Source organism: Duganella phyllosphaerae (assembly GCF_001758785.1).
Taxonomy (GTDB): domain Bacteria; phylum Pseudomonadota; class Gammaproteobacteria; order Burkholderiales; family Burkholderiaceae_D; genus Rugamonas; species Rugamonas phyllosphaerae.
Map to the genome: position 1 here is coordinate 1 of NZ_LROM01000134.1, position 56,654 is coordinate 56,654.

The 56,654-nt window shown below is 63.9% G+C and carries 49 protein-coding genes and 1 tRNA gene (1 of these 50 running past the window's edge); 22 read left to right on the forward strand and 28 right to left on the reverse strand.

All coding sequences use genetic code 11. The features are described from left to right. The 5 genes from DUPY_RS22925 to DUPY_RS22945 form a co-directional block, all read right to left on the reverse strand. The coding region (locus DUPY_RS22925; RefSeq protein WP_371851817.1) for a pilus assembly protein N-terminal domain-containing protein at window positions 1-570 on the reverse strand (570 nt) is incomplete at its 3' end. Further along, a complete protein-coding gene (cpaB, locus tag DUPY_RS22930; protein WP_070251445.1) occupies window positions 567-1,442 on the reverse strand; it encodes a Flp pilus assembly protein CpaB in 876 nt (291 codons plus the stop codon). The genes cpaB and DUPY_RS22925, both read right to left, overlap by 4 nt. After that, entirely contained in the window at window positions 1,439-2,875 is a 1,437-nt protein-coding gene (locus tag DUPY_RS22935; protein WP_070251447.1) for a DUF8689 domain-containing protein, read from the reverse strand. The genes cpaB and DUPY_RS22935 overlap by 4 nt, the downstream gene beginning before the upstream one ends. 113 nt (window positions 2,876-2,988) lie before the next feature. After that, window positions 2,989-3,543: an A24 family peptidase gene (locus DUPY_RS22940; RefSeq protein ID WP_070251450.1), complete on the reverse strand. Its 555-nt coding sequence runs from the start codon at window positions 3,541-3,543 to the stop codon at window positions 2,989-2,991. Window positions 3,544-3,600: 57 nt separating this feature from the next. Next, window positions 3,601-3,786, reverse strand: coding sequence for a Flp family type IVb pilin (locus DUPY_RS22945; RefSeq protein ID WP_070251451.1), 186 nt, complete (start codon window positions 3,784-3,786; stop codon window positions 3,601-3,603). 285 nt (window positions 3,787-4,071) lie between these two features. Here DUPY_RS22945 and DUPY_RS22950 point away from each other — a divergent pair, with 285 nt between their 5' ends. After that, a complete protein-coding gene (locus DUPY_RS22950) occupies window positions 4,072-5,115 on the forward strand; it encodes a GGDEF domain-containing protein (RefSeq protein ID WP_070251454.1) in 1,044 nt (347 codons plus the stop codon). On the opposite strand, the gene DUPY_RS22955 is transcribed toward DUPY_RS22950, so the two are convergent. Beyond that, complete coding sequence (locus tag DUPY_RS22955; protein ID WP_070251536.1) at window positions 5,112-6,329, reverse strand: HD-GYP domain-containing protein; 1,218 nt, start codon at window positions 6,327-6,329, stop codon at window positions 5,112-5,114. The genes DUPY_RS22950 and DUPY_RS22955 overlap by 4 nt on opposite strands. 143 nt (window positions 6,330-6,472) lie before the next feature. Here DUPY_RS22955 and DUPY_RS22960 point away from each other — a divergent pair, with 143 nt between their 5' ends. The 5 genes from DUPY_RS22960 (at window position 6,473) to DUPY_RS22980 (ending at window position 16,330) form a co-directional block, all read left to right on the forward strand. Next, window positions 6,473-7,408, forward strand: coding sequence for a LysR substrate-binding domain-containing protein (locus tag DUPY_RS22960; protein WP_070251455.1), 936 nt, complete (start codon window positions 6,473-6,475; stop codon window positions 7,406-7,408). A 326-nt stretch (window positions 7,409-7,734) separates the two neighbouring features. Beyond that, window positions 7,735-11,313, forward strand: coding sequence for an indolepyruvate ferredoxin oxidoreductase family protein (locus DUPY_RS22965; RefSeq protein WP_070251457.1), 3,579 nt, complete (start codon window positions 7,735-7,737; stop codon window positions 11,311-11,313). A gap of 12 nt (window positions 11,314-11,325) precedes the next feature. Further along, entirely contained in the window at window positions 11,326-14,613 is a 3,288-nt protein-coding gene (gene icmF / locus DUPY_RS22970; RefSeq protein ID WP_070251460.1) for a fused isobutyryl-CoA mutase/GTPase IcmF, read from the forward strand. A 76-nt stretch (window positions 14,614-14,689) separates the two neighbouring features. Further along, entirely contained in the window at window positions 14,690-15,091 is a 402-nt protein-coding gene (locus DUPY_RS22975; RefSeq protein ID WP_307188206.1) for a RidA family protein, read from the forward strand. Between the two features lie 159 nt (window positions 15,092-15,250). Continuing rightward, window positions 15,251-16,330 (forward strand): type I restriction endonuclease, encoded by a 1,080-nt coding sequence (locus DUPY_RS22980; protein WP_070251464.1) that lies wholly within the window; start codon window positions 15,251-15,253, stop codon window positions 16,328-16,330. A gap of 174 nt (window positions 16,331-16,504) precedes the next feature. Here DUPY_RS22980 and DUPY_RS22985 read toward each other — a convergent pair whose 3' ends face one another. Then, window positions 16,505-17,518 (reverse strand): substrate-binding domain-containing protein, encoded by a 1,014-nt coding sequence (locus DUPY_RS22985; protein ID WP_070251466.1) that lies wholly within the window; start codon window positions 17,516-17,518, stop codon window positions 16,505-16,507. Between the two features lie 13 nt (window positions 17,519-17,531). Here DUPY_RS22985 and DUPY_RS28490 point away from each other — a divergent pair, with 13 nt between their 5' ends. Next, window positions 17,532-17,699, forward strand: coding sequence for a hypothetical protein (locus DUPY_RS28490; RefSeq protein WP_167359102.1), 168 nt, complete (start codon window positions 17,532-17,534; stop codon window positions 17,697-17,699). A 147-nt stretch (window positions 17,700-17,846) separates the two neighbouring features. After that, entirely contained in the window at window positions 17,847-18,104 is a 258-nt protein-coding gene (locus DUPY_RS22990; protein WP_070251468.1) for a hypothetical protein, read from the forward strand. Between the two features lie 7 nt (window positions 18,105-18,111). Here the strand turns inward: DUPY_RS22990 and DUPY_RS22995 are convergent, their stop codons facing one another. Next, window positions 18,112-19,206, reverse strand: coding sequence for an MBL fold metallo-hydrolase (locus tag DUPY_RS22995; protein ID WP_070251470.1), 1,095 nt, complete (start codon window positions 19,204-19,206; stop codon window positions 18,112-18,114). An 82-nt stretch (window positions 19,207-19,288) separates the two neighbouring features. Between DUPY_RS22995 and DUPY_RS23000 the strand changes: the two genes are divergently transcribed. Next, on the forward strand, window positions 19,289-19,909 hold the full coding sequence (locus tag DUPY_RS23000) for a TetR/AcrR family transcriptional regulator (protein WP_070251472.1): 621 nt from the start codon (window positions 19,289-19,291) through the stop codon (window positions 19,907-19,909). 74 nt (window positions 19,910-19,983) lie between these two features. Beyond that, a complete protein-coding gene (locus DUPY_RS23005) occupies window positions 19,984-20,286 on the forward strand; it encodes a hypothetical protein (RefSeq protein WP_070251474.1) in 303 nt (100 codons plus the stop codon). On the opposite strand, the gene DUPY_RS23010 is transcribed toward DUPY_RS23005, so the two are convergent. From DUPY_RS23010 to DUPY_RS23030, 5 genes are all read right to left on the reverse strand, one after another. After that, window positions 20,283-20,576, reverse strand: a complete 294-nt coding sequence (locus DUPY_RS23010) for a 2Fe-2S iron-sulfur cluster-binding protein (protein WP_070251476.1) — start codon at window positions 20,574-20,576, stop codon at window positions 20,283-20,285. The genes DUPY_RS23005 and DUPY_RS23010 overlap by 4 nt on opposite strands. Before the next feature lie 45 nt (window positions 20,577-20,621). Further along, window positions 20,622-22,295 (reverse strand): methyl-accepting chemotaxis protein, encoded by a 1,674-nt coding sequence (locus DUPY_RS23015; RefSeq protein WP_070251478.1) that lies wholly within the window; start codon window positions 22,293-22,295, stop codon window positions 20,622-20,624. A 190-nt stretch (window positions 22,296-22,485) separates the two neighbouring features. Then, window positions 22,486-23,412 (reverse strand): ABC transporter permease, encoded by a 927-nt coding sequence (locus DUPY_RS23020; protein WP_070251479.1) that lies wholly within the window; start codon window positions 23,410-23,412, stop codon window positions 22,486-22,488. Beyond that, a complete protein-coding gene (locus DUPY_RS23025; protein WP_070251480.1) occupies window positions 23,409-24,494 on the reverse strand; it encodes an ABC transporter permease in 1,086 nt (361 codons plus the stop codon). Before DUPY_RS23025 ends, DUPY_RS23020 begins: the two co-directional genes overlap by 4 nt. Then, the gene (locus tag DUPY_RS23030; RefSeq protein WP_070251481.1) at window positions 24,481-26,031 is read right to left on the reverse strand and encodes an ABC transporter ATP-binding protein; all 1,551 of its coding nucleotides are present in this window, start codon (window positions 26,029-26,031) and stop codon (window positions 24,481-24,483) included. The genes DUPY_RS23025 and DUPY_RS23030 overlap by 14 nt, the downstream gene beginning before the upstream one ends. A 258-nt stretch (window positions 26,032-26,289) precedes the next feature. On the opposite strand from DUPY_RS23030, the gene DUPY_RS23035 reads away from it, so the two are divergent. The 5 genes from DUPY_RS23035 to DUPY_RS23055 all read left to right on the forward strand — a co-directional run bounded on the left by DUPY_RS23035 (window position 26,290) and on the right by DUPY_RS23055 (window position 30,147). After that, complete coding sequence (locus DUPY_RS23035; protein ID WP_070251482.1) at window positions 26,290-27,003, forward strand: GntR family transcriptional regulator; 714 nt, start codon at window positions 26,290-26,292, stop codon at window positions 27,001-27,003. Between the two features lie 71 nt (window positions 27,004-27,074). After that, complete coding sequence (locus tag DUPY_RS23040) at window positions 27,075-27,941, forward strand: outer envelope protein (protein ID WP_070251483.1); 867 nt, start codon at window positions 27,075-27,077, stop codon at window positions 27,939-27,941. Window positions 27,942-27,962: 21 nt separating this feature from the next. Next, on the forward strand, window positions 27,963-29,042 hold the full coding sequence (locus tag DUPY_RS23045) for a BMP family ABC transporter substrate-binding protein (protein WP_070251485.1): 1,080 nt from the start codon (window positions 27,963-27,965) through the stop codon (window positions 29,040-29,042). A 10-nt stretch (window positions 29,043-29,052) separates the two neighbouring features. After that, window positions 29,053-29,553, forward strand: coding sequence for a nucleoside deaminase (locus DUPY_RS23050; RefSeq protein ID WP_070251486.1), 501 nt, complete (start codon window positions 29,053-29,055; stop codon window positions 29,551-29,553). 159 nt (window positions 29,554-29,712) lie between these two features. Continuing rightward, window positions 29,713-30,147 carry an EF-hand domain-containing protein gene (locus DUPY_RS23055; protein WP_229255474.1) on the forward strand — a complete coding sequence of 145 codons (435 nt, stop codon included), beginning with the start codon at window positions 29,713-29,715 and terminating at the stop codon, window positions 30,145-30,147. On the opposite strand, the gene DUPY_RS23060 is transcribed toward DUPY_RS23055, so the two are convergent. The 5 genes from DUPY_RS23060 to DUPY_RS23080 form a co-directional block, all read right to left on the reverse strand. Then, window positions 30,148-31,347 (reverse strand): hybrid sensor histidine kinase/response regulator, encoded by a 1,200-nt coding sequence (locus tag DUPY_RS23060; protein WP_070251487.1) that lies wholly within the window; start codon window positions 31,345-31,347, stop codon window positions 30,148-30,150. Further along, window positions 31,347-31,970 carry a chemotaxis protein CheB gene (locus tag DUPY_RS23065; RefSeq protein ID WP_070251488.1) on the reverse strand — a complete coding sequence of 208 codons (624 nt, stop codon included), beginning with the start codon at window positions 31,968-31,970 and terminating at the stop codon, window positions 31,347-31,349. Before DUPY_RS23065 ends, DUPY_RS23060 begins: the two co-directional genes overlap by 1 nt. Window positions 31,971-31,972: 2 nt before the next feature. After that, entirely contained in the window at window positions 31,973-32,788 is an 816-nt protein-coding gene (locus DUPY_RS23070; protein ID WP_070251490.1) for a CheR family methyltransferase, read from the reverse strand. Continuing rightward, window positions 32,788-36,351, reverse strand: a complete 3,564-nt coding sequence (locus DUPY_RS23075) for a response regulator (RefSeq protein WP_070251538.1) — start codon at window positions 36,349-36,351, stop codon at window positions 32,788-32,790. The genes DUPY_RS23070 and DUPY_RS23075 overlap by 1 nt, the downstream gene beginning before the upstream one ends. Window positions 36,352-36,458: 107 nt before the next feature. Continuing rightward, entirely contained in the window at window positions 36,459-37,217 is a 759-nt protein-coding gene (locus DUPY_RS23080; protein WP_070251493.1) for a TauD/TfdA dioxygenase family protein, read from the reverse strand. Window positions 37,218-37,322: 105 nt separating this feature from the next. On the opposite strand from DUPY_RS23080, the gene DUPY_RS23085 reads away from it, so the two are divergent. The 3 genes from DUPY_RS23085 (at window position 37,323) to DUPY_RS23095 (ending at window position 39,575) form a co-directional block, all read left to right on the forward strand. Beyond that, a complete protein-coding gene (locus tag DUPY_RS23085; RefSeq protein WP_070251495.1) occupies window positions 37,323-38,225 on the forward strand; it encodes a LysR family transcriptional regulator in 903 nt (300 codons plus the stop codon). Window positions 38,226-38,298: 73 nt separating this feature from the next. Then, the gene (locus DUPY_RS23090; RefSeq protein WP_070251498.1) at window positions 38,299-38,916 is read left to right on the forward strand and encodes a TetR/AcrR family transcriptional regulator; all 618 of its coding nucleotides are present in this window, start codon (window positions 38,299-38,301) and stop codon (window positions 38,914-38,916) included. Window positions 38,917-38,942: 26 nt separating this feature from the next. Next, on the forward strand, window positions 38,943-39,575 hold the full coding sequence (locus DUPY_RS23095) for a cytochrome b (protein ID WP_070251499.1): 633 nt from the start codon (window positions 38,943-38,945) through the stop codon (window positions 39,573-39,575). Here the strand turns inward: DUPY_RS23095 and DUPY_RS23100 are convergent. Genes DUPY_RS23100 through DUPY_RS23120 form a run of 5 tightly spaced genes read right to left on the reverse strand, consistent with a single transcriptional unit; the run spans window position 39,544 to window position 45,555 of the window. After that, entirely contained in the window at window positions 39,544-40,899 is a 1,356-nt protein-coding gene (locus tag DUPY_RS23100) for a cytochrome c (RefSeq protein ID WP_071651686.1), read from the reverse strand. The genes DUPY_RS23095 and DUPY_RS23100 overlap by 32 nt on opposite strands. A 9-nt stretch (window positions 40,900-40,908) precedes the next feature. Further along, window positions 40,909-42,684, reverse strand: coding sequence for a GMC family oxidoreductase (locus DUPY_RS23105; RefSeq protein ID WP_070251500.1), 1,776 nt, complete (start codon window positions 42,682-42,684; stop codon window positions 40,909-40,911). Window positions 42,685-42,708: 24 nt separating this feature from the next. Further along, window positions 42,709-43,437 carry a gluconate 2-dehydrogenase subunit 3 family protein gene (locus DUPY_RS23110; protein ID WP_070251503.1) on the reverse strand — a complete coding sequence of 243 codons (729 nt, stop codon included), beginning with the start codon at window positions 43,435-43,437 and terminating at the stop codon, window positions 42,709-42,711. Between the two features lie 10 nt (window positions 43,438-43,447). Beyond that, window positions 43,448-44,137: a response regulator gene (locus tag DUPY_RS23115; protein WP_070251505.1), complete on the reverse strand. Its 690-nt coding sequence runs from the start codon at window positions 44,135-44,137 to the stop codon at window positions 43,448-43,450. Further along, window positions 44,134-45,555 carry an ATP-binding protein gene (locus tag DUPY_RS23120; protein ID WP_070251507.1) on the reverse strand — a complete coding sequence of 474 codons (1,422 nt, stop codon included), beginning with the start codon at window positions 45,553-45,555 and terminating at the stop codon, window positions 44,134-44,136. Before DUPY_RS23120 ends, DUPY_RS23115 begins: the two co-directional genes overlap by 4 nt. Window positions 45,556-45,811: 256 nt before the next feature. Here DUPY_RS23120 and DUPY_RS23125 point away from each other — a divergent pair, with 256 nt between their 5' ends. Next, window positions 45,812-46,606 carry an alpha/beta fold hydrolase gene (locus tag DUPY_RS23125; RefSeq protein WP_070251509.1) on the forward strand — a complete coding sequence of 265 codons (795 nt, stop codon included), beginning with the start codon at window positions 45,812-45,814 and terminating at the stop codon, window positions 46,604-46,606. Window positions 46,607-47,006: 400 nt separating this feature from the next. Here DUPY_RS23125 and DUPY_RS23130 read toward each other — a convergent pair. Further along, window positions 47,007-47,082: transfer RNA gene (locus tag DUPY_RS23130), tRNA-Arg, on the reverse strand. Window positions 47,083-47,276: 194 nt separating this feature from the next. On the opposite strand from DUPY_RS23130, the gene DUPY_RS23135 reads away from it, so the two are divergent. Further along, window positions 47,277-47,822, forward strand: a complete 546-nt coding sequence (locus DUPY_RS23135) for a c-type cytochrome (RefSeq protein ID WP_070251511.1) — start codon at window positions 47,277-47,279, stop codon at window positions 47,820-47,822. A gap of 159 nt (window positions 47,823-47,981) precedes the next feature. Here DUPY_RS23135 and DUPY_RS23140 read toward each other — a convergent pair whose 3' ends face one another. The 4 genes from DUPY_RS23140 to DUPY_RS23155 form a co-directional block, all read right to left on the reverse strand. After that, entirely contained in the window at window positions 47,982-48,533 is a 552-nt protein-coding gene (locus DUPY_RS23140; protein ID WP_229255475.1) for a hypothetical protein, read from the reverse strand. A 159-nt stretch (window positions 48,534-48,692) separates the two neighbouring features. Further along, a complete protein-coding gene (locus DUPY_RS23145) occupies window positions 48,693-50,735 on the reverse strand; it encodes a M13 family metallopeptidase (protein ID WP_229255478.1) in 2,043 nt (680 codons plus the stop codon). Window positions 50,736-50,897: 162 nt separating this feature from the next. After that, on the reverse strand, window positions 50,898-52,928 hold the full coding sequence (locus DUPY_RS23150) for a M13 family metallopeptidase (RefSeq protein WP_070251517.1): 2,031 nt from the start codon (window positions 52,926-52,928) through the stop codon (window positions 50,898-50,900). Window positions 52,929-53,089: 161 nt separating this feature from the next. After that, window positions 53,090-53,680 carry a hypothetical protein gene (locus DUPY_RS23155; protein ID WP_070251519.1) on the reverse strand — a complete coding sequence of 197 codons (591 nt, stop codon included), beginning with the start codon at window positions 53,678-53,680 and terminating at the stop codon, window positions 53,090-53,092. Window positions 53,681-54,017: 337 nt separating this feature from the next. Here DUPY_RS23155 and DUPY_RS23160 point away from each other — a divergent pair, with 337 nt between their 5' ends. Together DUPY_RS23160 and DUPY_RS23165 are read left to right on the forward strand one after the other, a co-directional pair. After that, window positions 54,018-55,442, forward strand: coding sequence for a S41 family peptidase (locus tag DUPY_RS23160; RefSeq protein ID WP_070251520.1), 1,425 nt, complete (start codon window positions 54,018-54,020; stop codon window positions 55,440-55,442). A 126-nt stretch (window positions 55,443-55,568) separates the two neighbouring features. Continuing rightward, on the forward strand, window positions 55,569-56,654 hold the 5' portion of the coding sequence (locus DUPY_RS23165) for a beta-ketoacyl-ACP synthase III (protein ID WP_070251521.1). The gene runs 36 nt beyond the window's last position; only the first 1,086 of its 1,122 coding nucleotides appear in the window; the start codon lies at window positions 55,569-55,571; the stop codon falls past the right edge of the window.

The following is a 56,654-nucleotide window of genomic DNA, read 5'->3' on the forward strand; positions in this document are numbered from 1 at the left end:
ACACCCAGGCGGCCGCCGCACGAACGCCTGCGCCAGTTCCAGCACCCGCGCGGCCGCCTGGGTGTCGCTAACGGTGCCGCTCAAGACCAGCGTGTCGCCGGCGGCGGTGACCACGACCTGCTTTTGCGCCGGCATCAGCGCCGCCAGCGACGCCTGCAAGGCGCCGGGATCGATGCCCACCACCACCTCGACCACGTTGCAGATGCCGCTCCTGCCCTGCACGATCATATTGCTGGTGCCGATGTCGATGCCGGCCACGTACAGCGTATCGGGCGCTACCAGCATGGCTTCCAGCACGGCCGGGTTGCCCACACTGCGCGCGGCCACCGCCTCGGGCATGCGCATCAAGGTCGATTTACCCAGTTGCAGTGACAGATGTCCTGGTGCGGCGGCCTGGCCGGCGCAGCGCAAGGTGGCGTTGGCCGGTTCGGCCTTTTGCGCGTCCGCCGGCGCTGCGGCGCACACGGTGGCGATGGCCAGCGCCAGCATCGGCACCAACCGTCGCAGCAAAACCGGCGGCAGCGGCGACAAGTGCACGCGCAAGCACCGGGGGCGAGAGGACGTGTTCACAAACACTCCTGCTTGCGTTGCACGCCGGCGATCACGCCGACGCAATGGCGCGGCGGTGCGGCTGCCGCCAGGCGCGGACGCGACCCGGCCGCTGCCGCTGTCGCTACTGGTACTGGTGCTGGTGCTGGTGCCGCCGCAGAAACGGCGCCAGGCGACGCCGGTGCAGCCTCCGGCGCCGCCATGCCCAGCAACGACGCCTTGGTGGCGCCGTCGGTAGTGCCGGGGCGCGGATCGACCTGGTTGCGCAGCACCAGCGACAGCGTGCCCACGCTGCGCGCCAGGTCGAGGTTTTCGGCCTGGCCCGGCGTCACCTCGAGCGTGACGGCATTGACCACGCGCGGCTTGGTCTCGTCGCGCCCCACTTCCTGCGCCACCGCCAGCACCAGTATCCGTTCGAGCACGATCTTGGAAATCGCATTGTCGCCGCCGCGCGCCGACTGCGTGTTGACCAGGATGTCGACAAAATTGCCCGGCAACGCAAAGCCGGCAACGCCCACCACGTCGTTGACGCGCACGGTGATGGCGCGGTTGCCCTCGGTGATCAGCGCCGACAGCCCGCCCACGGTGCCGGCCGGCGCCAGCTTCGCTTCGCTGAGCGGCTCGTCGCGCAGTACGCTCGATTTGAGTACCCGGCCCACCAGCTTGACGGGATCGCGCAGGGCGCCGTGCGGCAGGCTGTCGGCCGGCCAGTCGAGCGTCTTCATCATCTCGGGCGCCAGCCGCTGGCCCAGGCTGACATCGGCGGCGGCCACCACGATGCGGTTGCCGGCGCCTGGCGCCTGGCCCAGCAGCCAGTGCGAGGCCAGCGCCACCGCTGCCAGTCCGAACACGACGGCCAGCGCCATCATCGACAGTGCGCGCCGGTTCTTCATACGATCTGCTGCGCCAGTTGGCCGATCAGCGGCAGCGCCAGGTCGTCGTCGACCGGCGCCGATGTTGAGCAGGCGAACATGCTGGTCCAGGCCTGGTCCAGCGCGGCGATGGTGAGCCGGGGCGGGGTGCCATTGAAGCCGGCAAAATCGACGATGCGGCCGACAATCTCGTGCGGATACGCGGCCAGCAGCGGCAGTGCGCTGCCGGCGTGCAGCTCGTCGACCAGGTAGCGCAGGGCGGCGTCGTCGTACAGCACCCCGGCGGTCAGGCACTGCTGGCGGAACAGCGCGCGGTAGCCGGCCGCACCCAGCGCGCTCACAGGAATCTTGTAGCCCACGCGGCGCAGCGCTGGCGCGTCGAGCAGCGTGTCCGGCGCCAGGCTGGTGGCAAACACCAGCCGCATGCGGCACGGCGCCTCGAAGTGGTAGCCGCCGGCCAGCGTCAGCTGGCTGCGGCGCAGTTCCTGGGCCTGGGCAAACCGGTTGAGCAGTTCGGTGGCGGCGATGCGCTGGCGTCCCAGGTCGTCGACGATCAAGAGGCCGTTGTTGGCCTTGAGCTGCGGCGCGGCGCGGTAGCAGCCGTTGGGCGTGTCCGCCTGCAGGTCGAGCATGTCGGCGGTGACGTCGGCGCCCAGCGCCACCACCGGGCGCTGGCACTGCACCCAGCGCGTATCGACGCCGCGGCGCTCGCTGGCCGGACGGCTGTGGCGCGCCTGCGGCCCGAGCGGCCCATGCAGCCCATGTGGCCCATGCGGAGGCAGATGCACCTGCGGATCGTAGACCTGTACCACGTCCTGTCCCACCAGCAGCGCGTACGGTACCGCCACCATGCCTTGTTGCAGCGCGCCGAGCTTGCGCGCCAGGGTGGACTTGCCGCTGCCCGACGGCCCGTACAGCAGCATGGTGCGCCCGGCGTGCATGGCCGCGCCCAGCATTTGCAACACGCCGGGCGCCAGCAACTGGTCGGCCAGTTCTGCGGCCAGTTCTGCGCCCAGCTCGTCGGCTTCCAGCGCCGACGCCGGCAGCGACTGGCGCTCGACCATGGCGCGGTAGGCTTCCAGCGTGACCGGCGCCGGCCCGGTATAGCGGCAGCGCTCCATCCAGCCGCTGGCGCGCTGCTTGCCGCCCGCCGTCAGCTGGTACTGGATGTCGATATCGGATTCGCCGCGCCACGCCACTTCGGCCACGTGCTCGACGACCATGAAGTCGAGCACCTCGCGCAGCACCGTGATCGGCAGGTGCAGCCGGGTGGTCAGCACCGGCAGGTGCGTCTTACCGGCCAGCAACAAAGCCCTGGCCACCAGTTCCACCACGAACTGCTGCGGCAGGCCGGTGTCGCGCAGCGAGCGCGGTGGCGGCGGCAGCACGCAGGCCGGGTCGGCGTCGGCCAGGGGAAGCGGGGCAGAATAAGGTGAGGAATCGAGGCTGAGCATGACTGTTCTCCGCGCTGCTGTCAGAACTGCTGAAATGTTTCACTAAGGAACTGAGTCTATCGAGACTTGCCCGGCGGATATTGACCCGGAGCAAGAAGGCGCCAACCGGGCGATTAACGATGCGGCCACGCCACAACCGCCACCGTCGCCAGCGCAATCGCCACGCCGTAGGGCATGCCACCCACGCTGGCGATGGTCTCGCGCGGCAGCGGCGCCAGCGGCAGGCCTACCAGGCGGCCCAGCCACGGCTGCACCAGGCGCCACAAGTTGCGGCCCAGCTGGCGCGCGATGGCCAGGCCCGTGCCTTGACGCCAGCCGTGCCACACCAGCGTGGCCAGCGCCAGCGGCGCGCCCAGCAGGTAAGTCAGCAGCGCCACGTGCAGTACTGCTTGCGGCCCCACAAAGGCGCCGACCATGGCGATGAGCTTGACGTCACCGGCCGCCATGCCACGCAGCAGGTACAGCGGCAACAACAGGAAAAATCCGGCCAGCAGGCCGGTCAGCCAGTGCATCAGCGCGGCCAATGGCGGCCCGGCCAGTCCGTGCAGGACCAGCGCCAGCGCCAGGCCGCTCACCACCAGGATATTGGGAATCTTGCGCAGCGCCAGGTCGGTCACTGCCGCCTGCGCAACGAGCCAGAGCACCAGCAGTTCGAGCGCGGTCCACATGGATGCTCCGAAAAGAAAAGGCTTTCCAGCCCGGACAGCGACTGGAAAGCCGTGCCGTCAAGCGTTATGCGCGGCGATCTCGGTCGAGATCTTTTCGAAAGCGTCTTTCAACGCCGGCGAAAGGAACGAGAACGCCGCAATGACCGCAGCGACCATGGTGGCGGCAATCAGGCCATACTCGATGGCGGTGATGCCCTCCTCGTCGGACGCAAACACTTTTGCAGCTGCAATAAGCGATGTCATGATGAACTCCCGTAAAGGTGGAAAGAAAGACCCTGGCGCGGTAGCAGCACGGCGGCGGTGGGTTGCCGTCGCTGCGCCATTGGAATTCACTATACGGAGCCTTCTGATGGGAGAGTTGACATGAGACAAGTTTTCCTTGAGGAACTATTTTGCAAGCGCAAGGAATCGTTCGTTTGCCCTGCTATAGTTTTTTTTCGCACACAAGAATTGCCTTGATTGCAAAAAGATATTATCCTGCTCAGCTTGCCTAGCCGCACAGGACAGCGTTTTTCTCCAGAGAAGAAAATGGATTCCCTACTGAAACACATGGTGGACATGACCGGCCACCGCGATCATACGATGCTCGACATCTCGGTGATCTCGGCGGTGCAGGAACTCGCCCAAGCCAGCCGCACCCGGGTGCTGACCCTGGCCATTGTTCGCGGCAAGATCTTCGTGCGTCCGCGTGCGCAGATTACCGCCGGCGAGGCCGCCACCATGGTCGATACGTCGGACCTCCAGCAGCCGGGCGAGCCAATCGGGAGTTATCCGGCGCTGGCGGCCTGCCTGGCCCGCCACGAGGCCAGCGCGGCAGTGGCCAACGACAACGGCAGCCACACGCTGTGGCTGCCGATCTGGCTCGGCGACAAGGCCGACACCTGCCTCGAAATCGTCCATCCCACGCCCTACACCAGCGCCACCATTCAGGTGATCGGCGGCGTGGTCAGCGTGTACCGCAACTTCCAGAACCTGCTCGACTACAGCGAACGCGATTCGCTTACGGGCCTGCTCAACCGCAAGACCTTCGACGACCAGCTGGCCAAGATGCTGGCCGCCAGCGCCGACCAGGACTCGCTGACCCTGCCCGGCGAACTGGAGCGTCGCCAGCACGGCGACGAGGAACGGCAATGGCTGGCGGTGGTCGACGTCGACCATTTCAAGCATGTCAACGACCGCTTCGGCCATTTATATGGCGACGAGGTGCTGATCCTGATCGCCAACCTGCTCAACACGTCGTTCCGCGCGCAGGACCGGGTGTTCCGCTTCGGCGGCGAAGAATTCGTGGTACTGCTGCGCGGCACCACGCTCGACAATGCCAGGAAAATCATCGAACGCTTCCGCCAGAACGTGGCCGCGCACGATTTCCCGCAAGTGGGCAAGGTGACGGTGAGCGTGGGTTTTGTCAGCATCACCGCGTTCGAGCCGCCGGTCATCGTGCTGGGCCGCGCCGACCAGGCGCTGTACTACGCCAAGAGTCACGGCCGCAACCTGGTGTGCCACTACGACGAGCTGCTCAGCGAAGGGTTGTTGCAGAGTACCGAGTCGAACGATACCGCCGAGTTCTTCTAGGCCAGGGTTAAAAAGCGCATCGGATCGACGTTCCACTTGGCGGCCGATTCGTGGCCGACGATCTTGTCGGCGCCGCCAAAGCCGAGCCCGCGCGACAGGTCGACCATCTCCGGCTTGATGTACACATTCTGCTTGGTGTTGAAAAACACGTTGACCTTGGGCGCCAGCAGGTTGGTTTCGTGCGGCTCGATCACCACGCCCAGCCGGCCCGACTCCAGCATCACCATGGTTCCCACCGGATAAATCCCCACGCAGCGCATGAATTCCTGTGCATATTGCGGATTGAAATGGTGCTTGCTCCACTCGTAAATCTTGCGCAGCGCGGCAGCGGCCGGCATGCCCTTGTGATAGCAGCGGTCCGAGGTGATGGCGTCGTACACATCGACGATGGCCGCCATTTGCGCCATGTCGCTGATCTGGCCCTCGGCCTGGTGGCCGGGATAGCCGCTGCCGTCGCGCCGTTCGTGGTGGTGCAAGGTGATGTCGAGCGGAATCGGGCCGATGTCGGGCGACTGGCGCAGCAGGTCGTAGCCGTCCTGCGGGTGGCGGCGGATGATCTCGTATTCCTCGTCGGTGAGCGGCCCCGGCTTGTTGAGGATGGCGTCGGGCACCAGCGCCTTGCCGGTGTCGTGCAGCAGCCCGCCCAGGCCGGCCTGGTGGGTGGTCTCGGCGTCAAGACTGCGCGAGCGGCAAAACGCCACCAGCAAGGTGCACACGCTGACCGAGTGCAGGAACGTGTAATCGTCGGCGGTTTTGATGCGCAGCAGCCCGGTCAGCGCACCGGGGTTGCGCAGGATCGATTCGGTAATGCTTTGCACCACCGGCTCCACCAGGTCGAGTTCGATGGCCTTGCCCAGCCGGGCATCCTGCATCACCGTGCGCACCAGGGCGGATGCCTGGTGGCGGATTTGCGTGGCGCGCCGCATCTCCTCGCCCAGCGCCACCCGCGTGACCACCGGCGCCTTGGCGATCAGTTCGATGATTTCGCGCTCGGTGGCGGCCTGCGCCTCGGCCAGCGTGGGCGCTTCCACGTCCAGCCCTCTGGAACTGTCGATCACCACGTCGTGGATGCCGGCGTTGATGATCTTGCGGATCTCCGCTTCGGTGGTGATCGTGAAACGGTTGCGCACGAACGGGTGGGCCATCCAGTCGCAACTGAGGTCCTGGATGAACATGCCCACCTTGAGCTGCGATGCATCGACTTTCTTGAACATACCGGCACCCATTATAAGGCTGGAAGACGTGCTGAAAACGTGAATCGAGTATAACAAATAGTTTCCCATCAGGATCATCCGGCACCGGTGCTACACTGTACGGCCCTGTCTTTCACCGCGCTTGTCGGGCTGCTGCAACAAACATGGAACTGCGCCAACTTCGCTATTTTGTTGCTATCGTCGATCACGGCTCGCTGTCGCGCGCGGCGCTGGCGCTGCACGTGGCGCAGCCGGCACTGACCCAGCAGCTGCGCCAGCTCGAGGACGAACTGGGCGTGCAACTGCTGCACCGCTCGGCGCAAGGCATGCTCAGCAATGACGCCGGCAAGATTTTCTACGAACACGCGCAGGCCATCCTCAAGCAGGTGGCCGATGCCCGCTCGGCGGTCGTCCAATCGGCCGAGCGCCCCGGCGGCAGCGTCACCCTGGGGCTGCCGCACAGCATTTCCGGCGCACTGGCCTTGCCGCTGCTCACCGCCAGCCGCGCCCGCTACCCGGAAATCACGCTGCAACTGACCGAGGAACTGACCGGCAACCTCAACGAACAACTGCGCTCGGGCCGGGTGAACCTGGCGGTGCTGTTCGACGATGGCCAACTGGGCCAGTTTGCCACCACGCCGCTGGTGGAAGAGGAACTGCGCTTCATCTGCCGCGCCGACGCGCCGTATGCGCTGGGCCAGCCTGCCCTCACCTTGCAGGAAGCCGTCGCCACCCCGCTCATCCTGCCTGGCTTGCAGCACGGCGTGCGCCCGCGCATCGAGAGCGTGCTGCGCAGCGCCGGCCTGGTCCTGTCGTCGGTGATCGAAATCAATTCGATTGCAATTTTAAAATCGGCGCTGCTGGCCGACCTAGGTGCCACGATTTTGCCGTCGGCGCCGGTGCTCGACGAATTACAGCGCGGTACCCTGCGCGCGCAGGCCATCTGCGACCCGGCGATCTCGCGCACGGTGGTGCTGTGCGCGTCGAAAAACATTCCTCTCACCACCGCTGCCCATGCGGTCAGCACGCTGGTGCGGCAAGTGTGCGCCGACTTGTGTGCCGATGGCGCCTGGCCCGGCGCCGCCGTGATCGACGGCTGAGCACAAGTCACGAACCGCCAGCCGCCAGCCGCCAGCCCAAGATCCGTCATCCCCGCGCAGGCGGGGATGACGGATTCACAGTTACGGGCGATCCGGGACCGCGCAGCCGCAGCACAGCGCCAACCCCATCACTTTTCCTTATACCCCCATCCGAAAACGGTATTTCCACGCCGAGCGCGAACGCGCCCATACTGCGCTACAACGCAGATAATTTAAGCCTAAACTATCTGCGAGCGCCGCCACCACGCGGCCCATAGCGCCATCGCGGTGCGCCTACCCGGCGCTGCTGCGACTGCGCAAGAACGGCACATCACGGAGACACCGCCATGCCAGACGACACCACCGGGCGCGCGCTGACTGACGCCCACCCATCCGGGCTTCCCGACGGCAGCGCTGCCGTCAACCTCGACGTCGGCCTCGACGACAAATACACCGCCACCAGCGGCCCCATTTTCCTGTCCGGCATCCAGGCGCTGGTGCGCCTGCCGCTGATGCAGCGCGTGCGCGACCAGGCTGCTGGCTTGAACACTGCCGGCTTCATTTCCGGCTACCGCGGCTCGCCGCTCGGGGGCCTCGACGAAAACCTGTGGAAGGCGCAGCCCCACCTGGCCGCGCACCACGTGCAGTTCGTGCCCGGCGTCAACGAAGACCTGGCGGCAACTGCCGTGTGGGGCTCGCAGCAGGTGGACCTGATCGGTGAAGCAAAATACGACGGCGTGTTTGCCATGTGGTACGGCAAAGGCCCGGGCGTGGACCGCTGCGGCGACGTCTTCAAGCACATGAACCATGCCGGCACCTCGCAGCATGGCGGCGTGCTGCTGGTGGCCGGCGACGACCATGGCGCGTATTCGTCCACCCTGCCGCACCAGTCCGACCATTTGTTCTCGGCCTCGATGATCCCGGTGCTCTACCCGTGCAATGTGCAGGAATACCTGGACCTCGGCGTGCATGGCTGGGCCATGTCGCGCTTTTCCGGCTGCGTGGTGGCGTTCAAGGCGCTGGCCGACACGGTGGAATCATCGGCCTCGGTCGATGCCGATCCGTTCCGCGTGCAGGTGAAGATTCCGCAGGACTTCGTCATGCCCGAAGGCGGCCTCAATGCGCGGCTGTCGAGCATTCCGCTGGGGCGCCAGGCGCGCAACCAGGAAGCGCTGATGCAGGACTATAAAATCTACGCGGCGCTGGCCTATGCGCGCGAAAACCGCCTCAACCACACCACCATCACCAGCCCGGACGCCAAGCTCGGCATCATCGCCTCGGGCAAATCGTACCTGGACGTGCTCGAAGCGCTCGAAGAACTGGGCATCGACGAAGCCATGGCCGCCAGGGTGGGCCTGCGCCTGTTCAAGGTGGCCATGCCGTGGCCGCTGGAACCGGACAGCGTGCGCGAGTTCGCGCAGGGCCTCGACGAAATCCTGGTGGTCGAAGAAAAACGCCAGATCGTCGAGTACCAGCTCAAGGAACAGCTGTACAACTGGCGCGACGACGTGCGCCCGCGCGTGATCGGCAAGTTCGACGAAAAGGGCGAATGGGTGGCGCCGCGCGGCGAATGGCTGCTCACGTCCAAGGCCGATTTCTCGGTGTCGCAGGTAGCGCGCGTGATCGCCAGCCGCATCAAGCGCTTCGACCTCGACGCCGCCACGTGCGAGCAGATCGCCGCCCGGCTCGACTTCCTCGACGCCAAGGACGCGGTCTTGACGCGTGCCGTCAACACGCCGTTCCGTCCGGCGTTCTACTGCTCCGGGTGCCCGCACAACACGTCCACCAAGGTGCCCGAAGGCAGCCTGGCGCTGGCCGGCATCGGCTGCCACGTGATGGCCACGTCGATCTACCCGGAATTCAACAAGCTCACCACCCACATGGGCGGCGAAGGCGCGCCGTGGATCGGCCAGGCCGCGTTTTCCACCATTCCGCATGTATTCCAGAATCTCGGCGATGGTACCTATTTCCACTCCGGTTACCTGGCCATTCGCGCCGCGCTGGCGGCCAAGGTCAACATCACCTATAAAATTTTGTACAACGACGCGGTAGCCATGACCGGCGGCCAGCCGGTGGACGGCATCACGTCGGTGCCGCTGATCGCTCGGCAAATGGCCGCCGAAGGCGTGCAGCGCATCGCGCTCGTGACCGAAGACCTGGCCAGCTACCAGGACCGCAGCGCCCTGCCTGCCCACATTACCTTGCACGACCGCAAGGACATGGACGCGGTGCAGCGCGAACTGCGCGAAGTGCCGGGCGTGTCGGTGCTGATCTACGACCAGACCTGCGCGGCTGAAAAACGCCGCCGCCGCAAGAAGGGCGAGTACCCGGACGTGGCCAAGCGCATGGTCATCAACGACGCCGTGTGCGAAGGCTGCGGCGACTGCGGCGTGCAGTCGAACTGCGTCTCGATCCTGCCCAAGGAAACCGAGTTTGGCCGCAAGCGCACCATCGACCAGTCGTCGTGCAACAAGGACTATTCGTGCGCCAAGGGCTTCTGCCCGAGTTTCGTCACGGTGGAAGGCGGCATGCTCAGGAAGAGCCGCGCCGGGGCTGTGTCGGCCAACAAGGTTGATGACTTCGGGCCTTTGCCCCTGCCAATTTTGCCCTCGTGCGACCAGCCGTACAACATCCTGATCAACGGCATCGGCGGCACTGGCGTGATTACAGTGGGCGCGCTGATGGGCATGGCCGCGCACCTGGAGGGCAAAGGCGCGTCGGTGCTCGACATGACCGGCATGTCGCAGAAAAACGGTTCGGTGACGTCGCATGTGAAAATCGCCCGCACCCCGGCCCACCTGCGCGCCCAGCGCATCGCCACCGGCGAGGCCGACCTGGTGCTCGGCTGCGACATGCTCACCGCCGGCGCCGCTGATGCGATTTCCAAGATGCGCGCCGGCCGCACGCTCGCCGTGGTGAACCTGCACCAGCAGCCACCAGGCACGTTCGCGCAGGACGCCGACTGGCAGTACCCGGCCGAGGAAGTGCAGGCGCTGATCGCGCAATCGGTGGGCGATAACGCTGCCGACTTCATCGACGCGACCAAGTTGGCCACGGCGCTGATGGGCGACTCGATCGCCGCCAACCTGTTCATGCTCGGCTATGCGTGGCAACGCGGCCGCATTCCGCTGTCCGAAGCGGCGCTGTTGCGCGCGATTGAACTCAATGGCGTCGGTGTGGCGTCGAACAAGCACAGCTTCCTGTGGGGCCGGCGCGCGGCAGTCGACCTGGTGCGGGTGGAGCGCGTGGCCACGCCAGCGAAGTCGGTCGTGCTGCACATGCCGCAAAGCCTGGACGCCATCATCGGCAAACGCGTAGCGTTCCTCACCGCCTACCAGGACGCCGCTTACGCCGCCCGCTACACCGACCTGGTGACGCAGGTGCGCGAACGTGAGACCGCGCTGGGGCTGGGCACCAAGCTGTCCACGGCGGTAGCGAAATACTACTTCAAGTTCATGGCCTACAAGGACGAATACGAAGTGGCGCGGCTGTACACCGATGGCAGCTTTGTCGAACAACTGAAGCAGCAGTTCGAAGGCGATTTCTCGGTCAAGTTCAATCTGGCCCCGCCGCTGATGGCAAAAAAGGACGCCAAGGGCCACCTGGTCAAGGCGGAATTCGGTTCGTGGATGTGGAAGGCGTTCGCGCTGCTGGCCAGGTTCAAGGGCTTGCGTGGCGGCGCGTTTGACGTCTTCGGCTATACCGCCGAGCGCAGGATGGAACGTGCGCTGGTCATCGAATATCGCGAGATGGTGCAGGCGCTGCTGGCGCAACTCACGCCCGATAACCACGCGCTGGCCGTGGAACTGGCCGCACTGCCGGAAAAAGTACGGGGCTTCGGCCACGTGAAGGAACAGGCTGTCGCCACCTTCCGCACCGATAAAGCACGCCTGCTGGCGCAGTTTGCACAGCTGCGCGCAGCATAGAAAGGACATGCAATGAACGATCTTTCCACGCCCAAGCTGGCCGCCGTGCCGGAACACCAGGCGCCGGCCAACAAAATCCGCTTCGTTACCGCCGCCTCGCTGTTCGACGGCCACGATGCCTCGATCAACATCATGCGCCGCATCCTGCAATCGAACGGTGTCGAGGTGGTGCACCTGGGTCACAACCGCTCGGTCGATGAGGTGGTCACCGCCGCGCTGGCCGAAGATGTGCAAGGCATCGCCATTTCCAGCTACCAGGGCGGCCACGTCGAATATTTCAAGTACATGATCGACCTGCTGCGCCAGCGCGGCGGCGCCCACATCAAGGTGTTCGGTGGCGGCGGCGGCGTGATCGTGCCGGAAGAAATCGCCGAGCTGCACGCGTATGGCGTCACCCGCATCTTCAGCCCCGAGGACGGCCAGCGCATGGGCCTGGTCGGCATGATCCAGTGGATGGTGGCGCAGTGCGATATCGACCTGTCGCAGTATTCGCCGACGTCGCTCGCGCCGCTGAAAGATGGCGAGGTGGCCGACCGCCACCGGCCGCTGGCACAACTGATCACCGCGCTCGAGAACGACCGCGCGGGCGCCCCGCTGCGCGCCGAACTGCTGGCGGCAGCTGCCGGCCTGGCGGTGCCGGTACTGGGCATCACCGGCACCGGCGGCGCCGGCAAATCGTCGCTGACCGATGAGCTGATACGCCGCATCCGCCTCGACCAGGGCGACGCCTTGCACATTGCCGTGATCTCGATCGACCCGTCGCGCCGCAAGTCCGGCGGCGCGCTGCTCGGCGACCGCATTCGCATGAACGCCATCAACCCGTGGAACGGGCTATCGCGCGTGTTCATGCGCTCGCTGGCCACGCGCGACGCCGGCTCCGAGATTTCGCAAGCGCTGCCTGACGTGATTGCCGCCTGCAAGGTGGCCGGCTTTGATTTGGTGATCGTGGAGACGTCCGGTATCGGCCAGGGCGACGCGGCCATCGTGCCGCACGTCGATGTGTCGATGTACGTGATGACGCCGGAATTTGGCGCCGCCTCGCAGCTGGAAAAAATCGACATGCTCGATTTTGCCGACATCATCGCCATCAACAAGTTCGACCGCAAGGGCGCCCTCGATGCGCTGCGCGACGTCGCCAAGCAGTACCAGCGCAACCGCGAACTATGGAGCACCCCGTCGCACGAGATGCCGGTGTATGGCACGCAAGCTTCGCGCTTCAACGACGACGGCGTCACGGCCCTGTACCAGGGCCTGCTGCCGCTGCTTGGCCGCTTCGGCCTGCGCACGACCGCCGGCAAGCTGGCCATGGAAAGCGCGCGTCATTCCAGCGGCAAGAACGTGATCGTGCCGCCCGCCCGCGCGCGCTACCTGGCCGAGATTGCCGACAACGTACGCGGCTACCACCGCCACACCCGCAAGCAGGTCACCCTGGCGCGCGAACGCCAGCAGCTGGCGGAGTCGAAGCGCATGCTGGCCGCTGCCGGCAAGGTTGTCGATTTTGATGACGTGATCCTGGAACGCGACAGCGCCATGGATGCGGGCGCGAAAAAACTGCTGGCACAGTGGCCGGCACTGCAGGCCGCGTACGCCGGCGACGATTACGTCACCACCATCCGCGACAAGGAATTGCGCACCAAGCTGGTCCAGCATACCTTGTCGGGCACGCGCATCCGCAAGGTGGCGCTGCCGCGCTACGAGGACCATGGCGAGGTATTGCGTTTCCTGATGCTGGAAAACGTGCCCGGTTCGTTCCCGTTCACCGCCGGCGTATTCCCGTTCAAGCGCGAGGGCGAGGACCCTACCCGCATGTTCGCCGGCGAGGGCGACGCCTTCCGCACCAACCGCCGCTTCAAGCTGGTCTCCACCGGCATGGACGCCAAGCGATTGTCCACCGCCTTCGATTCGGTCACGCTGTACGGCGCCGATCCGGCGCTGCGCCCCGACATCTACGGCAAGGTGGGCAACTCGGGCGTGTCGATCGCCACGCTCGACGACATGAAGGTACTGTACGACGGTTTCAACTTGTGCAGCCCATCGACGTCGGTCTCGATGACCATCAACGGCCCGGCGCCCACCATCCTGGCCATGTTCATGAACACGGCCATCGACCAGCAGATCGACCAGTTCGCCGCCGAACACCAGCGCCAGCCCGACGCCGAAGAGGCAGCGAAGATCCGCGCCTGGGTGCTGCAAAACGTGCGCGGCACGGTGCAGGCCGACATCCTAAAGGAAGACCAGGGCCAGAACACCTGCATCTTCTCCACCGAGTTTTCGCTGAAGGTGATGGGTGATATCCAGCAGTATTTCGTCGACCACCAGGTACGCAATTTTTATTCGGTATCGATCTCCGGGTATCACATCGCCGAAGCGGGCGCCAACCCGGTTTCGCAGCTGGCGTTCACGCTGTCGAACGGTTTGACCTTCGTGGAAGCGTACCTGGCGCGCGGCATGCACATCGACGATTTTGCGCCGAACCTGTCGTTCTTCTTCTCCAACGGCATGGACCCGGAATACACGGTGCTGGGCCGCGTGGCGCGCCGTATCTGGGCCGTGGCCATGCGCGACAAGTACGGCGCCAACGACCGCTCGCAAAAGCTCAAGTACCACGTGCAGACGTCGGGCCGCTCGCTGCACGCGCAGGAGATCGACTTCAACGACATCCGCACCACCTTGCAGGCGCTAATCGCCATCTACGACAACTGCAACTCGCTGCACACCAACGCCTACGACGAAGCGATCACCACGCCCACCGACGAATCGGTGCGCCGCGCGCTGGCGATCCAGCTGATCATCAACCGCGAGTGGGGCCTGGCGAAAAACGAGAACCCCAACCAGGGCGCCTACATCCTCGACGAGCTGACCGACCTGGTGGAAGAGGCGGTGCTGCAGGAGTTCGAACGCATCGCCGAACGCGGCGGCGTGCTGGGCGCGATGGAAACCGGCTACCAGCGCGGCAAGATCCAGGAAGAGTCGATGCTGTACGAGCACCAGAAGCACGACGGCACCCTGCCGATCGTCGGCGTGAACACCTTCCGCAATCCGAAAGGCAGCGAAGCGCCGCAAAAGATCGAACTGGCGCGCTCCACCGACGACGAGAAGCAGTCGCAGTTGCAGCGCCTGGCCGACTTCCACGCACGCCACGCCAGTGCAGCGCCGCAAGCGCTGGCAGCGTTGCAGCAGGCCGCCATCGACAACGCCAACGTGTTCGAGAAGCTGATGGACGCGGTGCGCGTGTGTTCGCTGGGGCAGATCACCACGGCCCTGTTCGAGGTGGGAGGACAGTATCGCCGCAATATGTAAGCCTGCATGCAAGCGCGCTTGACCTCAACTTAAATTGAGGTTTTAGACTGGCGGGATGATTATCGAGGAGGCTTCCATGCAATTCATCAATCCCGCACACCTGTACGACCCGCGCCCCAACGGCTACACCCACGTCGTCATCGCCCAGGCTCCCGCACGCCTGGTGTACATCGCCGGCCAGGGCGGCGAGGACATCAACGGCGTGCTGTCGGAAGATTTCGCCACGCAGGTCGAACAAGCGCTGAGCAACTTGCGCGCCGCTCTCCAAGCGGCCGACGCCACCCTGGCGCAAGTGGCCAAGATCACCGTCCTGATCGTCGATCACGACGAAGCCAGGCTGGCCATCTTCAGCACCGCGCTACGCACCGCCTGGAGCGATGCCCCACCACCGGCTTGCACCCTGATCCCGGTGCCACGGCTGGCGCTCGATGGCATGTTGTTCGAGATTGAGGCGACGGCAGTCATGGCGCAGTCTTGAACTTCATCCAATACCACTGTCTCCTTTAAGTCACCCGGATAATTTTTATTGAATTTCATAAATATTTTATTGCTAAATATTTACGAATTATGTAAGACTCGGTTATCTATCTGAAAAGACCGCACAGGCCTCTTTTAACTTAGCCAACCAGGGAACCGTATGGATTTAATCGATCAGCTCAGAGCACTGGCATCCCGCGTCGCCGCGTCCAAGGACATTATCCAGACGGAGGAGGCAACCAAGAACGCAATGATCATGCCTTTCATCCAGCTATTGGGTTACAACGTCTTCGATCCGTTGGAGGTCACTCCCGAACTGATCGCTGACATCGGGACTAAAAAAGGCGAGAAAGTCGATTATGCGGTACTACTCGAGGGAAAGCCGATCATGCTTTTCGAGTGCAAAAAAAGCGGTGCTGACCTGCATATCAATCATGCCAGCCAGCTGTTCAGATATTTTCATGTAACCGCTGCACGTTTTGGCGTACTCACCAACGGCTTGATCTACAAGTTCTTTACGGACTTGGAGCAGCCCAACAAAATGGATGAGAAACCTTTTTTTGAATTCAATATTTTGGATTTCAAGGAACGCGACGTCGACGAGTTGAAAAAATTCGCCAAAACGATGTTCAACATCGACACCATCCTCACTACCGCTAACGATCTCAAGTACACCCGAGCCATCCAGAATCGCCTGGCGGAATGGATGCTCAACCCGTCGGAAGAGTTCGTGCGTTTATTGGCAACGGATATGCTGAGCGGCAAGCGATTTACGCCAACAGTCAAGGATCAGTTCACGATCATTACCAAGCGGGCATTTGAACAATTGTTGGGAGAGCGTATCAACGAGCGGCTCAAGGGCGCCATGACGCCTGAAAAATCGCTGGTCCCGGAGCAAGCTCCCGTCATGCTGCCTGAAGAGCTGGAACAAAACCTGGTCGTCACCACGGCAGAAGAAATCGAAGGATTGCACATGATCAGGTCGATACTGCGTGACGTGGTCAACCCACGCAGAATCGTCATGCGCGACTCGCAGAGCTACTGCGCCATTCTGCTTGACGATAACAACCGCAAACCGATTTGCCGGCTGCGCTTCAATAATTTGCAAAAGCTGTCGCTCGGGTTATTCAACGACAAAAAAGAAGAAGAGCGAGTATCGCTGGAGCACTTGGACGACCTTTACAAATATGCCGAACAGCTGAAGGCAACGGTACAGCTGCACCTGCCCACAGCCGCCTGAGAATTCCATCTGAGCGCCAGAATAGCACTTGAGCCAAGCCTCGAATGCTATTCACTTTGCTATTCAAAACCGCGGTTTCTTCTACGAGAACCCACGAAAATTTGCTATTCACTTTCTGCCGCTCTCTGCTGGCCTAACAAGATTGACCTGCCCCGTTACCGCTGAACGACAGCATCAATTCTCGCTGCACACCCCGATCGTCGCCCCAGGCAACAGCACCGGCTGCCACATTTCCTGCAAGTCGGTGGCCGGGGTGCCGTTCACCAGCGCCAGCAGCATTTCGATCATGCGGGCGCCGGCTTTGGCCGGTTCGGGCTGGTCGATGGTGGCGACGTTGGCGCCGGCCAGGGAGTCGGCCATGCTGCCCCACACCACTACCGACATGTCCTTGCCCATCTCGATGCCGGCGTCGCACATGGCGCGCACCACGCCGGCGCCAGACATGTGGTTGTCGACGATGACCGCGCTCGGCCGTGGCGAACATGCCAGCAGCTGCTGCATGGCGGTATGGCCGCTGCGGCGGTCGATGCAGTCGGCGACCAGGTAGCGCGGATCGACCGCCAGGCCGGCAGCGGCCATCGAGGCCATGAAGCTGTCGCGCCGTTCGCGGGCGAAATTCATGTCGAGCGAGGCGCTCACCATCGCCACCCGGCGGTGACCGAGCGCCAGCAGGCGCTCGAGCGCCAGTTCCACGCCGGCGGCATGGTCGTAGTCGAACCAGGCGTACGGCGCATCCTGCTGGGTGCGGCCGTGGGCGATGAAGGGGAACTTGGCCTGGGTGAGAAAGGCGATGCGCTCGTCGTGCACCAGCGTGCGCGCAACCACCAGGCCATCGACGCGGCGACCGCGCACGATCTGCTGGTACGCGCGCTGCTCGGTGCCGGGCGAGACCGGGGCAAGGATCAGGTTCTTGTTGAAGGCCTCTAACGCGCCGGACATGCCAGCCACCACGTCAAGAAACATCGGGTCGGCCAGGTCGGACGTGAGCAGGGGGAAGATCAGGCCATATACATTGCTGCGTCCGAGCGCCAGGCTGCGCGCCATGGGATTGGGCTGGTAGCCGGCGTCCTGGGCCGCCTTGAGCACGCGTTCGCGGGTTTTGACGTTGACTTCGGGATACCCGTTCAGGGCCCGGCTCACGGTCGTTTTCGACATCCCGAGAAAATTAGCGAGGCGCTGCAAGTTCATAGGGTAACATTCAATGTTGATCATTGATTATAGCGGCGCCGCCAACGCTGCCGCCATGACAACAGATGTTAATCGCAATAAATACAACAAAAACCGCCGAAAAACCTGCTGGCCACGCGCCAGGCAGCAGGTCCACCACATTTCATGTTGCCGCCTTGCCTTTTTGGTTTTTCTGGCCTAATCTTTAGTTGCGTGATATCAAATCTGCATTGCCATGCCCGAGCTTTTGGCTTGAGGGGAAAAATTCGTGGTTAACGTAACTTCTATTAACGCAGTGCAATCCGCCGTGGTCCGGGCCGAGCGCCAGGTACAGCAGGGGGAAACACGCGTGAACCAGGATGCGGCGCGCCTGGACCAGAGCGAAAGTCAGCTCAGCCGCGACCGCGAAGCGCTGGCGCAAAACCAGCGCGAGAGCACCCGGGCCGCGCGTCCGGCGCCCGAGCCCGCGCCTGCGGTCAACCTCAACCGCGCCATCGAAAACCCGTCGCGCGCCGAGCAAGTGCTGCCGGGACTGCTTGCCGCCAGCCGGCCCCAGGTCAATGCACTGGGCCAGACCATCGGCAAGTTCATCAACACTACCGCCTGAACTTTTCTCAGGCCGCTGCCTCGCGCGCGGCCGCCTCCTGCGCCACCAGCGGCGCCCACCACTGCTGCTGCGCCACGGCCGCCAATGGCGCCATGATGGACATCGGCATGCCGATTTCCGGCGTGGCCAGCGGCAGACGGCGTTCGGCCGCCAGTTCGGCAATGCGGGAAAACGGATCGTGCCACGGGTGCAGCGACAGGTCGAACGTGCCGTTATGGATCGGCAGCATCACCTTGCCACGCAGGTCGATATGGGCTTGCAGCGATTCCTCGGGCTGCATGTGGACGTCGGGCCATTGCGGATCGTAGGCGCCGGTTTCCACCATGGTCAAATCGAACGGGCCATAGCGGCGGCCGATTTCCTTGAAGCCGTCGAAGTAGCCGCTGTCGCCGGAAAAGAAGATGCGCGCCTCGCGGTCCTCGATCACGAACGACGCCCACAAGGTCTTGTTGCGGTCGGTCAGGCCGCGGCCCGAGAAATGCTGGGTGGGCGTGGCCAGCAGGCGGATGTTGCCGACCTGCGTGCCTTGCCACCAGCCCAGCTGGCGTACCTTGCCTGCCGGGATGCCCCAATCGATCAGGCGGTCGCCCACGCCCAGCGGGGTGATGAAGTATTCGGTCCTGGGCGCCAGCGCCATCACCGCCGCGTAGTCGAGGTGGTCGTAATGGTCGTGCGACAGGATGATGCCCTTGAGCGGCGGCAGGTCTTCCAGGCTGATGGGCGGCTGGTGAAAACGCTTGGGGCCGGCCCACTGCAGCGGCGAGGCGCGCTCCGAGAACACCGGATCGGTGAGCCAGAAGGCGCCGTCGAGCTTGAGCAGCACGGTCGAGTGGCCCAGGCGGTAAAGGGTGCGATCCGGAGCAGCCAGTAATTGCTGCTGCGTCATCGCATGAACGGGTATGGCGGCGCGCGGTACGGTGTCTGCGGGCTTGTCGAACATCATGCGCACCATGATGCTCAGTCCCTTGAGCAGTCCCATCTTGTGCATCCGGGCCGGGTTGCGGAAGCGGCCATCGCGCATGCGCGGCGCGCCGGGCGCGGTGACGGTCAGGGCGTCGAGGTCGTTGGTGGCAGCCTCTGCTATACCGGATGGATAAGCCATGGGAATCCTCGAAGTGAAAAATACACTACACAGTGTAGTTCCGTTTTTTGAAAAAGTAAACTATCGGGTGTAAAATAGTCGGATGAATGTTCCCATCAAGCTTACCGACCGCAAGCGCCAGGCCATCGTCGATGCAGCCATTGCCGAGTTCCGCGCCAGCGGTTTCGAATCGACCAGCATGGACAAGGTTGCCGCCACGGCCGGCGTGTCCAAGCGCACCGTGTACAACCACTTCCCCAGCAAGGACGAGCTGTTTGCGCACATCCTGCAGCAACTGTGGTGCAGCACCTCGTCGCTGGAAGACACGCCGTACGACAGCGCCCTGCCGCTGCGCGCGCAGTTGCTCGACATGTTGTGGAAAAAGATGGCAATGCTCGAGGATGCCTACTTCCTCGACCTGGCGCGGGTAGCCATTGCCGAGGCGATCCACTCGCCCGAGCGCGCCCACGACATGGTCGCGCGCCTGAGCGCCAAGGAAGAAGGCATCACGCGCTGGCTGCGCGCCGCCCAAGCGGACGGCAAGCTGCGCCCGGCCGACCCGGTGCTGGCCTCGCACATGTTGCAAGGACAACTCAAGACCTTCGCCTTCTGGCCGCAGGTCACGCTCAACCAGCCGCCGCTCGACCTGGCCACCCAGACCACGGTGGTGGAGGCGACGGTGGACATGTTCCTGGCCTATTACGGAACGCATGTTGCGGGATAAATAGGCGCAAAGCAGCGCGGCATTGCGGGCGTTTGGCTAAAATGACATGGCGTCAACTACCATCGGAGCCCCGCATGTCGATTACGCCACAAGAGCTGGAACTGCTGATGCAGGAAGTGGAGCAGGATGATCCGATCGATTTCGCCGACCTGCCGTTCGCGGAAGAAGAACTGCGCGGCCTGATCGCCAACCACCTGTGCGAGATGGCCGAGGCCATGGACAACTTCAGCGAGGAAGACAAACAGCTGACTTTGCTGGCCGTGGCAGCCAAGCTGGTGCTGGAAAACCTGGTGCTGCACATCCAGCTGCTGCGCCGTCACGGCGTGCCGCTCAGCGCCTCCACCGACGCCCTGCTCGACCGCCTGAGGAAGGGCTAAGCAACCTTCTTGGCGGCGGGCGCCGCGATAACCAGATCGGTATCGGCCACCGCCACGCAAGGCAGGATGTAGCCCTCGCGCTTTTCGTCCAGGCTCACGCCGGGCCAGGCGATGGTGTAGCGGACCGCGCCGGACTCCAGGCGACAGAGACAGGTGCGGCAGGTGCCGTTGCGGCACGAGCTGGGCAGGCGGATGCCGGCCTGCTGCGCTGCCGCCAGCACGGTGGCGCCAGCGTCAGCCGCGAAGGTCCAGCCCTGCCCGGCCAAGGTAATCGTGATGGTGCCGTCCATGCCGTGGTGTTCTGATCGAAACCGTCATGATACGGCACGTCCCCCCTAGTTGTGGGCCACCAGCTTGGGCTTGGCACGGGGGGGGGCGGAGGCGGGCGCGGGCCGCGCCACCGGCGTGGCGGGACGGGCGCCGGCGCGCGCCGCATGCTGGAGCTTGAACACGGCCATCGCCTGCGACACGTTGCGCGCCTGCTCGACCAGGTTGCCGGCGGCAGCGGCGGCCTGCTCCACCAGCGCAGCGTTTTGCTGGGTGATGTCGTCGATCTGGATTACGGCCTGGTTGACCTGGCCGATGCCGGTGCTCTGCTCGCGCGTGGAGTGCGAAATCTCGGCCATCACGCGCGAGACCTTGCTCACCGATTCGATCACCTGGCCCATGGTTACGCCGGCGCTGTTGGTCAGCGCGGTGCCAGCCTGCACCTTGGAGATCGACATGTCGATCAGGGTCTTGATTTCCTTGGCGGCCGTGGCCGAACGCTGGGCCAGGCTGCGCACTTCGGACGCCACCACCGCAAAACCGCGACCCTGCTCGCCGGCGCGTGCCGCTTCCACCGCCGCGTTGAGGGCCAGGATATTGGTCTGGAAGGCTATGCCGTCGATCAGGCCGATGATGTCGAGAATCTTGGTGGACGAGGTGCTGATGTCGCCCATGGTGGTGACCACCTGCGAGACGATGTCGCCACCGTGCGCGGCCACCTGCTTGGCCTCTTCGGCCAGCTGGTTGGCGCTGGCGACGTTGTTGGCGCTTTGCTGCACGGTGGACGTCAGCTGCTCCATGCTCGACGCTGTCTCCTGCAGGCTCGACGCCTGCGACTCGGTGCGGCCCGACAAATCCATATTGCCATTGGCAATTTCAGTGGTAGCGGTGGTGATTTCGGCAAAGTTGGCGCGCACGTCGCCGATGATGCTGTGCAGGTTGATATTGGTCTGGCGCAGCGCGGCCAGCAAGCGGCCCATCTCGTCGTCGCGGCGCACCTCAATGGTGGCGGTCAGGTCGCCGCCGGCCATCATGCGCGCGGCCTTGGTGGCATGCTTGAGCGGCAGCGCCACGTTGGCATACAGGCTGCGGCCGAACAGCACCATGCCGGCAATCGTTGCCAGCGCAATGCCGCCGAGCCAGCCGCGCGACTGCTGCAGCGTGGTGTCGCCCAGGGTGAACAGGCACAGCGCCAGCACCAGCATGGCGCCAGCGCCCACCGCCGTGGCCAGCGCAATTTGCTGGTTGAGCGACATCGCCAGCGACTGCTTCATGCGCGCGAACGCGCCGCCGGATACCCCGCGGCCGTTCTGGATGCGCATGCCGCGCGGATTGCCGGCCTTGAATTCACGGTACAGGGCATCGGCCGCGCGTACTTGCTCACGCGACGGCTTGGTGCGCACCGACAGGTAGCCCACCTGCTTGCCCTGCTCGATGACGGGCGTGACATTGGCCAGCACCCAGTAGTAGTCGCCGTTCTTGCAGCGGTTCTTCACCAGCCCGGTCCACGGCATGCCGGCCTTGATGGTGGCCCACAGGTCGGCAAACGCTTCGACCGGCATGTCGGGATGACGCACGATGTTTTGCGGCGCGCCCATCACTTCCGCCTCGGTAAAACCGCTCACTTCGAGAAAATACGGGTTGGCGTAATTGATATTGCCCTGCAAATCAGTGCTGGAGACGATGGTTTTACCGTCGTCCATGATGTATTCGTTCTGAGTGACGGGGGTGTTGACGCGCATGGCGGTTCCTCGGTGGCTTGCTTGTTCTGGATGGGAAAAATATTGACGACTTATGAGAGCAAGAAGGCGGACCGGGGGTTGGGGCGCGCCACAGGACTTGGCCTGAGAACGCAGGATAAGAGTTTTCGGTATTGCGAAATATCACCAATTGTCACAATACCGGGTTTTATTGCAGCAATACAACAGCTGATCAGTCCGCTTTGAAGTTTTGACCGAGCGACATTGGCTTATTCAACAAGATTGTCTGCGGATTGCGGCAGATAATCACCAGTACCACGATGGTCGCGACATAGGGCAGCATCGACAGGAATTCCGACGGAATCGCCAGCCCCATGCCCTGGCCGTGAAATTGCAGCACCGTCACGCCGCCGAACAGGTAGGCCCCCACCAGCACGCCGCGCGGCTTCCAGGTCGCAAACACCACCTGCGCCAGCGCAATCCAGCCGCGCCCGGCCGTCATGCCCTCCACCCACATCGGCGTCAACGCCAGCGACAGGTAGGCGCCGCCCAGGCCGGCCATGGCGCCGCCGAACAGCACCGTGCCATAGCGCAGCGCGATCACGTTGAAGCCGATCGCGTGGGCGCTGTGCGGCGACTCGCCCACCGCGCGGATCACCAGGCCCAGGCGGGTACGCGCCAGCATCGAGCCAATGATGACCACCAGCGCCACCGAGGCATAGACCATGGCGTCGAACCGGAACAGCAACGGCCCGACAAATGGCAGATCGGACAGCAGCGGAATGTCGAGGTGGGGCATGCGCTCGACGGTCTGGCCCACAAAACTGCGACCGAGGAAGGCCGAGACGCCGATGCCGAACAAGGTCAGCGCCAGCCCGGTGGCCACCTGGTTGGTTTGCAGCGTGAGCACCAGGAAGCCGAACACCAGCGCCATCAACATGCCGGCCACCATCGCCGCCAACAGCCCCAGCACCATGCTGCCGGTACCGAGCGTGACGCCGAAACCGACCACGGCGCCGACCAGCATCATGCCCTCCATGCCGAGGTTGAGCACCCCGGAGCGCTCGGTCACCAGCTCGCCCATCGAGGCCACCACCAGCGGGGTGGCAGCGCCGGCGGTGCTGGCCAAAAATGCGATCAACAGTTCGGTGGTCATCATGCTGGCACTCCGGGGGTTTTATGCGGGCGCTTGTGCGGCTTCAAGCGATAATGGATGAACAGGTCGGCCGCCAGCAGGTAGAACAGCAGCAGCCCCTGGAACACGCCGGTAATCGCCGACGGCGCGCCCAGCTCGATCTGCGCGGTCTCGCCGCCGATGTACAGCAGCGACATCAACAGCGCCGACAGCACCACGCCCAGCGGGTGCAGCCGCCCCACGTAGGCGACGATGATGGCGGCAAAACCGTAGCCGGGCGACACCGACGGCTGCAACTGGCCCAGCGGCCCGGCCACTTCGCCCACGCCGGCCACGCCGGCGAGCGCGCCGCTGACCATGAAGGCGAGCCACACGTTGCGCGGCTCGGAAAAGCCGGCATACAGCGCGGCCGCCGGCGCCATGCCGCTTACCTGCATGCGGTAGCCGGCAAAGGTATGGCGGCAGAAAAACCATGCAGCACCGGCCGCCACCAGCGACAGGATGAACGCCGCGTTCAGGCGCAAGCCATCGACGAGCAGCGGCAAGGTCGCCGACGCGCTGAACATTTTCGACTGCGGAAAATTGAAACCGTCCGGGTCGCGCATCGGCCCGTGCACCAGGTAGCTGAGCAAGTGGTACGCCACGTACACCAGCATCAGGCTTACCAGGATTTCGCTGGTGTTAAAGCGCGTGCGCAGCAGCGCGGGTATCGCCGCCCACAACATGCCGCCCACGGCGCCGGCCAGTATCATCAAAGGCAGCACCCACCACGCCTCCACCTCGTGGAACTGCAGCGCCACGGCGCCAGCGGCGATCGCGCCCACCGTCAGCTGGCCGTCGGCGCCGATGTTGTTGACGTTGGCGCGAAAGCCGATGGCCAGGCCCACGCCGCACAGGATCAACGGTGTGGCTTTCAACAGCAGCTCGCCCACGCCGTACAGGGTGGTCCACGGCTTGATGAAGTACACGTAAAACGCGTGCAGCGGCGCCTGGCCGATGAACAGGAACAGCAGCGAGCCGGTGGCCAGCATGGCCACTGCCGCGATCAGCGGCGAAGCGAGCATCATGCGCCGCGAGGGTTCTGGACGTTTTTCAAGCCGGGACATTCTGCGCTCCTTGATAGTTGAAGTCACCGCTCATCCACACGCCGACTTCGTTGATGCTGGTATCTGCCACAGGCACCGCGCGCGACAGGCGGCCGTCGGCCAGTACGGCGATGCGGTCGCTGAGCATGAACAGTTCCTCGATTTCTTCCGACAGCACCAGCACCGCCACGCCGGCGTTGCGCATGTCGATGATGGCCTGGCGGATCAGCATGGCCGCACCGATATCGACGCCCCACGTGGGCTGGGCAAAGATCATCACTTTCGGTGACAGCATGATCTCGCGGCCGACAATGAACTTTTGCAGGTTGCCACCCGACAGGCTGGCAGCGGCCGAGCGCTCGCCGCCGCACTTGACCTTGAAGCGCTCGATGACGTCGCGCGCAAACGCGGCAACCGCGCCCCGTTTGACGATGCCGCGTTGAACCATGCCGGTGGCCGGTGGTACATAGCCGGTCAGCAGCGTGTTATCGGCCAGCGACAGGTCGGGCACGGCGCCGCGTCCGAGCCGTTCCTCCGGTACGAAGCCCATGCCGCGCTGGCGCCGCTGCGCCGCGTCGAGCGCCCCCACGTCCTGGCCGAACATTTGAATGGTTCCCTGGCGCCGTCCCAGCGGCCGCTCGCCCGAAATGGCTTTCAGCAGTTCCTGCTGACCGTTGCCGGAAATGCCGGCGATACCAACGATCTCGCCCGCGCGCAGCGCCAGGCTGATCTCCTTCAACCGCGTGCCGAACGGATCGTCGCTCTCGATATCGAGCGCATCGAGGTGCAACACCACGTTGCCCGGCTGCTGCGGCACACTCACGCACACGGGCAGCTCGCGGCCGATCATCAGCTCGGCCAGCGACCGCGCACTTTCCTGCTTCGGCAGCGCGGTGCCGGATACGCGCCCGCCACGCAGTACGGTGGCCTTGTCGCACAGGGTTTGAATTTCGTCGAGCTTGTGGCTGATGTAGACGATGCTCACGCCCTCGGCCGCCAGCCGCCGCAGCGACTCGAACAGTTTCAATACCGCGTCGGGCGTCAAGACCGACGTCGGCTCGTCCATGATCAGGAGCTTGGGCGACTGCAGCAGGCAGCGCACGATTTCCACGCGCTGGCGCTCGCCCACCGACATGCTGTGCACCAGCCGCGCCGGATCGAGCGGCAGACCATATTGTTCCGAGACAGCGCGGATGCGCGGCGCCAGCGCGGCCGGCGAGCGGTCATGGCCCGGCGTGTCGTCCAGCGCCAGCGCGATGTTCTCGGCCACGGTCAGCGTTTCGAACAGCGCGAAGTGCTGGAACACCATGCCGATGCCGAGCTTGCGCGCGTCGTGCGGCGAGTTGATATGCACTTGCCGGCCTTCCCACATGATCTGGCCGTCGTCGGGTTTGACCACGCCGTAGATGATCTTCATCAGCGTGCTCTTGCCGGCGCCGTTCTCACCGAGCACGGCGTGGATTTCGCCTGGCATCACGGTGAGATTGACGTCGGCGTTGGCCACCACCGAGGGATAGATCTTGGAGATGCCCAGCATCTGCAAGCGCGGTTCAGTCATCTGCCGGTCCTTTATCGTATACAAATTGGATACACGTCGAATACCTGAACAGACGCAATTAACATGCCACCGCTACCTCGTACTGCGCATGCCGCTTGAGCGTGCGCCCTGCACTAAAGCGGGATGCAAAGCTCCCCAAAAGCGTGCGGGTGGATGCAAAAACAAAGTGGTTTCGTACACAATCGTGCGGCGTTTTTGGGGCTGCCGCTAGCACGCTTCCTGCTTTACACGGCTAGCACTACTCTATGGAGCCCCACCATGCCCGACCCGCGCCCAGCCGATCCAGCTGCCGTCAAACGCGGTACCACCGCGATCGACATGCGTATCTACAAGGCGGTTGTCACTGCCGTGATGAGCCACCGCCTGCCGCCCGGCACCCACCTGGGCGAAGCCGATTTCTGCGAGCTCTATCAAGTGAGCCGCACCACCGTGCGCAAGGCGCTGCAACGGCTGGCGCATGACCACATCATCGAGTTGCGGCCCAATCGCGGCGCGGTGATCGCCTCGCCCACGCCGCAGGAGGCGCGCGAGATTTTCGCCGCCCGCCGCGCGCTGGAAAGAGAGATCGTGCCGCTGGTGATACGCCATGCCACGCCCGAATCACTGAAGCAGATCCGCGCCGCGCTGGCAGCCGAAGACGCGGCGCGGCGCAGCGGCGACCGCGCTGCCTGGATACGCCTGGGCGGCGAGTTCCACCTGCTGCTGGCGCGCCTGGCCGGCAACCACGTGCTGCTGCGCTTCATGGGCGAGCTGGTGTCGCGCTGCTCGCTGATCATCGCGCTCTACGAAACCCCGGGCAGCGCCATGTGCGAAAACGACGAACACCAGGACCTGGCCACCCTGATCGAACAGGGCAAAGTCAACCAGGCGATCCACCTGATCGAGCACCACCTGCTGGCGATCGAAGCGCGCCTGCACCTGGCGGGCCAGGACCGCAAGGTGAACCTGGCGCAGGCGCTCAAGGGGCTATGAACCCTGGCCTGATCCTTGCTAAAGAGGTAGGCAGGAAAGCAACCTGCCTTTTACTTCACCGGAGCCCGCACATGCCACGTCGTTCACGTCTGATCCGCTGCACCGCAGTTCTCGCAGTCCTTGCCGCCGGCGCTGTCGGTACCACCCACGCAGCCGACTGGAGCGACACGTCGCTCAGCTACCGCTACGGCACCAAGTTTGCCGAGCCGTTCAACGAGAACGACATTACCAAGAACATCGTCAACTTCAGCCACGCTTCCGGCTACAAGTACGGCAAGAACTTCTTCAGCGTCGATTTGCTGATGTCGTCCAATCTCGATCCTTCGTCGGCCGGTTCCAACAGCGGCGCCCACGAGGCGTACGCGGTGTACCGCCACACGCTGGACTTCGGCAAGATCGCCGGCAAGAGCTACGCCTTCGGTCCGGTACGCGGCGTGGGCGCCACCGCCGGCTTCGACTACAACAGCAAGACCGACGCCGGCTACAACTCCAAGAAGCGCATGGTGGTCGCTGGCCCGACGTTGATGCTCGACGTGCCCGGTTTCCTCGACGTGAGCCTGCTGGCGATCTGGGAGTCGAACGCGCCATACAGCACCTTCACCAACCAGGCCACGCCGCGCTACTCGTACAAGACCCACGCCATGCTGACCGGCGCCTGGGCCATCCCGTTCGACTTCGGCCTGCCGCTGAGCTTTGAAGGCTATGCCAACTTCATCACCGCCAAGGGCAAAAACGAATTCGGCGGCGGCACCGCGCCGGAAACCAATATCGACATGCAGATCATGTACGACATGAGCGGCGCCGTCGGCGCGGGCAAGAACACCTTCAAGGTCGGCGTCGAGTACCAGTACTGGAAGAACAAGTTCGGCAACCCGGACCGCAACAACAACGGCGCCACCGCCCGCACGCCGATGGTCCGCGCCGAATATCACTTTTAATTTACCCTTCGAGGAAGACGCATGATGAATCGCCGCACCGTATTGACCGCCATCGCCGCCGCCTGCACCCTGGCCGCCGCCATCCCGTCGTTCGCCGCCGAGCCGTTGAAGGTGGGTTTTGTCTACGTGGGCCCGGTCGGCGACGCCGGCTGGACCTACGCCCACGACCAGGGCCGCCTGGCGCTGGAAAAAGCCCTGGGCGCGCAAGTGAAAACCACCTTCGTGGAAAACGTGCCGGAAGGCGCCGACTCCGAACGCGTGATCCGCAAGCTGGTCGCCGAAGGCAACAAGCTGATTTTCACCACGTCGTTCGGCTACATGAACGCCACCGAAAAAGTGGCCAGGTCGGCGCCCGGCGTGACCTTCATCCACGCCACCGGCTTCAAACGCGCCAAGAACCTGGCCACGTACGAATCGCGCTTGTACGAAGGCTCTTACCTGAACGGCATCCTGGCCGGCAAGATGACCAAGTCGAACACGCTCGGCTTCGTCGCCTCGTTCCCGGTGCCGGAAGTGATCCGCAACATCAACGCGTTTACGCTCGGTGCGCAAAGCGTGAACCCGAAAATCAAGACCAAGGTGATCTGGGTGAACTCGTGGTACGACCCGGCCAAGGAACGCCAGGCGGCTGAGACCCTGGTGGCGCAGGGCGCGGACGTGATGGCGCAAAACACCGACTCGCCGGCCACGCTGCAAGTGGCGCAGGAAAAAGGCGTGTACGCGTTCGGCTGGGATTCCGACATGTCGCGCTTCGCCCCCAAGGCGCATCTCACCGCCGCCACCAACGACTGGTCGGGCTATTACATCGACGCGGCCAAGGCGGTGATTGCCGGCACCTGGAAGACCAGCGACTACCGCGGCGGCCTGAAGGAAGGCATGGTCAAGATGTCGAAGCTGAACGCGGTGGTGCCGGCTGACGCGGCCAAGCTCTACGAGGAGAAAAAGGCCGCGCTTACCGCCGGCACGTTTGCCCCGTTCACCGGCCCGATCAAGGATCAAACGGGCGCCATCAAGTACGCCGCCGGCGTGCGCGCGCCGGAAAAAGACGTGATCTCGATGAACTTCTACGTGCAGGGCGTCGATGGCAAGATTCCAAAGTAAGGAGCACACCATGACCGCCATCGCCATCGCCACCGCCCAGGACCACGCTTTTCTGACCGAAGTACTGGCGCTGGCGCAGCGCTCGCGCGACCAGGGCCACCATCCGTTTGCCGCCATGGTGGTGGCGGCGGACGGCACGGTGATTTCGTCGGCGATGAACGCATCATCGTCCGACCGCACCGCGCACGCCGAGATGAACGCGCTGCGTCTCGCTTCGCAACAGTTCGGCCCGGCCGAACTGGCCACGGCCACGCTGTATGCCAACGCCGAACCGTGCGCCATGTGCAGTGGCGGCACCTACTGGAGCGGCGTCGGGCGAGTCGTGTACGCGCTGTCGGAAGCGAGCCTGCTGCAACTGACCGGTAGCGATCCCGAAAATCCGACCCTGGCGCTGCCGTGTCGGACCGTGTTCGCAGCCGGCCAGCGCCCGACCGAGGTGATCGGGCCGCTCCACGAGGACGAGGCGCGGCTGGCGCATGCGGGGTTCTGGAAGAACCCGGAAAATGATTAATTAGACAAAGTTGTTGCTCTGAAGTGATGTATTCGGGCCACAACCGTGGCCGGCAGGCGCGCGCGTTTGCCGGCCATAACGACTTCAATTGCTAATTTGTCTTAATCGGATCACAGTATCACCCTGAACCAGGCATCACGCGATGCGGGGGAGATAACTATGACGACATTACAACTATTAGCCGCCACAGCGGCGACGGTCGGCAGCCTGTCCATGGCGCCGGCACAGGCCCAGACACCACCTGCCGACATGGCCGTGCATATGACGGCCAAGGCAGCCGTGTCCACGCCCTATTCCGATGCCTATGTGCGGCGTTCAATGCGTCAGCCCAAGCGTGATGCTGCTCCAGCGGCAGCGTCGGGCACGGCGCCGATCTTGCTGCGCCTGCAGCCGATGCAGAATTTAAAAAAACGCTTCAATGACGCCGACCTCGATCACAGCGGCACCCTGAACCGCGAAGAAGCGCAGCAGGCCGGGCTGTCGGTGGTCGAGAAGAACTTCGACAACATCGACACCGCCCAGCGCGGCCACGTCACCATCGACGACCTCAACGCCTACCTGATCCGCCGCCGCGAAGAAGCCAATTCCCGGTAATCAGATTGGTGGCGCGTCCGAGCGTGGCAAGGCGAGCGTGAAGACTGCGCCCTCGCCCGGCACGCTGCGCACGGTCAGGCTGCCTTGGTGCACCTCGGCCAGTTCGCGCGAGATGTACAGGCCCAGGCCCAGGCCGGACGGCACTTCGTTGCCCACGCCGCGCTCGTACGGTTCGAAAATTTTCTGTTGCAGCTCGGGTGCGATGCCCGGGCCCTGGTCGCGTACCTCGACCAGCACCTGCTCTTCCTGCACCGTCAGCACGACCGACACCGGCATCTGGGCGCCGTAGCGCATGGCGTTGGTGAGCAGGTTGACGACGATCTGCTCGATGCGGAACTCGTCCCACCAGCCCGACACCGGCGTGCCGGCATCGAGGCCGATGCTGCAGCCGGCGGTCGACGCTTGCGGCGTCAGGTCATGCACCACCCGCCGCAGCAAGCCCGACATTTCCACCCAGCCCGGCCGCAGCGACAATTTGCCGGACCGGATGCGCGAAACGTCGAGCATGTCGTCGATCAGGCGGATGATGCTCTGGATCTGGCGGTCGTCGCGCGCCACCATGCGCTGCAACTGCTCGGCGCCGAAGGCCGCCATGTTGCCGCGCTCGAGCTGCATCTTGCGCAACTGGGTTTCCAGGTACAGCGTGTTGAGCGGGGTGCGCATCTCGTGCGAGACCATCGACATGAATTCGTCGCGCATGGCCAGCGCGCGCTGCAACTGCCCTTGCGCCACGTTCAGTTCGGCCAGCATGGCTTCCTGTGCCTGGCGCGCCTGTTCCAGCGCCAGTACCTGGCGCCGCATCGCTTCGCGCTGTTCCCACAGCGCCACGAACACCTCGACCTTGCCGCGCACGGCGCGCGAATCGAGCGGCTTGTACAGCACATCGACCGCGCCGGCCTCGTAGCCCTTGAACGAGTAGTTGAGTTCCTTGCCAGCGGCCGTGACGAAGACGATCGGGATTTGCCGGGTTTTCTCGGTGCCGCGCATCAGTTCGGCCAGCTCAAAGCCGTCCATGCCCGGCATCTGCACGTCGAGAAAGGCCATGGCAAAGTCGTGCTGGAGCAGCAGCGCCAGCGCTTCTTCACCGGAGCCGGCCTGGAAGATCTCGCGGCCCGGGCCCCGGATCACGGCGTTCAGGGCTTGCAGGTTTTCCGGCAGATCGTCGACGATCAGCAGTTTGGTCGGTTGCTCGGCTTGCATCAGTTCTTCTCCAGCTTCAACAGCAATGTATGGATCGCATCCAGCGGAAGCACCAGGTCGGGGCGGCGCACGCGGATCGCTTCCTGCGGCATGGTGGCCACTTCGGCATCTTGAGGGTCTTGCACGACAGTGAGGCCGCCGGCGCGGCCGATGGCCGCCATGCCTGCGGCGCCATCGTGGTTGGCCCCGGTCAGTAATACGCCCAGCAGGGCCGGCCCGTAGGCATCGGCCGCCGACTCCATCAGGATGTCGATCGACGGGCGGGCAAAATTGCGCGGCGCTTCGCAGCTCAGGGAAAAGCAGTAATCCGACTCGACAGACAAATGGTAGCCGGAACCGGCAAAGTACAGCGTCCCGGACGCCAGCGTTTCCTTGTCGGCCGCCTCGCGCACCGGCAGCGCCATGCGCTGGGCAAACACGTCGGCAAGCTGGCTCTGGCGGTTTTCCGGCACGTGCAGCACCGCCACCACGGCCGGCGCATACTGTTTCGGCAAACCCGGCAGCAGCTTGAGCAGCGCCCCGACGCCGCCGGCCGACGCGCCGATCACCACCGCCGCAATGCGGGTGCGATGGCTGGCCAGGACAGCGTCGATGGCGGTGAGGGCAAGAGCAGCGTCGAGCATGATCAGCGCTTGCGGAACAGCCGTTCGCGCTTGACGATCGGCTCGAAGGCGGGACCGTAGGCGGAAAAGTCGATGCTCTCCTTGCTGCCCAGTCCCAAAAAGCCGCGGTGGCACAGCGACTCGTGGAACAGGCCGAAGGCGCGCTCCTGCAATTTCTTCTTAAAGTAGATCATCACGTTGCGGCAGCTGATCAAGTGGGTTTCGGCAAACACCGCGTCGGTGGCCAGGCTGTGGTCGGCAAAGGTGACGTTCTCGCACAGCGCGCCGTCGAACAGGGCGGCGTTGTAGGCGGCCGTGTAGTAATCGGAAAAACTGCGGGTGCCGCCGGCGGCCTGGTAGTTGGCCGTGTACTCGCGCATGGCGTCGAGCGGGAACACGCCTTTGCGCGCTTTTTCCAGCGACTGCGGATTGATGTCGGTGGCGTAGATCATGCTGCGCTCGAGCAGGCCCTCTTCCTTGAGCAGGATCGCCATCGAATACACTTCTTCGCCGGTGCTGCTGCCGGCGATCCAGATCTTCAGCGACGGGTACGTGCGCAGCACCGGCATCACCTGTTCGCGCAGCGCCAGCCAGTAGCTGGGGTCGCGGAACATCGACGTCACCGGGATGGTCAGGTATTGCAGCAGCTGGCTGAAGGCGGCCGGTTCGTGCATGATGCGCGCCTGCAGCGCCGAGATGGTTTCACAGTCCATGTCGCGCATCGCATGCAGCACGCGGCGCTTTTGCGAGGCCCCCGTGTAATCGCGGAAATCATAGCTGTACTTCATGTAGATGGCTTCCATCAACACTTTGATTTCGATGTCGGTGTCGGTGTGCATCAGCCGCCCCGTTCGCCGTTGGGCATCCACACGCGCAACAGCGAGTACAGGCGCGACAGATCGATCGGCTTGGCCAGGTAGTCGCTGGCGCCGGCGGCCAGGCATTGCTCCTGGTCGTCCTTCATGGCTTTGGCGGTAATGGCGATAATCGGCAGGCGCTCGAAGCGGGCGTCGGCGCGGATGCGGCGCGTCGCTTCCAGGCCGTCCATGCCCGGCATCATCACGTCCATCAGCACCAGGTCGATGTCCGGGTTGGCGTCCATCTTCTCGATCGCTTCGAAGCCGTTGCGGCCCACTTCCACCAGCACGCCCTTCTGTTCCAGCGCGCTGGTGAGCGCGAAGATGTTGCGCACGTCGTCATCGACCAGCAGGATGCGCCGGCCCTCGAACACGCGGTCGCGCGAGCGCACCGTGCGCAGCATGGTCTGGCGCTCGGACGACAGGTCCGCCTCCACCTTGTGCAGGAATAGCGTGACTTCGTCGAGCAGGCGCTCCGGCGACCGGGCGCCCTTGATGATGATCGAGCGCGAATACTTGTGCAGGTCGGCTTCTTCCGCGCGCGACAGGTTGCGGCCCGTGTACACGATCACCGGCGGGAAGGCGGCCAGCTGCTCGCCTGCCATTTTTTGCAGCAGCTCGTTGCCCTGCATGTCCGGCAGTTTCAGGTCGATGATCATGCAGTCGTAGATGGTCGTGCGCAGCAGCGCCAGCGCTTCTTCGCCGGTGCCGACCGCGACGATTTCGACGTCATCGTCCGAGATCAGCTGCACCACGCTGTCGCGCTGGCGGTCGTCGTCTTCCACCAGCAACACGCGCTTGATCTTTTGCGTGAGCTTGGTTTCGATCAGGCGGAACACGTCCACCAGCTGGTCGCGCGTGGCCGGTTTCAAGGCGTAGCCGATGGCGCCCAGGTGCAGCGCGGCTTCGCCGTTCTCGCTGCCGGAGACCACGTGCACCGGGATGTGGCGGGTGGTGGCGTCGTCTTTCAGCAGTTGCAGCACCGACAGGCCGGAGCGGTCGGGCAGGCGGATATCGAGCAGCACCGCGTCCGGGCGGTACTGGCGCGCCAGTTCCAGGCCCTCGTCGGCGTGGAAGGCCACCAGGCAGCGGTACTGCTTTTCGTGCGCCAGGTCGTACAAGATGCGGGCGAAGTTGGCGTCGTCCTCGATCACCAGCACGGTGCGACGGCTGGCGACGCCGTGGGGCACGGCGTCGATCTCGTCGCGGTCGTCCTCGAACGGGCGCACGCGCGGTGGCGGCGGCTCGGTTGGCGCTGCGGCCGGCTTCGGCGCCATCGCCTTCCATGGCGCGGCAGCTGGAACGGACACTGGCTGCAGCACCGCGGGAGCATGGGTATGACCGTCTGCATCGAGCTCGGCCGGCGCGCTGGCGCTGCCCAGGCGCGGACCGGCCTCGGGCGCGGTAAACGCCAGCGGCATGGTCAGGGTGAAGCAGCTGCCTTGTCCCACTTCGGATGCCAGGCTGATGCTGCCGCCCAGCAGATGCGCCAGGTCGCGCGAAATCGACAGGCCCAGGCCGGTGCCGCCGTACTTGCGGCTGGTGGTGCCGTCGGCCTGCTGGAAGGCGTTGAAGATGCCGAGCTGGTCTTCCGGGCGGATGCCGATGCCGGTGTCGTGCACCGAGAATGCCACGGCGTCGCTGCCCACGCGCTCGAGGCTCAGCGTGATCTGGCCGGTGCTGGTGAACTTGAGCGCATTCGACAGCAGGTTTTTCAGGATCTGCTCAAGGCGCTGGCGGTCGGAGACCATGTGCGGCGGCACGTCGTCGGCCACCTGCACCTGGAACGCCAGTTTCTTTTGCTGGGCCAGCGGCTCGAACACCATGCCCATGCCTTCGGCCACGTGGCGCAGCGACAGCTGCTCGGGCACCAGTTCCAGCTTGCCCGCCTCCACCTTGGAGATGTCGAGAATGTCGTTGATCAGGTTGAGCAGGTCGTTGCCGGCCGAATAAATGGTGTTGGCGAAGCGCACCTGCTCGTCGTTGAGATTGCCGAGGCTATTTTCCGACAGCAGCTTGGCCAGGATCAGCGAGCTGTTCAACGGCGTGCGCAGCTCGTGCGACATATTCGCCAGGAACTGCGATTTATACTGGCTGGCGCGCTCGAGTTCGGCGGCGCGGTCTTCCAGGTCCTGCTGCGCCTGCGTGAGGGCGGCGTTTTTCTGGTCGAGCGCCTGGCCCTGCTCGGCCAGCTGTTCGTTGGTCTGTTCGAGTTCGGCTTTCTGGTTTTCCAGGCTCGCTTGCGATTCTTCCAGCACGCGCGATTGCTCTTCCAGTTCCTCGTTGGCGGTGCGCAGTTCTTCCTGCTGCACTTGCAGTTCTTCGTTCAGTTGCTGGGTTTCGGCCAGCACTTCCTGCAGGCGCTGGCGCGAATGGCTTGCTTCGATGGCGTTGCCGATATTGCCCTTGACCAGGTTGAGGAAATCGACGTCGCGGGTAGTGATTGGGCGCAGCAGGCCCAGTTCCACCACGCCATTGATCACGCCGTCGTTGTCGAGCGGGGCCAGCATCACGCTGGCGGCCGGACCGGTACCCAGGCCCGAGCTGACCTGGATGTAATCGACCGGCACCTGGTCGAGGCGGATCAGGCGCCGTTCCAGCGCCGCCTGCGCCACCAGCGTTTCGGACGGATGCATTTTCTGTTCGCGTGCGTCCCACTCGGCCGAGAAGCCGTACGACGCTACCCGGTGGAAGCTGCCGTCCGGTGCGCGCAGGTACAGCGCGCCGACGACGACGTCCATGTAGCGCGCCAAAAATTGCAACAGCGCTGACGACAGTTGCGGCAGCGCCATCTGGCCGATGCCCTGCTGGGCCAGCTCGCTCTGGCCGGTGCGCAGCCACGCCTGCTGTTGCAGCAGGTCGGCGTGTTCGGTGTGCTGCAACAGGACGTCGTTGTAGACGCGGGACAGGCCCAGCAGCTCGCGGCGGCCAAACCAGGCCAGCGCGCCGCCCACGCCCAAGGTCAGCAGCAGGTACACGGCCGCCACCACGATGGTGACGGTGCGCGCGGTATCGTTGCGCTCCTGGCGCATGCGTGCTTCGGTGCTGATGAAGGCGTCGAGCAGGCGGCGGATCTCGTCGAACTGGGTTTTGCCACGCGCGGTTTTGACCGGCCCGGTGACGTCGCCGTTGGCCGCCCGTATCGCGACCATTTCTTGCGCATACTTGTCCCAGCCGGCGTGCTGGGCCTGGATATTGCGCAGTCGGTCCACCTGGGCCGGGTTGTCTTCTACCAGTTGCAGCAAGGTCTCGATACTGGCCTTGACCTTGGGCTTGGATAGCACGTACGGTTCCAGGAACGCTTCGTCGCCGGCCAGCAGGTAGCCGCGCATGCCGGTTTCCATGTCGACCATCTGCTTGCTGATCTCGTTGGCGCTGCCGATTACCCGTTCGCTGTGTTCGACCCAGTTCATGGTCGTGATCAAATAGATCAGCAACACGACAAATACGCCGGCGCTGACAACGCCGGACGCCAGCGGCAAGGTGATGTTGCGGGCAAGGATGCGGCGGAACGACTGGTCGTCCATCGACGATTTGTTAGGCATGATGCGGACCAAGATATCTTGTGAAGCGAGAAGTTTATCGCATTTACAAGCTTGATAAGGCAGCCCGCCAATCGTGCGGCAGAGAAATAACTGCCGCACGATTGTTACTATTGCCAGATCACCCCATCGGCGCGCACCGTGGTGCGGTTGAGGATGCGCCGGCTGTCACCCGTCAGCGGCGTGGCCTTGTGGGCGACCCGCAAATTATCGGCCACCACCACGTCGCCGGGCAGCCAGTGATGGCGGTAGCTGGCGCCGGGGCGCGAATAGTGGCGGTCGATCGCCGCCATCACTTCGCGCGACTGTGCGCTGTTGTAGCCGAGCACGCCAGCGGTCAGGCCCACGTTCAGATACAGGCCCGGCACGTCGGTGTGCGGATGGCGCAGCACCAGCGGGTGCACCACGCCGTTGCGGTGGGCGGTCGTCAAGGCGTCGAATTCCGCGCGGATTTCGTCGTTGAGCTCGGCATATGCCTGCTGCAAGTCGGTAAACAGCGTATCGCCGCCCTGGTCCGATTGCACCACCGTGTACCAGAAACTGACCGGGGTCGGATCGTCGCGGAACGAGCCGTCCGAGTGCCAGTAGCGGCCCACCTCGACGTGGCCGTCCTCGGGCCGGCTGGCCACGCGGAAGATTTCCGGCACGCCCGGCAATTGCCCGCGCACGGTGGGAAACACTTCCAGCGTGCCGAACAGGCGGGTGGCGGCCAGTTGCTGCTCGGGCGCCAGGGTCTGGCCGCGGATCACCAGCAAGCCGTGCTCGACCAGAGCGGCGCGCAGGTCGCGGCCCATGGCGGGGTTGGCGTCGCGCAGGTCCAGCCCTTCGATGGTGGCGCCGAATCCTTCAGTATGTGCAGTGAGTTTCATATGGCCTCCTCAGCCGTGAATGGTTGAAACCACTATAGATCGGCTGGGCAGTGCTGATAATATGGGCGCCATCGCATACACCTTTGCGCACTGCGCAACGCCACCATGGATCGCTTCGCCGAACTCAACGCTTTCAGCCTGGTCGCCAGTCACGGCGGCTTTTCCGCCGCCGCCCGCCAGCTCGGTGTGGCCACCTCGTCGGTTACACGCCTGGTCGATGCGCTCGAACAGCGCCTGGGCGCGCCACTGCTGAACCGCTCTACCCGCAGCATCACGCTCACCGACAGTGGCCGCACCTATCTCGAGCACGCCAACCAGATCCTGGCCGCGCTGGCCGAGGCCGACGATGCGGCCGGCGGCGGCGATGGCGAACCGCAGGGCCTGCTGCGGGTGGCAGCACCGGTCACGCTGGCGATCCGCTACCTGGCGCCCTTGCTGCCCGGCCTGGCCGAACGCTACCCGCGCCTGCGACTCGACCTGCGCCTGGCCGACAGCGTGACCCACCTGGTCGATGAAGCGATCGACGTGGCGATCCGCATCGGCAGCCCGCCGCAACAGCCGAACCTGATCGCCCGCAAGCTGGCCGGCCACCGCCGCCACATCGTGGCCAGCCCCGCCTACCTGGCGCACCATGGCACGCCGGGCACGCCGCAGGACCTGGCCGCCCACAACTGCCTGCAATTCGCCTACGGCGCCAGCCGCCACAGCTGGCACTTGCGCAGCGCGGACGAAACGGTGGAAGTGGAAGTGACCGGCACGCTCACGGTCAACAACAGCGAACTGCTGCGCCTGGCGGCCTGCGATGGCCTGGGCCTGGCGCTGCTGCCGGCCTGGCTCGTGCAAAGCGATCTCGACAGCGGCGCCCTGGTGGCCGTGCTGCCCGGGCACGAAGCCAACCCGGGCCAGATGGACATCGGCATCTACGCCGTGTACCCGGCCAGCCGGCGCGGTTCGGCCAAGATCCGCTTGCTGATCGACTTGCTGCAGGCGGCGTTGCCGGATGAGTAGCGCAGTGGACTGGCATTGATTGACATACGCAGCGTATGCTAATAACATACGCTGCGTATGTAAAAGGATTGCCATGACCGCCCTCCCCCGTCGCACCCGTGCCGACATGATCGAAGCAACCCGCGCCAGGCTGATCGCCACGGCGCGCCGCGCGTTTGCCGAACAGGGCTATGCCCAGACCTCGATGGACCAGTTCACCGCTGCCGCTGGCCTCACGCGCGGCGCGCTGTACCACCACTTCGGCAGCAAGGAGAAATTGCTGCTGGCGGTGATCGACCAGCTTGAAGCTGAAGTGGCCGTGCAACTGCAAGCCAAAGCCGACGCCGCGCCCACGCCCTGGCTGGCGCTGCGTGCGCGCTGTTGCGGTTACCTGGAACTGGCGCGGGTGCCGGAGCTGCGCCGCATCATTTTGCAGGATGCCCGCGCCATGTTCGGCGACGTACCGCAGGTCCATCAAAGCGCCGGCGTTGCCGTGCTCGAACGCGAACTGCAGGCACTGATCGACGCCGGCACGGCGGCGCCCGGCCACGCCGGCGTGCTGGCGCGCATGTTGTACGGCGCAGTGACGGAGGCGGCGTTCTGGATCGCCGAAGCATCCGGCGACGGTGCTGACGATGCCAATGCCGAGGTCCGCCTGGCAGTGTCGATTGCCAGCCTCGACCAACTGTTGCGCGGCCTGCTGGCGCGCTGACCTTCTCACCTTCGAAAGACCCCACCATGCAATGGCAAGGCACACCCCACCGCTTTGGCGCGCTCGCCAAGTTGTTCCACTGGACCAGCGCGGCTGCCTTCATCGGCGCGTACATCGTGGTCTATTACGTGATCTGGTTCATGGATGACGAGCAGCCGGAAAGCCTGGTCGTGCTCAACGTGCATTGGATGCTGGGCATCCTGGTCGGCGCGCTGGTGCTGCCGCGCCTGCTGTGGAAACTGCTCGATGTGCAGCCCGACGATGCGCCGGGATCAAAGCTCGAGCACCAGCTCGCGCGCCTGGCGCACTGGGGCTTGTATGCGCTGCTGATCGTGATGCCGCTGACCGGCTATGTCGGCACCAGCATGGCGACTGACTTCGGCCTGTTCAGCGTGCCGTCGTTTCGCGATACCGGCTTGTTCCACTGGATGACGGCGACGTTCGGCCTGACCTGGGAAGGTTTCGAAGCGCCGGTGGACGTGGTCCACCATGTCGTGGGCAAATGGGTGGCGTGGGTGGTGGTGGTGCTGCACGTGGTGGCAGCGCTGTTCCACCACCTGGTGCGCAAGGACCAGGTGCTGGTCCGCATGCTGCCCGGGCAGCAGCAAGGACCAGCCCCGCTAGCGCTTAATGCGCGGCAGCGACAGGCTCGGCCTTGATCTGCTTGCGCAGCCTGGCCACCTCGCCCGCACTGACCGCCGACGCCTGGTTACCCCAGTTCTGGCGCACGAAGGTGACCAGTTGCGCGGTCTCCTCGTCCGACAGGCGCCAGGCAAAGCCCGGCATGCCCAGGTTCGATGGCGCGGCCTGGGTTGACGGCAGCGTACTGCCTTCCAGGATCAGCTTGATCAGCGACGTCGCATCGTCCGACAGCACGCTCGGGTTGCCGGCCAGCGCAGGGAATACCTTGCCGTTCGATTTGGCGTCGGTGCGGTGGCAGGCCGCGCAGTTGTCGAGGTACAACTGGGCGCCACGGCCGTCTTCACGGCCAGACTTCAGTGCCAAGGCGGTGACGTTGCTCTCCTTGTACGCCGCCTTTTCAGCCGGTCCCGCCGACAACGACTTCAGGTAGGCGGCCATGGCCGTCAAGTCCTCTTTGGTCATGTGCTGGGTGCTGTGCGACACCACTTCCGCCATCGGCGTGCCCACCACGGCCGAGTGGTCGTTGCGCGCTTTCGACAGCGTATCGACGATGTCCTGCTCGCTCCAGCGACCGAGGCCGCCAGCGGGATTGCTACGCAGGTTGACCGCCAGCCAGCCATCGATCACCGGACCGCCGGACAGGTACGCCGGGCTCGATTCGTCCTGCGCCAGCTCCTGCATGGTCGAGGCGCGCGGCGTGTGGCAGGCGCCGCAGTGACCGAGGCCCTGCACCAGGTAGGCGCCGCGCGCCAGCATCGCGCTCTCGTACTTGTTCAGCACCAAGGGTGCTACCGGCGGCGCGTACATCTTGCGCCAGATTGCCAGCGGGAAGTTCAGCGACAGCGGCCAGCGGATGTCGCTGGCGCGGTTGGCGTTCGCTACCGGCGCCACGCCGTGCATGAAGTACGCGTACAGCGCACGCAGGTCGTCGTCGCTGATCTTGGCGTACGACGGATACGGCATGGCCGGATACAGCGTGCCGCCGTTGGGCGTGATGCCGTGGCGCACCGCGCGGTCGAAATCGTCGAGGCTGTAGTTGCCGATGCCGGTCGCCTTGTCGGGCGTGATGTTGGTGCTGTACAAGGCGCCAATCGGGGTGGCCATCGACAGGCCGCCGGCAAACTGCTTGCCGTCGGGCGCCGTGTGGCAGGCGATACAGTCGCCGGCGGTGGCGATGTACTTGCCCTTCTCGATCAGCTGGGCGCTTGGCGCGGCCAGATTGACGGCGCCGGGACCGATGTTCCTGGTCGGCGTCGCTTGCGAGGCGTACATATACGCGCCGCCCACGCCGATCACGGCCAGGCCGACGGCAGCGATTAAAACTTTTTTCACAGTGTTCATGCGCACTCCTTAAGCCTGGACCAGCGGGCCGGGGTTCTTCAAATACAGCTCGCGGATGGCCGTGGCGGCCCAGTACGTCAACGCGCCGACCATGCCGGTCGGGTTGTATCCGTTGTTTTGCGGGAAGGCGTTGGCGCCCGGCGCAAACACGTTCGACACGTCCCACGACTGCAAATAACGGTTCAGCGCCGACGTCTTCGGATCGCTGCCCATGATGGCGCCGCCGCACGTGTGGGTGGACTGGTACTGGGTGATGTTGTAGTGCGAGCCGTCTTTCTTGGCGTCGCCCTTCATCGCTTTCGGGCCCAGCACCTTGCACATGTCGGTGGCTTTTTCCACCAGGTATTGCGACGCCTTGATTTCGTTATCGTGCCAGTCGAAGGTCATGCGCAGCAGCGGACGGCCGAAGGCGTCCTTGTAGGTCGGGTCGAGATCGAGGTAGGCATCGTCGTACGACATGCACGAGCCTTGCACCTCGTAGTAGAACGAATGCAGGAACGAATCCTTGACGCCCTTTTTCCAGGCGCTGCCCCAGTTCGGTACGCCCGGCTCGGTCTGGATGCCGCGCACCGGACCGGCGCCCGGCTGGCGCGCCCAGATGATGCCGCCGCCGATGTAGCCGGTCTTGGCGCTGTCGTTGCGGTTGCCGTTCAAATCGTCGAACGTGGCGCCGCCACCGCCGATGCCGATGAAGCCGTTGGCATGCACGCTCTGGTCGTAGAACATCACCACGCGGTTGAGGTTCTGGTACGAGTAGTTGCGGCCCACGGTGCCGGTCCTGGTGGCCGGATCGTACGGCTTGCCGATGCCCGACACCAGCATCATGTGCACATTGAACAGCGAGAAAGCGCACAGCAGCACCAGGTCGGCCGGCTGCTCGGTCTCGCGGCCCTGGGCGTCGAGGTAGGTCACGCCGGTGGCTTTCTTCTTGTCACCGGTGAGATTGACTTTGAGCACTTGCGCCAGCGTGCGCATCTCGAAATTCTTGCGCCCTTTGAGGACCGGGAAGATGCAGATGTTCGGGCTGGCTTTCGAATAATTGAGGCAGCCGTAATCGGAGCAGAAACCGCAGGCGTTGCACGGACCCATCTGGCAGCCGTACGGATTGGTGTACACGCCCGAGGCGTTCGATGCCGGGATCGGGAACGCGTGGTAGCCCTTCTCCTTGGCTGCTTTATAAAACCACTCGGCGCCCAGGTAGTTGGGGTTCGGTCCCAGCGGATACTCTTTCTTGCGCGAGCCTTCGAACGGGTTGCCCCCTTCGCTGACCTGGCCGTTGAGCATACCGGCCTTGCCGGACGTGCCGCACACGTATTCGAAGTGCTCGAAGTGCGGTTCCAGTTCGTCGTAGCTGACCGGGAAATCCTGTACCGTCATGTTGGCGGGGATGAATTTCTTGCCATAGCGCTGCTCGAGATTGCTGCGCACGGTGAAGTCTTCGGGCAAGGCGCGGAAGTGCGCGCCCGACCAGTGCGAACCGGCGCCGCCGACACCGGTGCCGGGCTTGAACGAACCCATCTGGCGATACGGCACGGCGACGTCATTGACGCTGTGGCGGGCAGTGACGGTTTCCTTGGCCAGCGATTGCAGGTACTTGCGGTGGACCGAGCCTTCGAGCTCATCGACCACGCGCGGGTAGGCGAAGTCCGGTTGCGTATCGCGGTCCGGGCCGCGTTCGAGGATGACGACCGACAGGCCGGCATCGGTGAGTTCCTTGGCCATGATGGCGCCGGTCCAGCCGGCGCCGACGATGACGGCGTCTACTTTGTTTTTTACGATGCTCATGTTTTTCCTTGTATTCCCACGCAACTAAGCCCGACGGCCGGAGAGGTCCACCGGACCTATCGGATACGGCTTGTCGCGCACTTCGACCCAGTCGAGGTAATCGGCGCGCATGCCGGGGTAGCCGATCATTTTCCAGGCGCCCATGTTCTTGTTGCCGCCGTGCTTGGGGTCGGCAAAATAGCCGTTGCGCACTTCGGTCAGCAGGTTGGAGAAGAACAGCTTGGACGAGATATCCTCGAACTTGAGCTCGCCCTTTTCAGCAGCTTTCAGCAAGTCTTCCTGCGCCTTCTTGTCCAGGTCGCCGAATACCTTGCCCGGGTTCTGGCTGCTAACGTAACCGTCGAATGCCCTGATGCCCACGCGGATAATGTCGCGCAGCGCCAGCTTGCCCTGGTAGCCGAATTCGGGCGCGGCCTTCAGGTACGGGCCCTGCATGTACCAGATGTCGCCTGCCGCGTACGGGGTTTGCATGTGGCGGTCGAGAAATTCGAGCACGCCCGATTCGATGGCGCCGGGGCCGTGTTCGTCGTGCGGGATCAGGCGGTCGACTGCGGCGCCCAGGAACTTCCATTCATTGGCGTTGAAGAACGACGGGATGTAGTCGTTCGGCTTGCCTTCCGGCGCGTTGGCATCGGCCGCGTGCGCCGGTTGCAGCGCGCGCACGGCGCCGGCAGCACCGGCCACCCCCATCGGGATGAATACCATGCTCTTGATCAGACTACGCCGCGACCGCGACTGGGTGTCGTCAGACATTTGCTTTCTCCTAGTTGTAAATGACGGGCGACGCACTGCGCGCCTCCCACCGATAACCGACCCCGTAGACGGCTGAAATCGCTTCAGCCAGGCCGGCTTCCTCCAGCTTGCGGCGCAGGTTTTTTACGTGCGTGTCGATCGTGCGGTCATGCACGATGCGCCGGTCCTCGTACACGCCGCTGCGCAAGTCATCGCGTGACAAGGCTTTACCGGGCGCGTCGCGCAACATTTTGAGCAGGCGGAATTCCACCGGCGTGAGCGGCAGCTCGGCGCCGTGCAAAAAGGCGCGCACGCCCTGCTCGTCGATCTGCAAGCCCGGCTTGGGGCTGCCAGCGGGACGGCGGCGCAGCACCGCGCGCACGCGGGCCACCACTTCGCGCGGACTGAAGGGCTTGCAGATGTAATCGTCGGCGCCACCGTCGAGGCCGTCCAGGCGGTCCTCCTCCTGGGCGCGCGCGGTCATCATGATGATCGGGATGTCGCTCGACGCCCGCAGCGCGCGGCACAAGGTCAAGCCGTCAATGCCGGGCAACATCCAGTCGAGCAGGATCAGGTCGACGTCGCCGGCAGCCACCGTGGCCTGTACCGCCAGGCCGTCGTGCTGGGCCGTCGCGCGGTAGCCGGCCGCCTGCAAGTAGCTGACCAGCAGCCGCGCCAGGCGCAGCTCGTCTTCGACCACCAGCACGTGCTGGGCGCTCATGGTTGCTTCTCCGCCAGCGGCAGCGCGATGGTGATGCACAGGCCGTCCGGCGTGGCGTGCGTCGCGGTGATCTCTCCGCCGTGGGCGGTGACGATGCTGCGGCAGATCGATAGCCCCAAACCGCTGCCGCCGGTGGCGCGGGTGCGGGCCGTGTCGCCGCGCCAGAAGCGTTCGAACAGCATCGGTAGCGCAGCGTCGGAGACGCCGTGGCCGTTGTCGGTGATGGTGAGCAGCGCCTGCTGGCGCAGCACGTGCAGCGCAATGCGCAGTTCGGTCGCGCCGTCGGCGTGGCGCAGCGCGTTGTTGAACAGGTTGCGCAGCAGCTGGCGCAGGCGGATCGTGTCACCCTCCACCATCAGGTGCGGCAGCATCCCTGCCTGGACGGTCATGCCGGCGTGCGCCAGCGGCTCGCGCCATTTGGTCAGTTCGCTCTCGAGCAGGCCGCCCAGGTCGAGCGGCTCGCGCTGGTAACCAAAAGCGCCCACTTCGGACAGGGTAATCTGGCGCATGTCGTCGACCAGCCGGGTCAGCGTGGCCACTTCGTCCTGCAGCAACACCACGCTGGCGGTGTTGGTGGGTTCGATGCCGTCTTCCATCGCTTCCAGCTGGGCCTGCAGCACGGACAAGGGCGTGCGCAACTCGTGCGACAGGTCGGCCATGAAATGGCGGCGCAGCACCTCGTTGCTCTCGAGGGTGGCGGCCATGATGTTGAAGTTGTGCGCCAGCGTGCCCAGCTCGTCGCGCTGGCCGCGCGGCACCCGCACCGCGTAGTCGCCAGCGGCCACCTTGGACGCGGCATGGATCAGACGCCGCGTGGGCGCGACGAAGCTGCGCGCCAGCAGCAAGGCGGCCAGGGCGGCCAGCACCAGCGTGGCCAGGCCGATCAGCACGCTGTCGCGCTGCTGCTGCAACAGAAAGCCTTGCTCCGCTTCCTCCTGCAAGCCGCGCAGCGGCGCGCCGACCAGGGTGGCGACCGGCACACCCTCGACCAGCACCGGCTGGTAGCGCAAGGACGGTCCGGTTTGCAGATTGCCGGCCAGGTGGTTGCCCTGCATGTCGAACAGGCCGAGCCGGCGCGGCGCCTTGTCGGGCACGGCGTAATAGATGGAGTTGCCGCCGGCATCGGTGTCGTTGCTGGCGCGTGGCGCGGTGGCGCGTTCGCGGCCGATCGCGCCGGTGGTGCGTTCCCAGGCGGCGCGGTTGCCGCGCATGAACTGCCAGTTGCCGCCATGTTCCTGGTAGGCCTGGGCCAGTTCTTCGGCCATGGCCTCCATGCGGCGCGATTCGACCTCGTTCAGGTAGCCCTGGAAGCCGCGCTGAAAACTCCAGCGCGTGCCGAAGCCGACGCCAACCGCCGTGAGCAGGCTGACAATCAACAGCGACAAAAACAGACGAGCGGTAATACCGATTTTAACCATCGGTATATTTAGCCACGCGCAACCGCGCACAACAAGACCGCACGAACAATTGCGAATGATTCTTCACAGAAACTTCACAATTGTGTGGCCGATTGGTCCAATTCGCCCGTCAAAAAAATATCGAAATAGCTTGCTATTAAATAGCGCGCTATATATAATTTTTTACATGGAGAGCAGGTAAGCAAAGCCGACTCCGTGAAGTTCCACCAGATACATAGCTCACTATTTAATAGTCAACTACCATAAAGGAATGATCATGAAAGCTGCCAACACCATCGCCCTCGCCCTGTCGATCGCTGCCGCCACCGTCGCTGCCCCTGCTGCCGTCATGGCCGCGCCGGCCGCAGCCAAGCCGACCGTCATCCTGGTCCACGGCGCGTTTGCCGACGCCGGCAGCTGGAATGGTGTGGCCGCCAAGTTGCGGGCCGACGGCTACCCGGTCATCGGTGCGGCCAACCCGCTGCGCAGCGTCAAGGGCGATGCCGAAGTGGTGGCCAATATCGTCAAGAGCGTCAAGGGACCGGTAGTGCTGGTGGGCCACTCGTACGGCGGCGCCGTCATCTCCACCGCCGCCAACGGCAACCCCAACGTGAAAAGCCTGGTGTACGTGGCCGCGTTTGCCCCCGACCAGGGCGAAACCGCGCTTGAACTGTCTGGTCGCTATCCCGGCGGCACGCTGGGCCAGGCCCTGGCCGAACCGGTGGTGTTGGCCAGTGGCGGCAAGGACTTCTACATCCAGCAGGACAAGTTCCACCAGCAGTTCGCCGCCGACGTGCCCAAGGCCCAGGCCGCGCTGATGGCCTTCGGCCAGCGCCCGATCGCCGAAGCGGCCCTGACCGAAGCGGCCGGCGCCCCGGCCTGGAAGCAGCTGCCGTCGTACTTCATCTACGGTACTGGCGACAAGAACATCCCGGCCGCGGCACTGAAATTCATGGCCGAGCGGGCGCAGTCGAAAAAAACCGTCGCAGTGCCAGGCGCCTCGCACGTGGTGATGACCTCGCACCCGGCTGCCGTGGCCAGCCTGATCGAAGAAGCGGCGCAGGCGAAGTAATCGTTGTTCTGCCAGCGGTTTGCATCCGGAACCGGTAGCGATCCGCTGGCACCGCCAGCACCGGGTTAGCTCGGAATTTGCGCGCCCTCCACCACCGGCCTACGACGGGCCACATGAAATTCTCCTGCACGGTCTCACTGTCCAGTCCACTATATTCAGGGCTTTTGATTCAAATCAAAAAGCTCGGAAAATTTTCTGCTCATAAGGTCACGAAAGTTGCTGTCGCCGGCCATTGCTGAAGAAAACAACGGCGATAACATGGACGCACGGTCGTGACCTAGCACCGACTGCAGCAGCGGCTCAGGCGTTTTGGCACAGGCATGCCATGATAAAAACCGGATCAAAGAAACTTGGAGAGGCGTGCAAGACTTACGCAAGCGATTGATTTTACGGGAAATTCTGGTGCGGCTGGCTGGAATCGAACCAGCGACCCTTGGCTTCGGAGGCCAATACTCTATCCACTGAGCTACAGCCGCGCGGGGGGAACCTTGAAGGTGTGCCGTAGGATACCGGTTTTATTGGCGTACGTCCATCGGCGCGTGTCGTTTTAACCATGTTGAAGTTTCCCTGCGCCGATTTTTGAGCCTATAATCGGCCGTTTGATAAAGGTTTTGCAAGGCAGCTCGATCGGTAATTTGGCACGCAACCCGGCACAGACTTCAAGGACATCATGAGCGACGCACACAACGAATCCATCATTAAAACGCCCAAGCAACTGGTGGGAGCCGTGGTCGGCTTCTTCCTGGTGACGGTGATCGGCATCATCCTGCTGGTCCAGTATGTGACCGCCGACAAGCTGACCGGCGCCGGCTCCAACAGCCAGGCCCCCGAAGAAATCGCCACCCGCATCGCGCCGGTGGCCGACACCGGCTTTACCTTCAAGGACGTGAACGCGCCCAAGGTGCTGCAAGCGGGCGACGCCATCTACAATTCCACCTGCGCAGCCTGCCACGGCGCCGGCGTGGCAGGCGCCCCCAAGGTGGGCGACGCCGCCAGCTGGTCGGCCCGCATCGCCGCAGGCTACGACACCCTGGTCAAGCACGCCATTGAAGGCTTGCGCGCCATGCCGGCCAAGGGCGGCAACCCCGATCTCGACGACGTCGAAGTGGCGCGCGCGGTGGTCTTCATGGCCAACCAGTCGGGCGCCAAGTTCAAGGAACCGGAAGTGCCGGCCGCCCCAGCCGCCGCCGAAACCCCGGCCGAACCCGCCAAATAAACCAGTCGCCGCATAAAAAAAACCGGTCCATCGCGACCGGTTTTTTTACGCTCCGCTTCAGCTCCCCACTTTAGGGTCAGTGCCGACATTCAGACACAAGCCCAACAGCTACGAGGCTCAGTCCGTGTCCGAATGTCGGCACTGACCCCGAAGTCGAAGTTAGCGGCAGAGGCCGTAGGCCTTGCGCTCGGGGAAGTAGCGGTACGTAAACGTGCGCATCGGGTATTCGGTCAGCGCGATTTCAAACGCTGGTGGCACCACGTCGAAGCGTTCGGGCAGCTTGTCTTTGACGCGCAGGCGCACGCGCCAGATGGTCTCGTCGGCGGTGGCGCCGGCGACCAGCATGTCGGGGACCTTGGGGATGACGTCGACGATCTCGGCGCGCGAGTTGATGGCGCGCTGGTAGAACGTGACCAGCTCGGCCTTGGCGATCACCGGGCCACGCGGCGCGGTGACGTGGTACTCGCGCGAGAGGAAACGGGCGCGCTGGCCGCGCGGTACGAAATAAACAAACGTGAACTCGGCGCCGCCGCCCTCCAGCGTGACCGGTGGTGTGGTCGAGACGCTGATGCCGCGCGGCAGGTCGAAGCGCGAGCCTTCCTGCCAGGCCTTGCACTCGGGCGTGGCGGCCATGTAGACGTCGACCGGCTTGTAGGAGTCGCCGCAGGCGCTCAGGGCGAGCATGGCGGTCAGGGGGAGTAAGGCACGCATACGCATGGGTTCGGCTTCCGGTGTGAGAACGATGCGGTAGTTTACAGTACGTTGGACAGCAATTGGATTCCGGCCTGCGCGGGAATGACGGATTTACCGTTTCGGGCATAAAAAAAGCGGCGTTGTCGCCAACGCCGCCCGTGACATCACACTACCTGCTTACCACATGATCACGCGGTCTTTCGGCGCCAGGTACATCTTGTCGCCCGGCTTGACGCCGAAGGCGTCGTAGAAGCCCGGCTGGTTGCGCATCGGGCCGTTGGCGCGGAACTGGCCTGGCGAGTGCGGATCGGTCTTGATCTGCTGGATCTGCGCCGCTTCACGCATCTTCATGCGCCATACCTGGGCAAAGCCCATGTAGAAGCGCTGGTCGCCGGTCAGGCCGTCGATCACCGGGGCTTGCTTGCCGTTCAACGACAATTTATAGGCCTTGTAGGCGATCGCGATGCCGCTGTTGTCGGCGATGTTCTCGCCCAGGGTCAGTTCGCCATTGACGTGGTAGCCAGGCAGCGGGCTGAACTGGTTGTACTGCTCGACCAGCATCTTGGTCTTGGCAGCGAAGTTCTTGTGGTCGGCCTTGGTCCACCAGTCGCGCAAGTTGCCGTCGCCGTCGTACTGGGCGCCCTGGTCGTCGAAGCCGTGGCTGATTTCGTGGCCGATCACGCCGCCGATGGCGCCGTAATTGACCGCGTCGTCGGCGGCAGCGTCAAAGAACGGCGCTTGCAGGATGGCGGCCGGGAACACGATCTCGTTCATTTCCGGATTGTAGTAGGCGTTCACGGTTTGCGGCGTCATGCCCCACTCGTCGCGGTCGATCGGTTTACCGAGCTTGTTGATTTCCTTGTTGTACTCGAACTCGTGCGAACGCATCACGTTGCCCACCAGGTCGTCTTTCGACACGGTCAGCGCCGAGTAGTCGCGCCACTTGTTCGGGTAGCCGATCTTGGTGGTGAACTTGGCCAGCTTGGCTTGCGCCTGCTTCTTGGTGACCGGGCTCATCCAGTCGAGGGTGTCGATGCTGGTCTTGTACGACGCCAGCAGGTTGTTCACCAGCTTTTCCATGCGCGCCTTGCGGTCGGCCGGGAATTGCTCGGCGACGTACAGCTTGCCCACGGCTTCGCCCAGTGCACCTTCCGACACGGACACGCCGCGTTTCCAGCGCGGCTGCTGCTCGGTCACGCCGCTCAGTACGGTGCCATAGAAGGCGAAGTTTTCATCGACGATCGACTTGTTCAGGTACGGTGCGAATGCGTGCACGGTATGGAACCGGAAGTAGGCTTGCAAGGTCTCGACCGGGGTCTTGTTCAGCAGCGCGGTCATGCCCTTGAAGTAGCTGGGCTGGCTGACGATCACGTAGTTGACCTTGCCACCGATACCGGCATCGGCCAGGTAGGTTTTCCAGTCGTAGCCTGGCGCCATGGTGTTCAGCTTGGCGACGTCGACCTTGTTATAGGCCTTGATCGGGTCGCGCAATTCGACCTTGGTCCATTGCAGCTTGGCCAGTTGCTTTTCGAAGTCCACCACCGCGCGTGCGCTCGCCGGTCCGTTGTTGTCGCCGGCCAGGGTCAGCATCTTGGCCATGTGCTGCTCGTACTTGGCGAGGGTGTCGGCCAGTTTCTTGTCGTCCGCTTTCAGGTAGTAGTCGCGGTCCGGCAAGCCCAGGCCGTCCTGGTACAGGTCGGCCACGTACTTGGTCGAATCCTTGTTGTCCTGGTGGATGGCAAAGCCGTAAGGGGCGCTCACGCCGATCTTGTTGAAGTGGGCGATCAGCGCAGGCAGCTGCTTCTTGTCTTTCAGCGCAGCGATGCGGGCGAACTCGCCCTTGAGCGGGGCCACGCCCAGTTGCTCGAGCCTGGCTTCGTCCATGAAGCTGGCGTAGAAGTCGCCGATACGCTGGGTATCGGTGCCGGCCGCCTTGTCCTTGCTGTTGGCGGCGTTTTCGATAATGGTGCGCAGCTGTGGCTGGATGTCGTCGCGCAGCTTGGCAAAGCTGCCCCAGCTGGCCTTGTCGGCCGGGATTTCAGTCGTGGCCAGCCACTTGCCGTTCATGTGAGTAAACAGGTCGTCCTGGACGCGCACGGCCGGATCGATGTATTCGACGGCGATGCCGGAGGTCGGTGCTTTGGCTTGCTGGGTGCTGGCTGGAGTCACACTGGTGGTGTTGTCCGCAGCGCCTGCCAGGCCTGCGATCAGGCTCAGCATCAGTGCACTTACGAGATGACGTTTCACAGAAAGTCCTTTGGAATGAAGAATACAAAAAGGCCAAGTCTGCACTTGGCCAGCCATGCAGTTATATACAAAAACACCATGCCCGGCAAGCGCTTTGCGACAGGCCGCTGGGCTGCCGGAAATGGTTTACCACGTTTACCAGATGATCACGCGCTCTTGCGGCGCCACGTACATCTTGTCGCCCGGCTTGACGCCGAACGCTTCGTAGAAGCCCGGCTGGTTGACCACGGTGCCGTTGGCGCGGAATTCGCCGGGCGAGTGCGAGTCGGTCTTGATCATCAGGATTTGCTGCGCCTCGCGCGCCTTGGCGCGCCAGATTTGCGCCCAGCCCTGGTAGAAGCGCTGCTCGCCGGTAAAGCCGTCGATCACCGGCGCCGGTTTGCCGCCGAGCGACAATTTATAGGCTTTGAAGGCAATCGCCGCGCCGCTGTTATCGGCGATGTTTTCGCCCAGGGTCAGCGCGCCGTTGACGTGGTAGCCGGGCAACGGGCTATAGCCGTTGTACTGTTTGACCAGCGCATCGGCCTTGGCCTTGAAGTTGGCGCGGTCGGCGGCAGTCCACCAGTCGCGCAGGTTGCCGTCGCCGTCGGCCTGGCTGCCGCCGTCGTCAAAACCGTGGCTGATTTCGTGGCCAATCACGGCGCCGATGGCGCCGTAGTTGACGGCATCGTCGGCGTTCACGTCGAAGAACGGCGGCTGCAGGATCGCCGCCGGGAACACGATCTCGTTCATCGTCGAGCTGTAATAGGCGTTGATGGTTTGCGGCGTCATGCTCCATTCTTCGCGGTCGATCGGTTTGCCGAGTTTATTGACCATGCGCTGGTGGGCAAAGCTCGAGGCGCGCAATACATTGCCCACCAGGTCGCCCTTGACGATCACCAGCGACGAGTAGTCGCGCCACTTGCTCGGGTAGCCGATCTTGGGACGGAACTTCGAGAGTTTATCCTGCGCTTCGCGCTTGGTTTCCGGGCCCATCCAGTCCAGGCCGTCGATGCTGGTTTTATAGGCAGCCATCAGGTTTTGCACCATGGCGTCCATGCGGGCCTTGCGCTCGGGCGGGAAATGCTGCGCCACGTAGGCCTGGCCCAGCGCCTCACCGAGCGCGCGTTCCACCAGGCCCACGCCGCGTTTCCAGCGGTCCTGCTTGACGGTGACGCCGGTCAGCGCGGTGCTGTAGAAATCGAAGTCGGCATCGGCAAACGGTTTGGACAGATAAGGCGACGCGCTGCGCAGCAGCTGCCATTCAAAATATGCTTTCCAGGTGGCCAGGTCGGTCTTTTCCAGCACGGCGGCGTAGCCGGTCAGGAAGCTCGGCTGGTTGACGATGGCGTAATCGGTCTTGCTGCCCACGCCCGACGACGCCAGCGCGTGGTTCCAGTCGTAGCCTGGCGCCAGTTCGGCCAGCTTGGCAAACGGTACCTTGTTGTAGCGCTTGACCGGATCGCGGTTTTGCACCTTGGTCCACTGCGCTTCGGCCAGCGCGGTTTCCAGCGCAACGATGGCCTTGGCGCTGGCCTGCGGATTTTGCGCGCCGGCCAGTTGCAGGATTTTTGCCACGTGCGCTTCGTACTTGACCAGGATGGCGGCCAGCTTGGCGTCGTCTTTTTTCAGGTAGTAATCGCGGTCCGGCAAGCCCAGGCCGCTTTGCGAAATACCGACCGCATACCTGGTCGATTCGCGCGCATCCTGGCGTACATACACGCTGTACGGCACGGTCACGCCGATCTGGTCCAGGTGGGCGATCAGCATCGGGAACGCCTTTTTATCCTTGACGCCGCGGATGCGGTTCAGTTCACCGGCCAGCGGCTTGATGCCGAGCGTGTCCAGTTTTTGCTCGTCCATGTAGCCGGCGTACAGGTCGCCGAGCTTTTGCGCATTGCTGCCGGCCTTGCGGGTCTTGTCGTTCTCGGCCGCCTCGATGATCGCGCGCAGCTGCGGCAAGGTGTTTTCCTGCAGCTGGATGAACGAGCCCCAGCGTGCGCGGTCACCCGGGATCTCGGTGTTCTTGACCCAGCTGCCATTCTGGTAAGCGTAAAAATCGTCTTGCGGACGCACGCTGGTGTCCATGTTTTTCAGCTCGATGCCGGAAGATGCGGCGGCAGGCGCCGGGGTGTCGGCAGCGCCGGCAAAGGCGGTGACCAGGCTCAGTGCCAGGGTGCTCAGCATATATTTTTTCACTACATGTCCTTTAGGTCGTCACATCCGAAAGCGAACCCGGCTGCTGCATGGGCAGCGCCGGGTTGCTGCGCGAATATTCTAACGCCACAGGACGTATGTTACCGCTCAGTTACTTTACGATACACAGCGAGCGGTTCAAAGGGGGTGGGTCAGCCGCCGCCGGGCAAGCTCATGCTGGCGCCGCCGGCACCGACGCCGATACCCATGCCGCCCTGGCCCCCACCCTTGCGGCCGCCGCCGCGATGCTCACCACCCTCCTCGCGGCGTTCGCTGCGGCCGGGACCGGGGCCGCCGTTGTCGGGCACCCGCAGCAGGTGTTCGTTTACTTGCTGGGCGACGACGCCGCGCTGGGTTTCGTCCAGCGCGTCGTTGACCATCAGCCACCATTCGCGCAGTTGCTTTTCTTCGGCAGCGGACGTGGCGCTTTCCGCTTCCACCGCGCGGGCGACGTCGCGCAGTTCCACGCCGGGCGTTTGCGCAGCGGTCTGCGCCGCCGCTTGCAGGCGTTCACGGCGCGACTTGCGCTCACGCAGCAGGGCGCGGGTGCGACTTTCGGTTTGCTGCCACAGTGTCTGCTGGTTGGTGTTGAGCTTGAGTTGCTGCTTGAGGTCGGCGGCCAGCGGCAAAAAATCTTCGGCGCGCATGTCCATCACGGGTACGGCAAACGCAGGCGACAGCAGGGCGCCAAGCGCCAGCGCGGCGGCTACGCGGCGCAGGGAAAACGGCAGGGGCAAACGCATGGGGATCTCCGGGCAAAAAAAAGCCTGCGCTTTGGGGGCGCAGGCAAAAACCACTTCAGGGTAGAGAGAAATACGAGTTCAGTGTAGGCCGCGAAATTGACTGTGCACGAAATTCTTACAAATGCTTACCGCCGTCAACGTGGGGGATACACTGCATACAAACTGGCACAATTAACGTTTGACCAGTTGGGAATTGGGCTACTTTAAATGTCAACGCACCGCGTTGTAAATCGCCGTAAAGTTATAAATGATTTCGGCTGGGCTACTACGTTTGCTGGGAATCAGGTTTATACTCGATTCAATGCAGGCGCACGCTGCTCTCTCTTTCGGGTGAAACATGGGCAAGAAACTAAAGAATTCCGGGTTGATCGGCTTGGGCGTGGTGGCCGGCGTGGCGCTGTCGCTGCAGTTTTCGGCGATGGCGCAAAAGCCGTCCGTGCCGGCGCTGCCGCTGGCGGAATTGCGCCAGTTGGCCGATGTCTTCGGCCTCATCAAGTCAGACTACGTCGAACCGGTGGAAGACAAGAAGCTGCTGACCGAAGCCATCTCCGGCATGGTGGCTTCGCTCGATCCGCACTCGGCCTACCTGGACAAGAAGGCCTATGCCGAATTGCGCGAAGGCTCGCAAGGCAAGTTCGTGGGCCTGGGCATCGAGATCGGCCCCAGCGAGGACGGCTACATCAAGATCGTCGCACCGATCGAGGATTCGCCAGCCTGGCGCGCCGGCATCAAGCCGGGCGACCTGATCAGCCGGCTCGACAACACGCCGTTGAAGGGCATGCCGCTCGACGACTCGGTCAAGCTGATGCGCGGCGAGCCGCACTCGAAAGTGGCGCTGACGGTGCTGCGCAAGGGTGAACAGGAGCCGCTGGTATTCAATATTACGCGCGAGGAAATCATCCAGAAGAGCGTAAAAGGCAAGCTGATCGAACCGGGCTACGCCTGGCTGCGCATCTCGCAGTTCCAGGAGCCGACCGTGGACGACATGGCTGCAAAAATAGCCGAGCTGTACAAGCAGGACCCGAACATCAAGGGCCTGGTGCTGGACTTGCGCAACGATCCGGGCGGCGTGCTGCAAGGCGCGATCGGCGTCGCTGCCGCCTTCCTGCCAAAAAATGAGGCGATCGTCTCGACCAACGGCCAGCTGGCAGAACAGAAAACCGTGTATTACGGCCGCCCCGAGTACTACCAGTTCCACGCCGACACCGATGCGTTGGCCCAGCTGCCCGAAGCGCTCAAGCAGGTGCCGATGGTGGTGCTGGTCAATACCGGTTCGGCGTCGGCTTCCGAAATCGTCGCCGGCGCCTTGCAGGACTACAAGCGCGCCGAGATCATGGGCACGCAAACTTTTGGTAAAGGCTCGGTGCAAACCATCCGCCAGCTGACCGCCGACACCGCCGTCAAGCTGACCACCGCGCGCTACTACACACCCAAGGGCCGCTCGATCCAGGCCAAGGGCATCACGCCCGACCTGCTGGTGGACGAGTACGCCGATGGCGACGGCGTGAACGCGCTGCGCACGCGCGAGGCCGACCTGGCCAAGCACCTGTCCAACGACCGCGAACAGGAAGGCGCGCAGACCAAGCGCGACGAACTGGAAGAGCAGTTGCGCGTGATCGCCCTGGAAAAGCAGCGCAAGCCGCTCGAATACGGCAGCAGCGACGATTTCCAGCTGGCGCAGGCGCTCAACCGCCTCAAGGGCAAGCCGGTGCAGTTCGCCAAGCCCGAGACCACCGTGGTGCAGGCCAGCCTGAACAAATAACCTCATCAGCCCGGGGTTTCAGAGCGGCGCTTCGGGCGCCGCTTTTATTTGGCCGTAACGTGTAGCCATTGTGTAGAATTTGCTCCACTATTGGCACTCGCCATTGCCCTAATTGAAAGCTTAATCATGAAACAAGCCGTCATCAGCGGTACCGGTCTTTACACGCCAGCGCAATCGATTTCCAACGAAGAACTGGTCGAGAGTTTTAACGCCTACGTGGCGCAGTTCAACGCTGACAACGCCGCCGCCATCGAAACGGGCACCGTCACCGCGCTCGAGCCGTCGAGCGTGGCGTTCATCGAAAAGGCGTCGGGCATCAAGTCGCGCTTCGTGATGGAAAAAGCCGGCATCCTCGATCCGCAGCGCATGGTCTCGCACATCCCCGAGCGCGGCGACGACGAGCTGTCGCTACAGGCCGAGATTTGCGTGGCAGCGGCGCACCAGGCGCTCGACCGCGCCGGCCGCACTGCGGTCGATATCGACATGGTGCTGGTCGCCTGCTCGAACCTGCAGCGCGGCTACCCTGCCATGGCGGTGGAAGTGCAGGCCGCGCTCGGCATCGACGGCTACGGCTTCGACATGAACGTGGCCTGTTCGTCGGCCACTTTCGGCATCCAGCAGGCAGTGGCGGCCGTGCAAAGCGGCCAGGCCCGCGCAGTACTGGTCCTCAATCCCGAAATCACCAGCGGCCACCTGAACTGGCGCGACCGCGACAGCCATTTCATTTTTGGCGACGCCTGCACCGCCGTGGTGGTGGAACTGGCCGAGACCGCCAAGGGCGCGCACCGCTGGGAAATTCTCGATACCAAGCTCAAAACCAGCTTCTCCAACAATATCCGCAACAACTTCGGCTTTCTCAACCGCTTCGACGAAGCGGGCGTGGGCCAGCCGGACAAACTGTTCCGCCAGCAAGGCCGCAAGGTCTTCAAGGACGTGTGCCCGATGGCGGCCGAGATGATCAAGGACACGATTGCTCACGCCGGGCTCGAAGTACCGCAGGTGAGTCGTTACTGGTTGCACCAGGCCAACTTGAACATGAACCTCTTGATCAGCCGCATGGTGCTGGGCCGCGACGCCGAACCGGGCGAGGCGCCGGTCATCCTCGACAGCTATGCCAACACCTCGTCGGCCGGCTCGGTGATTGCCTTCCACAAATACTCAGATGACATGACGCCGGGCCAGTTGGGCGTGTTGTGCTCCTTCGGCGCTGGT

What these genes read in the sequence shown, in the direction of transcription:
- DUPY_RS23075 (WP_070251538.1), bottom strand. Translation starts at nt 36,351, where the DNA reads ATGCCTAACAAATCGTCGATGGACGACCAGTCGTTCCGCCGCATCCTT.
- DUPY_RS23145 (WP_229255478.1), bottom strand. Translation starts at nt 50,735, where the DNA reads ATGCTGAGCCTGATCGCAGGCCTGGCAGGCGCTGCGGACAACACCACC.
- DUPY_RS23095 (WP_070251499.1), top strand. Translation starts at nt 38,943, where the DNA reads ATGCAATGGCAAGGCACACCCCACCGCTTTGGCGCGCTCGCCAAGTTG.
- DUPY_RS23050 (WP_070251486.1), top strand. Translation starts at nt 29,053, where the DNA reads ATGACCGCCATCGCCATCGCCACCGCCCAGGACCACGCTTTTCTGACC.
- DUPY_RS23040 (WP_070251483.1), top strand. Translation starts at nt 27,075, where the DNA reads ATGCCACGTCGTTCACGTCTGATCCGCTGCACCGCAGTTCTCGCAGTC.
- DUPY_RS23160 (WP_070251520.1), top strand. Translation starts at nt 54,018, where the DNA reads ATGGGCAAGAAACTAAAGAATTCCGGGTTGATCGGCTTGGGCGTGGTG.
- DUPY_RS23000 (WP_070251472.1), top strand. Translation starts at nt 19,289, where the DNA reads ATGAATGTTCCCATCAAGCTTACCGACCGCAAGCGCCAGGCCATCGTC.
- DUPY_RS23135 (WP_070251511.1), top strand. Translation starts at nt 47,277, where the DNA reads ATGAGCGACGCACACAACGAATCCATCATTAAAACGCCCAAGCAACTG.
- DUPY_RS23065 (WP_070251488.1), bottom strand. Translation starts at nt 31,970, where the DNA reads ATGCTCGACGCTGCTCTTGCCCTCACCGCCATCGACGCTGTCCTGGCC.
- DUPY_RS23025 (WP_070251480.1), bottom strand. Translation starts at nt 24,494, where the DNA reads ATGTCCCGGCTTGAAAAACGTCCAGAACCCTCGCGGCGCATGATGCTC.
- DUPY_RS23140 (WP_229255475.1), bottom strand. Translation starts at nt 48,533, where the DNA reads ATGCGTGCCTTACTCCCCCTGACCGCCATGCTCGCCCTGAGCGCCTGC.
- DUPY_RS23115 (WP_070251505.1), bottom strand. Translation starts at nt 44,137, where the DNA reads ATGAGCGCCCAGCACGTGCTGGTGGTCGAAGACGAGCTGCGCCTGGCG.
- DUPY_RS23090 (WP_070251498.1), top strand. Translation starts at nt 38,299, where the DNA reads ATGACCGCCCTCCCCCGTCGCACCCGTGCCGACATGATCGAAGCAACC.
- cpaB (WP_070251445.1), bottom strand. Translation starts at nt 1,442, where the DNA reads ATGAAGAACCGGCGCGCACTGTCGATGATGGCGCTGGCCGTCGTGTTC.
- DUPY_RS22980 (WP_070251464.1), top strand. Translation starts at nt 15,251, where the DNA reads ATGGATTTAATCGATCAGCTCAGAGCACTGGCATCCCGCGTCGCCGCG.
- DUPY_RS23105 (WP_070251500.1), bottom strand. Translation starts at nt 42,684, where the DNA reads ATGAGCATCGTAAAAAACAAAGTAGACGCCGTCATCGTCGGCGCCGGC.
- DUPY_RS22995 (WP_070251470.1), bottom strand. Translation starts at nt 19,206, where the DNA reads ATGGCTTATCCATCCGGTATAGCAGAGGCTGCCACCAACGACCTCGAC.
- DUPY_RS22935 (WP_070251447.1), bottom strand. Translation starts at nt 2,875, where the DNA reads ATGCTCAGCCTCGATTCCTCACCTTATTCTGCCCCGCTTCCCCTGGCC.
- DUPY_RS22940 (WP_070251450.1), bottom strand. Translation starts at nt 3,543, where the DNA reads ATGTGGACCGCGCTCGAACTGCTGGTGCTCTGGCTCGTTGCGCAGGCG.
- DUPY_RS22965 (WP_070251457.1), top strand. Translation starts at nt 7,735, where the DNA reads ATGCCAGACGACACCACCGGGCGCGCGCTGACTGACGCCCACCCATCC.
- DUPY_RS23110 (WP_070251503.1), bottom strand. Translation starts at nt 43,437, where the DNA reads ATGTCTGACGACACCCAGTCGCGGTCGCGGCGTAGTCTGATCAAGAGC.
- DUPY_RS23085 (WP_070251495.1), top strand. Translation starts at nt 37,323, where the DNA reads ATGGATCGCTTCGCCGAACTCAACGCTTTCAGCCTGGTCGCCAGTCAC.
- DUPY_RS23045 (WP_070251485.1), top strand. Translation starts at nt 27,963, where the DNA reads ATGATGAATCGCCGCACCGTATTGACCGCCATCGCCGCCGCCTGCACC.
- DUPY_RS23035 (WP_070251482.1), top strand. Translation starts at nt 26,290, where the DNA reads ATGCCCGACCCGCGCCCAGCCGATCCAGCTGCCGTCAAACGCGGTACC.
- DUPY_RS23100 (WP_071651686.1), bottom strand. Translation starts at nt 40,899, where the DNA reads ATGAACACTGTGAAAAAAGTTTTAATCGCTGCCGTCGGCCTGGCCGTG.
- icmF (WP_070251460.1), top strand. Translation starts at nt 11,326, where the DNA reads ATGAACGATCTTTCCACGCCCAAGCTGGCCGCCGTGCCGGAACACCAG.
- DUPY_RS23005 (WP_070251474.1), top strand. Translation starts at nt 19,984, where the DNA reads ATGTCGATTACGCCACAAGAGCTGGAACTGCTGATGCAGGAAGTGGAG.
- DUPY_RS23080 (WP_070251493.1), bottom strand. Translation starts at nt 37,217, where the DNA reads ATGAAACTCACTGCACATACTGAAGGATTCGGCGCCACCATCGAAGGG.
- DUPY_RS23060 (WP_070251487.1), bottom strand. Translation starts at nt 31,347, where the DNA reads ATGCAAGCCGAGCAACCGACCAAACTGCTGATCGTCGACGATCTGCCG.
- DUPY_RS23155 (WP_070251519.1), bottom strand. Translation starts at nt 53,680, where the DNA reads ATGCGTTTGCCCCTGCCGTTTTCCCTGCGCCGCGTAGCCGCCGCGCTG.
- DUPY_RS23055 (WP_229255474.1), top strand. Translation starts at nt 29,713, where the DNA reads ATGACGACATTACAACTATTAGCCGCCACAGCGGCGACGGTCGGCAGC.
- DUPY_RS22950 (WP_070251454.1), top strand. Translation starts at nt 4,072, where the DNA reads ATGGATTCCCTACTGAAACACATGGTGGACATGACCGGCCACCGCGAT.
- DUPY_RS23015 (WP_070251478.1), bottom strand. Translation starts at nt 22,295, where the DNA reads ATGCGCGTCAACACCCCCGTCACTCAGAACGAATACATCATGGACGAC.
- DUPY_RS22955 (WP_070251536.1), bottom strand. Translation starts at nt 6,329, where the DNA reads ATGTTCAAGAAAGTCGATGCATCGCAGCTCAAGGTGGGCATGTTCATC.
- DUPY_RS23030 (WP_070251481.1), bottom strand. Translation starts at nt 26,031, where the DNA reads ATGACTGAACCGCGCTTGCAGATGCTGGGCATCTCCAAGATCTATCCC.
- DUPY_RS22960 (WP_070251455.1), top strand. Translation starts at nt 6,473, where the DNA reads ATGGAACTGCGCCAACTTCGCTATTTTGTTGCTATCGTCGATCACGGC.
- DUPY_RS22975 (WP_307188206.1), top strand. Translation starts at nt 14,690, where the DNA reads ATGCAATTCATCAATCCCGCACACCTGTACGACCCGCGCCCCAACGGC.
- DUPY_RS22985 (WP_070251466.1), bottom strand. Translation starts at nt 17,518, where the DNA reads ATGAACTTGCAGCGCCTCGCTAATTTTCTCGGGATGTCGAAAACGACC.
- DUPY_RS28490 (WP_167359102.1), top strand. Translation starts at nt 17,532, where the DNA reads ATGTTGATCATTGATTATAGCGGCGCCGCCAACGCTGCCGCCATGACA.
- DUPY_RS22945 (WP_070251451.1), bottom strand. Translation starts at nt 3,786, where the DNA reads ATGACATCGCTTATTGCAGCTGCAAAAGTGTTTGCGTCCGACGAGGAG.
- DUPY_RS23120 (WP_070251507.1), bottom strand. Translation starts at nt 45,555, where the DNA reads ATGGTTAAAATCGGTATTACCGCTCGTCTGTTTTTGTCGCTGTTGATT.
- DUPY_RS23125 (WP_070251509.1), top strand. Translation starts at nt 45,812, where the DNA reads ATGAAAGCTGCCAACACCATCGCCCTCGCCCTGTCGATCGCTGCCGCC.
- DUPY_RS23010 (WP_070251476.1), bottom strand. Translation starts at nt 20,576, where the DNA reads ATGGACGGCACCATCACGATTACCTTGGCCGGGCAGGGCTGGACCTTC.
- DUPY_RS23020 (WP_070251479.1), bottom strand. Translation starts at nt 23,412, where the DNA reads ATGATGACCACCGAACTGTTGATCGCATTTTTGGCCAGCACCGCCGGC.
- DUPY_RS23070 (WP_070251490.1), bottom strand. Translation starts at nt 32,788, where the DNA reads ATGCACACCGACACCGACATCGAAATCAAAGTGTTGATGGAAGCCATC.
- DUPY_RS23150 (WP_070251517.1), bottom strand. Translation starts at nt 52,928, where the DNA reads ATGCTGAGCACCCTGGCACTGAGCCTGGTCACCGCCTTTGCCGGCGCT.